Origin of the sequence: Streptomyces sp. PA03-3a, assembly GCF_033792735.1 — a bacterium.
Lineage (GTDB): Bacteria > Actinomycetota > Actinomycetes > Streptomycetales > Streptomycetaceae > Actinacidiphila.
This window is the reverse complement of record NZ_JARAVM010000003.1, coordinates 228,042-282,235: the sequence shown is the minus strand read 5'-3', so window position 1 is coordinate 282,235 and position 54,194 is coordinate 228,042. Positions and strand designations below refer to the sequence as shown.

Below are 54,194 nucleotides of genomic sequence, written 5' to 3'. Positions count from 1 at the left end.
TCCTACGGGGAGTACGACGTCATCACCTGAGCCGCGGCCCCGGCGGGTGACGGTCCGGGCCGGCGGTGATGGGGGACGCCACGGCGTCCCCGCCACCGGCCGGCCCGGCCCCCCGACGGCCGGGTGAGGCCCGTACGGGCTTGCGACGCGGCGGCCACGTGGCCGCCGCGTCGCTCTCGTTCCGCCGGACCGTCAGGCGGGGACCACCCGCTCCCGGGCGGTCACGAAGCCCACGACCGCCTCCGCGAAGCGCCCGGGCTCCTCGAGGTGGCCGAAGTGCCCGCTGTTCTCCAGGACCACCAGTTCCGATTGGGGGATCAGCTCGTGCAGTTCACCGGCCCACCGCATCCCGCAGATCACGTCGTACCGGCCGGCAACGACCAGCGCCGGCACGGTGAGAGCCCCCAGCTGGCCCCGGTCGTCGATGGTATCCGGGACGAGGTGCTCGTCCAGTCCCGAGATGTGCGTACCCGCCACCGCGGCGCGCAGCGGCGCGAACTCCTCCTCCCGGCCCCAGTAGTCGGCGAAGTACGCGGGCAGCAGCCCCTTGAGGGCGGCCGTCATCTCCACGTCGTCGGAGATCGCGGACACCCCCTGGAGGGCCCCCAGGACCTCCGGCAGACCGGGGTGGCCCGCGTGCCGGGCGGCGAACTCCTGGACCATGCGCATCGCCTCGGCGCCGTGCTCGGGGCCGGTGACCGGCGCGCTGTCGTACAGGACGACCCCGGCGACGCGCGCGGGCCGGCGCAGCGCGTGGTACTGGACGACGAACCCGCCGTGCGAGTGCCCGAGCAGGTGCACGCGCGGGACGCCCAGGTGGTCGACGAGCGCGTCCAGGAAGCGGCTGTAGAGCTCACGGGTGTACCCGTGCGGGTGCGAGGGGAGACGGCCCGAGCCGCCGGTGCCGACGGGCTCCGGGTAGACGACCGTGAGGTGCCGTTCGACCTCGGGCATGCGCAGGTACTCCCAGAACACGCCCGGCCCGCCCGAGTGCGCGATGCACACCGGGCCGGTGCCGTGGACGTGGTAGCGCTGGACGACCCCGTCCACCTCGAAGGTGTGGGTGCCGGGGGACAGGGGGCCGGTCTGGGGGGCGGGCATCGGTACTCCGTATCCGGAAGGTGTCCAGGACGGTCCAGGACACCGACAGGACGCGGGGCGGCACGTGAAGTTCGATCGCCGGCGGGTGACGGTCGTCACATCCTGCGCGGCGGCGCCGGGCGCGCCCGGCGCGTACGCACGGATGGGCCGGTCGGCCCCCTCCTGTGGCGGAAATGATCCGTGCGGCCCCTGCTGCGGGAGCGCCGGCGCGTGCGACGGTCGTCGGACAGGGAAGGGAGCACGGCCATGGGCGGCAGGGCGGTGTTCTGGCAATGGCGCCGCAATCCGCTGCGGCGCCGGTGCGATGTCGTGGAGGCCTGCACGGGCGTGGCGGCCGCGCTGCTGATCGCCGCAGGGGCCCCGGCGGCCGGTGCGGCCACGGCGGCCGCGGTGGAGGACTCCGAGCTCCGGCGCAGCCAGGGCACCCACCTGGCGACGGCCTTCCTGACCGAGGACGCCGCGCGGGCCGTGGAGAACCCGTACACCGGCTCCATCGGCAAGGTCCTCACCCCCGTCCGGTGGACCGCGCCCGACGGCTCCATCCGGACCGGTCAGGCCCGTGTCGAACCGGGCAGCCCCGCGGGATCCCCCGCCACCGTCTGGCTGGACGCCGGCGGCCGGCTGCAGCAGAACCGGCTCACCCCCGCGCAGGCCGAGGCCCAAGGCGTGGTCTTCGGCACGGTCGCCGCGGCGGGCGCCTGCGCGCTGGTCCTCGCCGGACGCTGGGTCGTCCGCCTGCAGATCGACCGCCACCGCGCGGCGGCGTGGGCCCGCGAGTGGGAGGAGACCGGCCCCTCGTGGGGCCACCGCAGGGCCTGAGCCCGGGGAGGCCAGAGGCGGACGGGCGGCAGTGCGGCGGAGGAGGCGCGGTGAGCGGTCTGGTGGGGTCGCGGGAGCGGACGGCTCGGCCTCGAGTCTCGCCGCGGTCGTCCGCCCACCGTGATGAGCGGGCCGTCTTGTCGGGGCCGGTGTGCCGACGTGCTCTGGATCGCCGTTGCGCGAAGGCCGGACGTCGCCGCCTTCGCGCGCACGACTGACATCCCTCCCCGGCTCACCCATGCCGAGGGCGTGCGTGAACACGCGGCCGGCGCTCCGGTCGAAGCGCGGCGGTCGCGTACTCGTGAACGGGGCTCACGCCCACTGGGGGCGGTCCACGTGCGAGACGATCTCCTGCCCCGGGGCCTCGTCCGTCTCCTCGACGGTCGGCCCCGATCCCCGGGTCCCGGAGGCCGGAGTGCCGGCGCCTTATGTCCCCGGTCGCTGCCGCGTCACCCCCTGCTGCCGCGCCCGGTTCCGCCCCCGTACGCTTGATCGCAGCGGTGACCTGCCCCCAACTGTCCCGGACGGCGCGTGCCGCCGCCCATGGGCCGTTCGGTCCCCGACCGGGCCCGGCGGCCCCTGCCCGGGGTCCGCGGCCGGCGGGAAGCTGGGGCGAACAGCCCATGTCCTTCGTCCCGTTCGCCAGGAGGCACCTCATGTCCCGTACGGTCACCGCCGGTCTCGACGGATCGCCCGAGAGCCGTGCCGCGGCGGACTGGGCCGCCCGCGAGGCGCTGCGCCGCGGGCTGGCGCTGCGGCTCGTGCACGTCCACGAGTGGCAGCCGTACAGCTCCGTCTACGCCCCGCTGGCCGGTGCGGTCGCCGCGGTGGACCCCGACACCCAGCGGCAGTGGGCCGAGTCCGTGCCCCGCGACGCCGCCGCCGAACTGGGCGGGCGCCATCCGGACCTCGAGATCACCGCCGATCTCGTGAGCGGGCAGCCGGCGGCGGCCCTCGCGGCGGCGGCCGAGGAATCGGAACTGCTGGTCCTCGGCTCCCGCGGCCTCGGCGCGCTCGCCGGGTTCCTCGTCGGCTCCGTGGCCTCCGCGACCGTCGCCCAGGCCGTCCGGCCCGTCGTCCTGGTACGGGCCGGCGAGAAGGGCGAGGACGAGCACCGCCCGGACCTCGACGGGCTGGTCTCGCAGTACACGCCCTTCCGCGACGTGGTGCTCGGCATCGACCTGGCCCGGCCCCACGACGATCTGCTGGCCTTCGCCTTCGAGGCCGCCATGCTGCGCGGGACGGGCCTGCGCGTCGTCCACGGCTGGAACCTGCCGGCCTCCTACGGCTACAACCCCGCGGCCGTCGCCCTGGACCTGGAGCACGAGCTGACCGGCGCCCAGGCGAAGGCGCTGACGCAGGTGCTGGCGCCGTGGCGGGCCAAGTACCCCGCCGTCGAGGTCGTCGAGCACTCCCTCGCCGGCGGGGCGGCGCACCATCTGATCGAGGCGGCGGCCGACGCCTCGCTGGTCGTGGTCGGCCGCCGCGTCCGGCACGCGGCCGCCGGGCTGCACGTCGGCCCGGTGACGCACGGGGTGCTGCACCACGCCAAGGCGCCCGTGGCGGTCGTCCCGCACGACTGACCCCGGGCACCCCGGCGCGGCCCGGGTCAGCGCGCGGGGCGGCCGGCCGCGTCGATGAGCGCCGTCTCCTCGTCCGTCAGCCGCAGTGCGCCCGCCGCCAGGTTGTCGACCAGGTGCTCCGGATCGCCCGTCCCCGGGATGGCGAGTACGTGGTCGCCCTGGGCGAGCGTCCACGCGAGCCGCACCTGCGCGGGCGAGACGCCGTGGGCGGCCGCGACGGCGAGCACGGCGTCGCTCTCGGCACCGGCGGCGTCCGGTCCGCGGTCGCGGCCCCCGCCGGCGATGGAGTAGAAGGGCACGAAGGCGATGCCCTGGGCACCGCACTCCCGCAGCAGGCCGTCGCTGTCGCGGGCGTCGACGCCGTAGGGGTTCTGGACGCACACCACGGGGGCGATGGCCCGCGCCTCGGCCAGGTGCTCGGGACGGACGTTGGAGAGCCCGAGGTGGCGGACGAGCCCGGCGTCGCGCAGCTCGGCGAGGGCGCCGAAGTGCTCGGCGACGGAAGTCCTCGCCATGAAGCGGAGGTTGACCAGGTCGAGGTGGTCGCGGCCGAGCTGCCGCAGGTTCTCCTCGACCTGGCCGCGCAGCTGGTCGGGGCGGGCGGCCGTGACCCACTCCCCGGAGGCGTCCCGCGCGGGCCCCACCTTGGTGGCGATGACCAGGTCCTCGGGGTACGGCGCCAGGGCCGAGTTGATGAGCTCGTTGGCCGAACGCAGCCGTGAGAAGTAGAAGGCGGCGGTGTCGATGTGGTCGACGCCGAGTTCGACGGCGCGGCGCAGCACGCCGATCGCGCGGTCGCGGTCGCTGGGCGTACCGAGGTGGAAGGCGGCGCTGCCGGTCAGCCGCATCGCGCCGAAGCCGATCCGGTTGACCTTCATGTCGCCGAGGAGCCAGGTGCCGGCCGCGGCGGCTGCGGCCGCGGGGGCGGCCGCGGAGATCCTGTCAGTGGTCATGGGTGACTGCTTCCTTTCGCCGTCCCGGAGTATCCCCCGGCGTCCCCCGCCGCCGGAAAGCGGCGGTGCGCCCACTGCCGTGCCCACGGCAGCCCGTGAACCCGCGATGCGGGACGGTGACCGCGCTTGCTGCCCCCTTTCGGACCCGGCACCAAGCCGAGGTGCACGTTCCGGTGACGAGCGGTCACGTCGCCGCGCCCAAGGGGCCCGCCTCGTCCGCTCCGCCGGCGGGGAGAGGGTCTACGAGGTGGGCCCGGGCGACCGGGCGCTCCCCTCGTACTACCGTGCAGGCGCCCGGCCCGGCCGGGGCAGCAGCGACGCCGGGAGCAGGCCGAGGGCGGCGACCGCGGCGAGGAGGAGCAGGGTGGTACCCATCGCGGCGTCCGGCACCCCCGCCGCTCCCGTCGTCCCGGCCGCGACCGCGATGCCCAGGGTCGGCCCGACGTTCATCGCCGTCTGCTTCAGGCCCCCGACGACCCCGGCGTACCCGGGCGGGGCGTCGCCCACGACGGAGGCGGTGGCCGTCACCATGACGGTCGCGAAGCCCGCGCCGAGCACCGCGAAGGCGGCGGCCATCGGGGCCCACGCACCGCCCGGGCCGGACCGCGCCAGCAGCGCGATGCCGAGGACGACCAGGAGCGTGCCGCAGACCGCGGTACGGCGCGGCCCGTACCGGCGCAGCGCGGCGCCGGCGACGGGTGCGCCGAGCACCATGAGCGCCGTCAGCGGGAGCACCCTCAGTCCCGTGTCCAGCGGATCGAGACGCAGCGCGTCCTGCAGGTGGAACGTGGCCCGGAACAGCGTGCCGAAGAGCCCCGCGGTCGTCACCAGCAGGATGGCGACGGACGCCGTCACGGGCACCGAACGGGCCACCGCGCGGGGCACGTTGGGGTGCTCCGCGCGCCGCTCGTACGCGACGAGCAGCGCGAGGGCCCCGGCCGCGGCGAGGAGTCCGAGCAGTGTCCCGGTGCCCGTCCACCCGCGCTCCGGGATGCCCGCCAGCGCGTGGACGAGGGCCGCGAGCGCCGTCGCGAGCAGGGCCGCGCCGGCCAGGCCGACCCGCCCTCCGCCGTCCGCCGGCCGTTCCGGCGACGGCACCCGGACGGCGAGCGTGAGCAGGGCGATCGCGAGCGCGACGGGGACGTTGATCCAGAACACGGCGCGCCACCCCAGGTGCGCCACGACGAGCCCGCCGAGGACCGGGCCGGCCCCCGCGGCCACCGCGAGCACGCTCGTGCGGACGGCGATCGGCCTTCCCAGCCGGTCCTCGGGGTACGCCAGCCGCAGCAGCGCGAGCGTCGCGGGCTGCAGGAGCGCCCCGAACACGCCCTGGGCCACGCGCAGCGCGATCACCCACCCGACGCTGCCCGCGACGGCGATCCCGGCCGACGCCGCCCCGAAACCCAGCACCCCCGCGCAGAGCAGGCGCCGGTGACCGAAGCGGTCCCCGAGCCGCCCCGCGAGCACGAGCAGGGCCGCCACCGCCACCAGGTAACCGGTGCTGGTCCACTGGACCTCGGTCACGCTCGCGTCCAGGTCGCGCTGGAGGCTGGGCTGCGCCACCAGCAGGACTCCGCCGTCCAGGGCGACGATCGCGGCGCCCGCGGCGCTGGCCGCGAGCGCGATCCGCCGCCGCGCGGGGGAGATCACGCGGGCACCGGCCCGAGATGGGCGTCGATGACCGCCGTCACCAGCGGCTCGTAGCCCGGCGACTCCGCGCCGGGGCCGTCGGCGCCCAGGACGACCTGGAGACTGCCCCAGGTCCACAGCTGGACGAGACCGTGCAGATTCGACCAGAGGGCCGCCGCCGTCACCGCGGCGGGCGGCGCGGCGGCGGCCGTTGCGGCGTCCTGCTCCGCCCGGCACCGGACGACGAGGTCGACGATGGCCCGGAACAGGGGCAGCGACGTCTCCCGCAGCCGCGGGCCGCCGTCCGCCTGCGGCGCGCCGTCCAGGAGGTCGTGGCGGAACATCAGCTCGAACATGCCGCGGTGGTCCAGTGCGTACCCGACGTACGCCCGGGCGGCGGCCGCCAGTTGGGCGCGCGGCCCGGTCGCGTCCGCGGTCGCGGTCGCGAACCGCGCGTGCAGGTCCTCGAAGCCGCGCCGGGCGATCGCCGACAGCAGGGAATCGTGCGTGGGGAAGTGGCGCCGCGGCGCGCCGTGGGACACCCCCGCCCGCCGGGCGATCTCACGCAGCCCCACCGACGCGGTGCCCCCGGCCAGCACGAGGTCCACGCCGGCATCGACAAGTCGCTCCCGCAGGGAGCCGCCGTCCGTCATGGGGGAGTGTCTACCAGCTCACCGTAGACACTGTCTACGGGCGGGTCGATGTCCGCGGCCCGCGCCGACGCCCCGGCCCGTTCCGCGGCCTTGTCGGTGGCGGCGGGCAGACTGTGCCGCATGACCTCGGCGACCGCAGATGACTACGCCTGGATACCTTCCTCTCCGTTGTTCGGCTACGCGCTGGAGTGCGGGTACACCCTGACCCTGGCGCGGGGTGTCACCCCGGGGGAGGTGCTGCGCGTGATGGAGGCGGAGCCCCAGGGCGCGTGCACGGGAGCCGACGCGCTGATCGAGCGGCAGGACGAGCTGCGCGACCCGGGGGACTACTGGGACGACTCCTTCGTCGCCGGCGCGTTCACCGTCCCGGGTGAAGGCGGTGACTGGACGCTCGTCCTGCACGTCGGAGAGGGGGGCACGGGGATGCGGCAGCGCTTCCTGGAGACCCTGTCGGCGGGCGGGCGCGCCGTGGTGCACTCCAGCAACGGAGGCAAGCCCATGCACTTCTTCCACTGGTACGAGGACGGGGAACTGCGCACCACGTTCGAGTGGCCCACTCGCAGGGAAGGCAGCACCCCCGATGCCCTCAACTCGATGATCCGCGGGGTCGGTTGGCCACTGTCGGGCGACGAGGAAGAGGCAGCAGAGCTCGTCGACACCAAGGCGGCGGCCTTCGCCCTCGCCGAGCGGCTGACCGGGGTCCGGGTGACGGAGGAACTGCTCCGTGGCGCCGAATACCAGCTCGGCCATGTACCCGAGGAGCCCGCCGAGGAGTGGACCGGCATCAGCATCGACATCACCGACGCCCAGGGCGAACGCTTCACCAGGGAAGTCACCCGTGACCAGGTCGAGGGCGCCATGGCGCGCGCCCGCGCCGAAGCCGCGGAACCGACGGTCGTCCGCGGGCCCTCGTCACCCGCTCCCTGCCCGCAGAGCGCAGTGCCTGGGCCGGCGGACCTCACTGGATGACGAGCCGTCGCTCCGACGGGACTGCCGCGTGGCCGCTCACGGGCCGCCCCCCGTCCCTTCCGGCGGGGCGGAGAACTCGGCGCGCACCGCGTCCGTGTGCTCGCCCAGCGCCGGCACCGCCCCCATCAACGCCTCGCGCCCGCGTACCGTCACCGGCGGCAGCAGCCCGCGCAGCGGGCCGGACGGCGTGCCGAACTCCCGCCAGCGGTCGCGGGCTTCCAGCTGCGGATGGGCCGCGAACTCCGCGACCGACCGCAGCCTGGCAGTGGCGATCCCGGCGCCGTCGAGGCGCTCCAGGGCCTCGTCCGCCGCGAGGGCGGCGAAGTGCTCCTCGATGATCGCGGTGAGCTCGTCGTCATGGGCGTGGCGCAGCGGATTGTCCGCGAACCTCGGGTCGCGGACCAGTTCGGGCCGCTCCAGCACCTTCTCGCACAGGGCGACCCAGTCCCGGTCGCTCTGCACGCTGATGAAGACCTCGCCGCCGTCGCCCGCCCGGTAGTGGCCGTACGGCGAGATCGACGGGTGCCGGGCGCCGCTGCGGGTCAGCGGCGCGTTCCCGTACAGGCCGTGGAAGAGCGGCTGCCCCAGCCACTCGCCGAGCGCGTCGAGCATCGCCACGTCGAAGGCGCTGCCCTCACCCGTGCGCTCACGCTCGTACAGAGCGGTGAGGACGCCGGTGTACGCGTACATCCCGGCCGCGATGTCGGCGATGGAGATCCCGGCCCGCGCGGGGCTCTCCGGCGTGCCCGTGAGCGACACCAGCCCCGACTCGCACTGCACCAGCAGGTCGAACGCCTTCTTCGCCGCGTAGGGCCCGTCGTCGCCGTAACCCGACACACCGCACCAGATCAGCCGCGGATGCCGCGCGCGCAGCGCCCGCGCCCCCAGGCCCAGCCGCTCGGCGGCACCAGGGGCGAGGTTCTGCACGAAGACGTCGGCCCCGGCCAGGATCCGGTCGAGCAGGGCCCGGTCGGCCTCCTGCTTGAGGTCCAGGACCACGCTCTCCTTGCCGCGGTTGCACCAGACGAAGTACGCGGACTCACCCTTGGCGGCCCTGTCGTACTCCCGCGCGAAGTCGCCGCCCGGCCGCTCGACCTTGATGACGCGGGCCCCGAGGTCCGCGAGCTGGCGGGTCGCGAACGGCGCGGCGACGGCCTGCTCCACCGAGACGACGGTGACGCCCTCCAGCGGCTGCCGTTCTGCCGGCCCCTCCGACTGCCGCTGTGACTGCTGCTGTGATGGCTGCAAGGTCGTGCTCCTGGTCTGCGTGCGGACGGGAACGTTCACCTGATTTCTCCCAGGATGCCGCGGCCTTGAGGCCGGGAAGGAATGGGTCCTCGAGCGGAGCCTCGAAGCGGCGGAGCTCTGTGTATCCGTTCCTACCGGCACTGCTTCCTTCATTGTCGGTGGGGGCTGTTAGCTTCCGGGGCGTGACGTCGACAGTGACGGCCGGGGAGGGTTCTGTGCATGCCCGGTTCATCTATCGGCTGCGGGTGTCGTCGTCGGCGGGTGCCGGTTTGGAGGCGGAGTGGGCGCGGTGCCGGTGGGTGTGGAACGAGTGTGTGGCGGTGCCCCGCAGGGTCCATGGCTTGAACAGGATCGGCGGGCAGAAGATCACGTGTGGCCCTGCGCAGTTGCACAGGATGCTGACTGAGGCGCGGCGGTCGATGGCGTGGCTGCGGCAGGGCAGTTCGGTGCCGCAGCAGCAGGTCATCCGGGACTTCGCGAAATCCCGGACCAAGGGGACAAGAACTCCGCCCGTGTGATGCTGGTCCGGGCTGGTCTCAACCCGGCTGGTGCCGATCGTGTAAGCGCTGGTGGACCGCTGGTCCCCAGCCCACGTGAGCCAGGAATCCCCGTCCTTTAGGACGGGGAGGACGTCAAAGGTCCACGGTCGTGCCCAGTCCCTCCGCGCGGGCCACGGCGTGGACGACGTGGGCGGCGGCCACGTCCAGCGCCGCGTGCCCCGTGGACTTGAAGAGGGTCAGCCCGTCACCCCCGCCGCGGCCGGGGTGGTCGCCCGCGAGCACCGAGCCGAGCAGGACGACCTCGCGGCCGGCGGAGAGGCCCTGCAGTTCATGGGCGCCGGCCGGGGGAGGGGAGCCGGCGGCGCCGGGCCACTCGGCGAACAGGACGGCGTCCCTGACGGTGTCCCCGTCGATCTCGGGCCCGTGGGAACCGCCGACCGAGCTGACGTGCGTGCCCGGCGCGAGCCATGAGCGGTGTACGACCGGACTCGTCGCCCCGGTGCAGCAGAAGACGACGTCGGCCCCGCGCACCGCCTCCTCGAGGTCCGCCGCCACCCGCGCCCCGGGGTGGCGTGCCGCGGCCTCGCGGGCGCCCCCGGGATCCCGGCCGGCGACCACGACCTCCGCGCCCGGATGGAGTTCCGCCAGCAGGCCGATCTGGGCGCGAGCCTGGGCCCCGGTGCCGACCACCGTGTGGCGCAGCGCCCCCGGACGGGCCAGCACCCGCGCCCCGAGCGTGGCCGCGGCGGCGGTGCGCACCGCCGTCAGCGACTCGGCGTCCATCAGGGCCAGCGGGCGTCCGTCGTGCTCGTCGAACAACGCGACCACGCCCCGGTGCGCACCGCGCCCGGGGCGTGCCGGATCGCCGAACACCGACACCAGCTTCGCCGCCAGGCCCAGCCCCGGCACATGGCCCGGCATCGCGCCCAGCAGCCCGGAAGGGGTGCGGGCCGCGATCCGCGGCGGCGCCGACACCTTGCCGCGGCTGAGGGCGACGAGGGCCGTGGCCACGGCGTCCACGACGCGGCGCGTGTCGAGCGCGGCCCGGGTCTGCGCCCGGTCCAGGACGAGGACACCGTTCATGCCGTACCTCTCTGAGGATCGGTCAGGATGCGCCGGAGCTCCTCGCCGGCGTCGCGCAGCGCCTGCTCCAGGGCGGGCAGCCGGGCCTCGTCGAACTCCGCGTCCGGCCCGACGACGGTCAGCGCGCAGACGGGCGCGCCCGGGCCCGGTGTCACGGCGCAGCTGATCGAGGCGACCAGCTTCTCGTTGCGTCCGCGCTCCACGGCGATGCCCGTCCGCTCGGTGCGCGCGATGTCCGCCAGCAGCCCTCCGTCCCCGTCGAGCGGGTACCCGTCGTCCTCCGCGGGACGCAGGTACGGGGCGCGGGCCGCCGGGTCGAGCGCCGCGACCAGTGCCAGCGGCCCCGCGAAACGGTGCACCGGCAGCGCCTCGCCCAGCAAGTGGCTGATCATGGCGAGCCGTTCCGGCCGGACGACGTCGACCACCCGCGCACGGTCGGTCTCCGGCACCTGGAGGTTGACCATCATCCCCGTACGGCCGGACAGGTCCCGCAGCACCGGGCGGGCCAGGGCGGTCAGCGAGTTCCCCGCGGCGGCCGCCGACATGCGCAGCACGGCGGTGCCGGGCAGGTAGCGGTCCCCGGCCCGCAGCACCCAGCCCCTGCGCACCAGGTCCAGCAGGATCCGGTAAGCCGTCGCCCGGTGCAGGCCGACCTCGCCGGCCAGGTCCGTCAGCCGGACGGGACGCGGCGCGCGGGTCACGGCCTCGACCAGGTCGAGCGCCTTGTCCACCGCGGTACGCGGGGCCTCGGGCATCGCGGCCACTCCTTCTCGTTCCGCGGCGGCTGCAGTACAGTACCGAGCGTTTCGTTCAACGATACAGATGTTACATACTGTGCAACAACCGAGGTGAGCATGGCCGACCGGTCCCAGGGCGCCCCCACCCCCTATGCGGCGCCCGCCGCGGGCACGACCGCGGTCTACCGCGGCGCGACCCTCTTCGCCGGCACCGGCCGCCCGCCCCGGTCCTCGACCACGATCGTCACCGACGGACAGACGATCACGGCGGTCGCGCCCGACGCCGACCTCGCCCCCCGGCTCCCCGCCGACGCCGAGGTGTTCGACCTCGACGGACGCTTCGTCATCCCCGGGCTGATCGACACCCACCAGCACCTCGCCACCCCGCCCGACCGCCCCGCGGCCGAGGCGGCACTGCGCCGCCACGTCTACGGCGGCGTCACCGCCGTCCGGGACATGGCCGACGACCTGCGGCAGATCGGCGACCTCGCCCGCGCCACCCTCGTCGGCGAGATCCCCGGCCCCGACATCCGCTACGCCGCGCTGATGGCCGGCCCCGGCTTCTTCGACGACCCCCGCACCCACCAGGTCTCGCAGGGCGCCGTGCCCGGCGAAGTGCCCTGGATGCAGGCCGTCACCACCGCCACCGACCTGCCGTTGGCCGTCGCCATGGCCCGCGGTACCCACGCCGCGGCCATCAAGGTCTACGCCGACCTCGACGCGGACCTGGTCGCCGCCGTCACCGCCGAGGCCCACCGCCAGGGCATCCCCGTCTGGGCCCACGCCACCGTCTTCCCCGCGACACCCGGCCAGGTCGTCGCCGCGGGCGTCGACACCGTCTCCCACGTCACCCTGCTCGCCTTCGAGGGCACACCCGACGGGCTCACCAGCTACAAGACCAAGCCCACCGTCGACCACGCCCGGTTCGCCGCCGGGGACGACCCGCACCTGGACCGCCTCTTCGCCGCCATGCGCGCGCGGGGCACCGTCCTGGACGCCACCGCCGCCATGTGGGAGAGCGACGAACTGGCGGGCGAGGGCCCCGAGGACGCCGCCCGGGCCCGCGCCAACACCGAACTCGCCGCCGCCGTCACCGCCCAGGCCCACCGGGCGGGCGTCGCCCTGTCCACCGGCACCGACCACGAGACCGCCCCCGGGGCGCCCTTCCCCGCCCTCCACGACGAACTGGCCTTCCTCGTCGGACGCTGCGGCATCCCCGCCGTGGACGTCCTGCGCTCCGCCACGCTCATCGGCGCCCGCGCCGCCGGAACCGAGGCCACCATGGGCAGCGTCGAGTCGGGCAAGCTGGCCAACTTCGCCGTCCTGGACGAGGATCCGCTGCGCGACATCGCCAACCTGCGCAGCATCACGCTGACCGTCAAGCGCGGACACCGCTTCGACCGCGCCGAGTTCGAGGAGCGCCGGTGAACCCCTTGCCCGTGATCGTCAACGCGCTGGGTCAGCTGGGAAACCCCGTCGTCGACCTGCGCGGCGTCGACCAGTTCCGGGAACTCCTCCGCCTGCTGGAACGCCGCGGCTGCCGCACCGAGCGCATCGAGAAGATCCTCGGCGGCGACTTCCCGGCCTAGGCCTCCCGCGTCTGGGCGTAGCCTCCTCCGGGAGCGGTGCCGGAGCGGGCGCCCCGGCACGCCCACCTCATCCCCGGGAGAGCGCACGATGACCTCACAGCAGCCCCTCGCCTACGAGGCCTTCGTCGAGACCGCCGCGGCCGATCCCGCCGTCGTCGGCCTCGTCCTCAAGGGTTCGCGAGCCCACGAGGGCATGACCACCGACCATTCCGACCACGACCTGTACGTCGTGGTCGCGGACGGGGCGACGACGGATCTCACACGCTTCGCCGGGCACCGCACCGCCGAACTCGACCTGGTCATCGTCTCCCTGGAGGAGTTCCGCGCCGCCGGGATGCCGGGGTTCGAGCGTTACGCCCTCGCCCGCGCCCGGGTCGTGCTGGACCGGCTCGGGGGAGGGATCGCCCGGTTCCTGGCGGCCAAGGCACGCCTCGACGCCGATGAGGCGTCCCGGGACGCCGGTCTGTGGCTCGACGCCTACGCCAACTCCCTCTACCGCTCGGTCAAGAACGACCGCGACGGACACGCGCTCGCGGCACGGCTCGACGCCGCCGACAGTGTCGGGTTCCTGTTGGAACTGCTCTTCGCCCTCGACCGGCGCCCCCGCCCGTACAACAAGTACCTGGAGTGGGAACTCGCCCGGTACCCGCTGCCGGGCTGGGACACCCGCACGCTGCTCGACGCCGCGGACGCCGTCTCGGCGACGGGGGAGGTGTCCGTGCAGCGGGAGCTCTTCGCCCGCGTCGAGGCGGCGGCCCGCCGCGCCGGGCACGGCGCCGTGCTGGACGCGTGGGGCGAGGACCTGGCACTGATGCGTCCGCCGCCGGCGTGACGGCGCACTCGCCCATGGCCGGGTGGGGTGGCCCGGCCGGGCGTGACCGGACCGGGTTGACATTCGCGTCGGGGCGCGGCTGACCGGAGCGCCCGGACGGCCGCCGTGCGTCAACCGCCGCACGTGGCGGCACGGGGCTCGCGCACCATGAACAGGTCGACCGAATCCTCGGTGTCGACGGTGAACCCGTGCCGCTCGTACAGCCGCCGGGCCGCACTGCCGCGCAGCACGTTGAGCCTGACCGGGACGCCGTCCCGGTCGGACCGCTCCAGCAGCTCCCGCAGTACGGCCGTTCCGATGCCGCCGCCCTGCAGACGCGGGTCCAGGTAGAAGTGCTCCAGCCAGCGGGCGTCCACGGCGGGCCGCAGAGCGACACAGCCGGCGAAGGCGCCGTCCACGTCGACGACCCAGGTGTGCTCCGGCGCGAAGGCGTCCCGCAGTCGCTGCCGTACGCGGTGCGGGTCGTACCGCCCGAGCCGTTCCAGGTCGGCCCGCAGCACGACGGCCCGCAACTCCGCCACCGCCTCGACGTCCGTGGCCGCAGCCGGCCGCAGGTCCCAGTCCGTCATGATCGCAAGGCTACTGCGCCGTGCGGAGCGCTCCACCGCCGCGTAGCCGCCGGGACGGGACCCGTGCGGCGCCGGTTCGGGTGCCCTTCGCCGTCCGCGACGAGGCGCCGGGGCGCCCGGGACGGGCGGTGCCGCCGTGCCGCTGACGTCCCCTCAGGGGACGATCGCGTCCACGCAGCCGCCGTCGACGCGCAGGGCGCCGCCCGTGGTGGCCGAGGCGAGGTCGGAGCTGAGGTACACCACCATGTTGGCGATCTCCGCCGGCTCGATGAGGCGTTGCAGCAGGGACTGCGGGCGGTGCTCGCGCATGAAGACACGCTGCGCCTCGTCCCAGGGCAGCTCGCTGCCGACCAGCCCCCGGACGAACTCCTCCACCCCCGCGGTGCGGGTCGGGCCCGCCAGGACCGAGTTCACCGTGACGCCCGATCCCGCGGCCTTCTTGGCGAAGCCGCGGCCGAGGGCGAGCATGGCCGTCTTGGTCATGCCGTACTGGATCATCTCGACGGGGATCGCCACGCCGGACTCGCTGGAGATGTACTGGATGCGGCCCCAGTGCTGCTCCAGCATGCGCGGCATGTACATCCGCGTGAGGCGCACCGCGGACAGGACGTTGACCTCGAAGTACCGGCGCCATTCGGCGTCGTCGATGTCGAGTGCGTCCTTGGCGCCGAAGACGCCGAGGTTGTTGACGAGGATGTCGACGTCCGGCACCGTCTCGCGGGCCCGTTCGGCGCCCTCGTCGGTGGCCACGTCGGCTCCGACGGCGACGAACTCGCCGTCCGGCAGCTCGTCCCGCAGCTCCTTCAGGGCCTGGTCCACCCGCTCCGGGTCGCGGCCGTTCACGCCCACGCGCGCTCCCGCACGCGCGAGCCCGGCCGCGACGGCCGCTCCGATGCCCTGCGTCGATGCCGTCACCAAGGCGGTCCGTCCGGTGAGGTCGATGCGCATGTCCGCTCCCTGGGGCGAGCCGGTCGGCGATCACGGCGGCACGAGTGTGCTCCTCCCAGTCTCCGCCCGGCCGCATCCCGCCGCGCGGCGAGCGACCGCAGTTGGTCACCGGGCCCTGACGGCACGCATCCGGCACCGTCAACGCGGCCAGGGGGCCCGTCGGTCCGGCGCGCCGGACGGCGGGCCCCGCCATCCCGGCAGCGGTCCGAGGAACACCGCGAACGCCGCCCGGGTGAGGGGGCCCGCGCCGGCGTCCACCAGGGTGGTCCGGCGGGCGCGCCCGAGCGCCGTGTCCGGGGACGACAGCGCGTCGGCGAGCGAGGTGAACACCCCGCAGACGGCTCCCATGTCCGGCCCCCCATGATCTTCATGCCGGGAGGGCGGCGAACTCGCGGTCCGTGTACCGCCGTTCGGTGGTCACCGTCCCGGGGATCAGCCGTCCGCGGCCTTCCGCAGGCTCGCGAGGACGGCACGGGCCCCGGTGCCGTCCGGCTGCTGCCAGGGGGCTTCGACGTGGCCCAGCACATCGCCCGCCCCGTCGTCGGCCGCACCGGGCCGCAGGGCGCGCGTCACGCGGAGGACCAGGCGGCCGGCCGGTCCGGCGTCGACGGTGACGTCGGTCGTGGCCTGCGGGCCGTCGGTGACGGATCCGGCGCCGGACACGGCGCCCGCCGGCCCGGCGTAGTGGCGGGCGACGGTCGGGTCGGGCGTGTCGCTGACGCTCTGGGCCTGCGCCTCGGCCTCACCGCGCACCAGGGCGATCAACTGGGCCACCACGACCGGGTCGTGGGCGCCGTCGTAGATCCAGCGCCTGCCGAGCACCCCGTGCTCCGTGGTGCCGATGAGGGCGGCCTCGGCGCCGGCCCGCGGCGCGCCGCGGTAGGCCATCGGCACATGGTAGGCGGCGCCGTCCTGGTCGGTGACGACCATGAACTCCACCCCGACCTCGCCCAGGGGGTCGTCCAGGCGGAAGCCGCCGGCCTTGGCGAGCTCCGGCCGCCGCCCCGAGCCGGCGTACCAGGGCTGCCGGGGGAGCCAGTCGGTGAGCAGTTCCAGCTTGGTCGGTGTCAGTGTCGTGCGGTGGATGAGCGACATACCGGTGGAGCCTCCCCTGAGTCCGTGCGTGCGGGGGACATCGTCCCATCCTTCTCCGACACGACGCGGTCGCCCGGCCGGGTGACGATCGGCGCCTGTTCGGCCATACACCGGTAAGGTGACGGTATGGCGAAACAGAAGGTCACCATCACGCTCGACGAGGACACGGTCGCCGCCGTCGACAAGCTGGCCGGCGGCCCCGGCGGCAACCGGTCCGCGTTCATCGAGGCGGCCGTCACCGAACGGCTCCAGCGCACCGAACGCGCCCTGCGCGCCGTCGACTGGCTCGCCGCCCGGGCCCGCCAGGACCACCCCGGCGAGTGGGAGGCCGCCCTCGAGGCCGTCGCCTCCGCCGACGCCAGGCGCGGCTTCGAGACCGCTCCTTCCGCCGACCCGGGTCAGGCGGCGTGAGCGGCGGGTACATCCTCGACCACACCGCCGTCCGCGCCCTGGCTCTGGGGCGGCCCTACATGGTCGCCCGGGTCATCCGCTCGGCGCAGACGGCGGTCCCGCTGTACGTCCCGGCGGTCCCCTTCGCGCAGGGACTGGCCGAGTCGGTCCTCGGCGAGGTGTACGAACGCCTCCAGGACGCCCTGGCGGCGCCGTGCTTCGTCTTCCGGGCGCTCGGCGAGGCCACCTGCTGGTCCGTCGCGCAGATCGCCCACGAGCGGGCGACGGACATCGCCACCGCCCACGCCGCCCACCTGGCGCTCTCCACCGGCCTGCCGGTCCTCACCCAGCAACCCGACGCGTACAAGCGAGTGGACGCCCGGATCGACACCGAGCAGATCGACTGATCCCCGCGGCGGGCCTGCGGAGCGCCCTGCCCGTGAGCCGGGCGTTGCGTCCGCAGCTTCCGCGGAACCGGGGCGGAAGGCCTGAACGGCGGGGGAAGGCCCGTCGGACGGGCTTTCGGCCTTCCCGCGGGAATCTCCACGTCTCGGCCGCCGCCACGTGGGTAAGTGTGGGGGTGAAAGGTCCGAAATGAGTGGGGATGGTTTAGATGGCCTCTACGCGACCGAGTATCGAGCAGCACCCCGACCTGCTGGCGCTGCGCGCGGAGTACGAACGGACGACCGCCACCAACCGGGGTCAGGCGATCGAGGCGATGGGCCTGGTGACAGGCACCTACCTGGCGGCGTCCCCCTGGATCGTGGGCTTCAACGGCCTGTCGACGATAGCCGTCGGCAACCTGATCGCCGGCATCGCGTACGCCATGCTCATGGGCGGCGTGGGCAGGGCTTTCGAGCGCACCCACTCCATGGCGTGGGCCGCGGCCGTCATCGGGCTGTGGACGATCATCTCGCCCTGGTGCATCGCGGGGGACGTCAGCACGACGCGCACGATCGTCAACAACGTGGTCGTCGGCGTCATCGCGCTGCTGCTCGCGCTGGCGGCGGCCTCGATGCGGCCGGGCACCGGCCGGGGGAAGTCCTCGGACATGAGGGGCCCCACGGGAGGCTCACGCATCTGACCGGCTCCCGCCGGAATCCGCTCCGCCGGGCGAGCCCCTCGCGTGCTCGCCCGGCGGTCCGCGTGTGCGGGTGCCCCGGCCACCCGGCGCCCCGTTCTATCCCTGTGCGGAACCGAAGGTGACGGGCAGCCGCGAGGGGCCGCGCAGCACGCGCGGCCGCCAGCGCAGCTCCTCCTGCGGCACGGCGAGCGCGAGGCCGGGCAGGCGGCGCAGGGCGGTGCCGATCGCGATCCTGCCCTCCAGCCGGGCGAGCGGCGCGCCCAGGCAGTAGTGGATGCCGTGGCCGAAGGCGAGGTGGGCGTTGTCCGCCCGTGTGACGTCGAGGCGGTCCGGGTCGGCGAACCGCGCCGGGTCGCGGTCGGCGATGGCGGAGGCGACCAGCACGGTCGCGCCGCGCGGGATCGCCACCCCGGCGATGGTCAGGTCCTCGCGGGCAAAGCGTGCGATGCCCGGGTTGACCGGTCCGTCGTAGCGCAGGAACTCCTCGATCGCGCCGGGCAGCAGCTCCGGGTCCTCGCGCAGCATGCGCAGCTGCTCGGGGTGGGTGAGCAGCGCGGCGATGCCGTTCCCGATGAGGTTGACGGTGGTGATGTACCCCGCGACCAAGAGCAGGAAGGCCATCGAGATCAGTTCGTGCCGGTCCAGCCGCTGCTCGTCGTCGTGGGTGGCGATCAGGGCGCTGAGCAGGTCGTCCCCGGGGTGCGCCCGCTTGGCGTCCAGCAGCGCGGTGAGGTAGCCGTGCATCTGCTGCCAGGCCGCCTCGATCTTGGCGGGGTCCGGCGGCTGGGGCCCCTGGAGGACCATGTCGTCGGTCCACCGCTGGAAGTCGAAGCGGTCGGAGACGGGCACGCCGAGCAGTTCGCTGATGACCGTGACGGGCAGCGGCACCGCGAAGTCCTCGACGAGGTCGGCGCGCCCGGCCGGGACGATCGCGTCGAGGAGTTCGTCCGCGATGGCCTGGACGCGGGGCTCCAGTTCGGCCACGCGCCGGGCGGTGAACGCCTTGGAGACCAGCCGGCGCAGCCGGGTGTGGTCGGGCGGGTCGGCGCGCAGCATCGTGCGGATCATCGACTCGCGCTCGGTGGTCGGCAGCCGCTCCATGAGCCGCGGGTCCGCGGCATCGCGGACGTCGCTGCTCAGCCGCGGGTCGGTGAGGGCCGCCAGGCCGTCCTCGTACCGGGTGACCAGCCAGGCCTCGAGTTCGCCCTGGACGACCGCGCGGCGGACCGGGCCCTCCTGGCGTAGCTCCCGGTAGAGGGGGAAGGGATCGGCGACGAACGCCGGATCGGTGAAGGGCAGGGTGACCGGCTGCTGGCTCATCAGGCCTCCGGGAGTGCGTGGCACTTCATGACGGCATCAATGTGCACCGTTCAAGGGTAATATGTCCGGTTATGTCGAGTCGGGGACGGCGGTGGACGGCGGGGTGACGGAGCGGACGACGTGCTGTGTGGTGGGCGGTGGCCCGGCGGGCATGGTGCTCGCCCTGCTGCTGGCCAGGGCAGGCGTGGAGGTCACCGTCCTGGAGAGGCACGGCGACTTCCTGCGCGACTTCCGCGGCGACACCGTGCACCCCTCGACCCTCGCCCTGCTGGACGAGCTGGGCCTGGCCGAGCGCTTCGCCGCGCTGCCGCAACGCCGCCTCACCACGGTCCAGTTGCCGATCGGCCCCGGGCGGTCCCTGGTCACCGTCTCGGACGTCGGCACGCTGAGCGGCCCGTACAACTACGTGGCGATGGTGCCGCAGTGGGACCTGCTCGACCTCCTGGCGGAGGAGGCGGGACGCGAGCCGGCGTTCACGCTGCGCATGGACACCGAGGCGACCTCCTTCATCGAGGAGCGCGGCCGGATCACGGGTGTGCGCTACCGCACCGCGGACGGCCGCGACGGCGAACTGCGGGCCACCCTGACCGTGGCCTGCGACGGCCGGGGCTCACTGGCGCGCTCGCGGCCGGAACTGGGCCTGCGGGAGTTCGGCTGCCCGATGGACGCGTGGTGGTTTCGGGTGCCGCGGCACCCGGGCGACCCGCAGGGGCTGGTGGCCGGGGTGGGCGACCGCTTCCTCACCGCGATGATCGACCGCGGGGAGTACTGGCAGTGCGCCGCGCTGATCCCCAAGGGCAGCGACCCCGACCGCCGGGCCGCGGGCCTCGAGCGCTTCCTCGCCGCGTTCTCGGCCGCCGTGCCCTGGCTGGGCGACCGCGTGCGCGCGGTGCGCTCCTGGGACGAGGTCAAGCTCCTCGACGTACGCTGCGACCGGCTGGAGCGCTGGCACCGTCCGGGTCTGCTGTGCATCGGCGACGCCGCCCACGCGATGTCGCCCGTGTTCGGGATCGGCATCAACCTCGCGGTCGAGGACGCCGTCGCGACCGCCCGCCTTCTCGTGGAGCCGCTGCGCCGCGGCAGCGTCGGGCTGCGGGACGTGCGCGCCGTGCAGCTCCGCCGGTGGCCGACCGCGGCCGCCACCCAGGCACTGCAGCGCCTGGCCCACCGCCGCTTCATCGCCCCTGTGCTGGCCGGAACCTCCCCCCTCGGCGACGCCGACCGCGCCCGGCGGCTCGCCGGCCTGCTCAACTCCACGCCCTGGCTGAAGCGCCTGCCCGCGTACTTCATCGCCTACGGCGCCCTGCGCGAGCGCCCGCCCGCGGCGTCCGTGCGGTAGGACCCGGCCCCTTCCCGCGGGAGGGGCCGGGTTCGGCGAGGGCGTCCGGGCTCAGATGCCCCTGGCCGCGTTGCGGGCGATCGCGTCCACGACCGCCGGCCACACCTGCTCCGGCAGGTCGTGGCCCATGCCTGGGATCAGCAGCAGCTCGCTGCCGGGGACCGCGGCCGCCGTGGCCCGGCCGCCGCTGTGGTCGACCAGGGGGTCCTCCTCGCCGTGCACGACCACCGTCGGCACCGTCACCGAGCGCAGGCCCGGCGTGCGGTCGGGGGAGGCCAGGATCGCGGCGTACTGGCGCACGTAGCCCTCCGGCCGGTACGCGCGGTCGTAGGCCGCGGTCACGCGCTCGCGCAGCTCCTCGGGAGCCGGGGGGTAGGCGGGGGAGCCGATCACCGCGGCCCGGCGCACCGCCTCGTCGATGACGGCCTCGCGTGTCAGGGGGACGCCGTTCGAGCCGGGCATCGCCGCGATGGCCGCCGCCGAGGCGCGGCCGACCGACCGGTCGCCGGTGGTGGACATGACCGAGCACAGGGACAGCACGCGGTCGGGGTGGTCGATCACCAGCTGCTGGGCGATCATGCCGCCCATCGAGGCGCCGACGACGTGCGCGGCGCGGATGTCCAGCGCGTCCAGCAGCCCGACGGCGTCGTCGGCCATGTCGGCCAGCAGGTACGGGACGCCGGAGCGGTCGCCGGACAGGACGGCGCCGATGTCCGGGACGGGGTGCTCGTCGAGACCGGTCGACAGCCCAGCGTCGCGGTTGTCGTAGCGCACGACGAAGAAGCCGCGGTCCGCGAGCGCGGCGCAGAACTCCGGCCGCCACAGGGTCATCTGCGCACCGAGGCCCATGACGAGCAGCAGCGCCGGATCGCCGGGGCTGCCGAAGGTGTCGTACTCGAGCTCGATTCCGTTGGATTTCGCGCGCGGCATGCGGGGCTCCTTGGGGCTCGCGGGGGATCGGCTCATACCGTCCAGTCGGTACGATAGCCGCGCCCTCCCCGCTCGGCACCCTCCGGCGCTGACATGCCTCCCGCGGGACCGTTACATTACGCTTATGTAATGTAACGGCCGTCAAGGGAGGACGCGGATGAGCGGCGAGGACCGCGCCGGGATCGCCGGGGACGGCAAGGAGACCGGCCGTGGCGCCGGCTCGCGGGCCGGGGGCCGGCCGCGGGACCCGGCCATCGAGGAGGCCATCATCCGGGCGACCCGCAAGCGCCTGGTAGCCGACGGCTACTCGCAGATGACCATCGGGGACATCGTCGCCGACGCCGGGGTCACCCGCCCCACGCTGTACCGGCGGTGGGCCAACAAGTACGACCTGGTCGTCGACGCCCTCGCGTACGGCTTCCGTGCCCAGCGCGAGGCGTACCCGGACGTCGACATGGACACGCTGCCCGCGGTCGAGGCGTTCCGGGAGGCGGTGCGCCGCCTCGACCCGCGCTACCACAACAGGGGCGCGATGGCCCTGCACGGCAACTTCATGGCGGAGGTCGAACGCGCCCCCGGCCTGCTGGAGCAACTGCGCGAGCACGGCGTGCGCCCCCGGTGCGGAGAGTTGACGCAGATCCTGCTGCGGCTCCGCGACCGGGGCGAGATCCGGGAGGACGTCGACGTCGACACCGTCGTGACGCTCTGCTTCGGCAGCTACTTCGCCGACTACCTGCGCACCGGCGGTTCCGGTGCGGACGTGGCGGACCGCGTCGTCGGCACCCTCTGGCCCGCCATCGCCGCGCATCCGGGGGACGCCGGCTGACGGGGCCGCGGGGCGTGGGTGGGCCACAGTGGTTCGTGTTACGTTCAGTATTTGTAACGTAACTGTCGCCCACGCTCCAGGAGCCGACCGGTGGACGTTCACGAGGCCCTCTACACGACCCGCATCATGCGCCGCATGAAGCCGGACCCCATCCGTTGGAGAGCCAGTACCGAATCCTGGACGCCGCGATTCGCGCGCCCAACGGCGGCAACGCCCAGCGCTGGCACTTCCTCGCCGTCGACGACCCCGGGCTCAAGGCGCGGCTCGCCGTGCTCTACGAGTCCTGCCGGCAGCAGGAGTACGCCGACATCGCGGCGGGCCGGCTCGGCGCGGCACCGCACGAGGACGCCGCGCAGCGGGCGGAGTCCCTGGCGCGCATCAAGAGGTCCGGGGACCACTTCACCGAGCACTTCACCGAGATCCCCCTGCTGGTCTTCGTGTTCGCGGTCGACGACCACGGCGGCGCGAACATCTACCCGGCCATCTGGAGCTCACTGCCGGCCGCGCGCGCCGAGGGCGTCGGGGGCGTGCTGACCACGGTGCTCCGCTACGAAGCGGGCGCCGTCTGCGACCTGCTGGGTGTGCCCACCGCGGACGGCTGGCGGCAGATCGCGATGTTCGCCTTCGGGTACCCGCTGGGCCGCTGGGGGGTCGCGGCGAACCGGCGTCCGGTCCACGAGGTCTCGTCGCGCAACCGATGGGGCGCGTCGTTCGGCGCCCGTGTGCCCGAGCCCTTGTGGCCGCCGGGCACGGAGGGCGCCCGCATCGAATTCGATCCCCCTGCGTCCTGAGCGACGTCGCCGTCGCCGTGTGTCAGACGGCGGGCGGGCACTGCACGGCCACCAGCGCCACGTCGTCGTTGAGCCGTCCCTCCGTGTGGCGCAGCAGGTCCGCCAGGACCTCCTCGAGCAGCGAATCCGGGTCGCACGCGGACGCGTCCCGGGGGATCGCGCGGTCGGCCACCGAATAGAAGGCGCCCGAGCGGTCCCGGGCCTCGGCGAGTCCGTCGGTGTAGAGCAGCAGCAGGTCGTTCGGGGCGAGCGCGAAGCTGTCCTCCTGGAAGTCGGCCGGGTCGAGACCGGCCAGTCCGAGGGGCGGCGCCGGCGCCGGGCAGGTGAGCGAGGTGATGCGGCCGTCCCGCAGCAGCAGCGGCAAGGGGTGCCCGCAGCTGACCGTCCGCACCAGCCCCCCGCAGTGCGGGAACTCCACCAGGAGCGCGGTGACGAACCGCTCCGCTGCGTGGGCGTCGGTCGCGGACGCCTCGGCCACATGCCGGCGCACGCTGCCCTCGAGCGCCGCGGCCAGGCCGGGCAGGGTGCGGTGCTGGTGCGCCGCCTCGCGGAAGGCGCCGAGCAGCGCCGCCGTGTCGTCCAGGGCCTGCAGGCCCTTGCCCTTGACGTCGCCGATGAGCAGCCGGGCGCCGTACGGCGTCCGCGCCGCGGCGTACAGGTCGCCGCCGACCTCGGCCATTCTTTCCGCCGCCCGGTACGCCGAGGCGACCCTCAGGTCCTCGATCCGGCGGGGGAGGGGTCGCAGGACGACCTGCTGTGCCGCCTCGGAGACCGCCCGCAACTGGCTCGCCTCCCGGCGGTTGCGGTCGCGGGTGCTGCAGAAGGCGACGAGGAAGGCGGAGACCACCATCAGGGCGGCGATGTGCGTCGGGAGGACGGGGGAGCGGAGCAGGCCGTCGTGGACGTCGCAGGTCACCGCGGCCGCCACCGACAGTGCGGCCACCGCGCAGGTGGCGCGCGCCGTCGAGATCGCCGCCATCAGGGCGGGCGCGGCGATGAGCAGGGATGCCAGGTGGACGTCGGAGGGCGCGACGAAACCGATCGCCGTGATGATGAGCACGAGCATGGCGGGGGCGCCCGTCTCGGACCGCCGCAACGCCCGCCAGTACCCGGCCCGCTGCCGGCTGCGGGGCGCCGGGCGGCCCCTGGCGGGGTGGCCCTGAGGTGTTCCCGCGCCGATCGGGACGGGTGCGGGCCGTTCCGCACGCCGTGTGGACCTGTGCACCGGGCTGACCTCCTGCCTGGCCCTCCACCCGCGCCTGACGGGGGTGTGAAGGTGAACATTTCATTACATCTAGGGACTGTAACGGAAATCGCAACGTAGGGGTTCCCTGTGGTCGAATGGATTGCATTACATGTGTTGACTGTAATGAAACTCGCTGCCACGCTGGCTCCGACGGGGTGCGACCGCCATCCCGGGCAGGAGGACGGACGATGGATCACGAGCGAGAGCTCATGGAGCGCAGCATCCCGTTCCTGGACGCGGTCAGGAACCGGACCCCGGGCAAGGAGCTGGAGGACTGGCTGAACGCCACCCACGGCCCGCACGGCGAGCTGTACGGGCACCTCTCGCGCCTGATCAAGCGCGGCGTCGAGGAGGGCTGGGCCGCGAACATCGAGGTCGACGGCCCGAACTACCGGCGCAGCCTCATCGCACCGCCGTCGGCGGAGACGCGGTACTTCAGCATCACCGCCGTGTACATGAACAGCCAGGCCCGCTTCCGGGGCCAGTACCACGCCCACCCCTACGGCGAGATCAACCTCGTGGCCCCCGTCGACCCGGACGCGCAGCTGGCCGGCCCCAGCGGCTGGCAGGGCCCGGGCTGGACCGCCCCCGCCCCCGGCAGCCACCACTACCCGGAGGTCCGCGGCGGCGCCCTCATCGCGCTGTTCTACCTGCCCGCCGGGCGCATCTCGTACGACGTCACCGCGCCGCCCGTGGACTAGGACGTCACTCACGCCGGCGCCGAGGCGGAGCCCCGGCAGGCCGCGCCCGACGGCCGCCCATCCGCAGCGTTCGCTTCTCGTCCTGGAACCCGAAGGCCGTGCCCGCCGGGAGTGCCGGCACGGCTGCCGGGGCGACGGGACCCGGCTCACCCTGGCCGCCGACGGCACCGCCCTCAACCGCCGGTCCGCGCGCCGTGCGTGACCGGCGGGGCCGCGCGGGCCCCCGGCCGTTCCGGCCTCGGGCGGCCCTACCATGTGCGCCATGCAGACAAGTTGGCGAGCGGTGAGCGCCCGGCCGTACGCACCCCGGCGGTGAACCCATGCAGCGGAACGTCCCCGAACCCCTGGAGACGGCAACGTCGTTCACGGAACTGCTGACCCTGGAGCGGGTGGAGGAGAACCTCTACCGCGGCTTCTGCCACGCCGGGATGCCGCTGCGCGCGTTCGGCGGCCAGGTCGCGGCGCAGTCGCTCATCGCGGCGGGCTCGACACTGCCCGCCGCGGAACCTCCCGCGCCCGAACTGCTCGTCCACTCGCTGCACGGCTACTTCATCCGCCCGGGACGCACCGACCGGCCCATCGTCTACGAGGTCGACCGGACCCGGGACGGACGCTCCTTCGCCACCCGTCGCGTGGTCGCGATCCAGGACGGCGAGGCCGTCTTCAGCCTCTCCGCGTCCTTCCACCGTCCGGAGGACGGGGAGGAGCACCAGGCGGACGCGCCCGAGGCGCCCGGACCCGAGGGGCTGCCCGAACTGTGGGAGGCCGGACGTCCGGGCCGGGGCGTGTCCGTCTTCGAGGCCGTCCTGGAGTCCCGCTGCGTGGGCGATCCCGTCAAAGGGCTGCCCAGCATCGGACAGGGGCCGCGCCAGCAACTGTGGGTCCGCACCCGCGACCCCCTGCCCGGGGGGCCGTTGCTGCACGCCTGCGCACTGACGTACATCTCCGACATCCGGCTGCTCGCGACGGCCGGTCTGCCCTACGCCGACCACCCGGGGCAGCGGCAGGCCGCCTCGCTGGACCACGCCGTCTGGTTCCACCGGCCGTTCCGAGCGGACGAGTGGCTGCTGTTCGCGATGGAGAGCCCGACGTACGCGTCGTCCCGCGGTCTGGCCCGGGGCCAGTTCTTCACCCGGGACGGCCGCCTGGTCGCCTCCGTCGTTCAGGAGGGGCTGTACCGGCGGCGGCCGGCGCGCTGAACATCCCTGCCCCGAGCGAGGTATGACGTGCTGTCACATTCGGCCGACGGTCCGACCGCCGACGCCTGGAGCGCCCTCGGCGGTGCCCCGGAGCGGGTGGAGAACGTGACGTACCGGGAGGTGGCCGGGGTGCTGCCGGCACGGCTGCCGGTACGCCGGATGGCCAGGGCCGCGGTCGGGGTCTGCTCGCTGGCCGCCGCCGAGCTGCTCGCGCTGCGCTCCGGGGGGCCGCCGCCCCCGGTGCTGGTGGACGAGGGCGCCGTGGCCACCGCGTTCACCAGCGAGCGGCGCCTGCGGATCGACGGCCGGGCCGGCAGCTCCTTCGCGCCCCTGTCCGGCTTCTGGCGCACCGCCGACGGGTGGGTGCGCACCCACGCCAACTACCCGCACCACCATGCCCGGTTGACGGCCGCCCTCGGCATTCCCGGCGGCGGGGATGCCGGCGCCACCGGTGACGCGGACGCCCTCTCCCGGCGGTTGGCGCGCGAACTGGCCGGGCGCACGGCCGCGGAGGCCGAGGAGACCGTCTACGCGGCGGGCGGACTGGCCGTCGCCGTACGGGACTCCGGCCCGGGCGCGCAGCCCCTCGTGGAGACCGAGCGGACGGACGACACCCCGGTGCGCCCCCTGCTGCCGGCGGAGCTGCCCGCGGAGGGCGTGCGTGTGCTCGACCTGACGCGGGTGATCGCGGGACCGGTCGCCACGCGCACGCTGGCCCTGCTCGGCGCCGACGTACTGCGGGTGGACAGCCCCCGTCTGCCGGAGGACGCGTGGGCCCACGCCGACACCGGATTCGGCAAACGGTCGGCGCGGCTCGACCTGTCCGGGCCCGACCGTACGGTTCTCGAGGAACTCCTCGCCTCCGCCGACGTGGTCGTGACCGGCTACCGTCCCGGCGCTCTGGACCGCTTCGGCCTGGCGCCGGAGGCCCTGTGCGAGCGCCGACCGGGACTGGTCGTCGCCCAGCTCCGCGCCTGGGAGCGGTCGGGACCCTGGGCGGGGAGGCGCGGATTCGACAGCCTGGTCCAGGCGCGCTGCGGCATCGCCTCGATCGAGGCCGGAGCGGACGGCCGTCCGGGCGTCCTGCCCGCCCAGGCCCTCGACCACGGCACCGGCTACCTGCTGGCCGCGGCGGTCCTGCGCGCCCTGACCGACGCCCGCCGCCACGGGGGCGGCCGGCTGCTGCGGCTGTCGCTGGCGGGCACGGCGTCCTGGCTGATCCACGGCGTCGGCCCGGGCGACGCGGGCACCGGAACCGGCTCCGGGGAGGAGTACGACCCCGCGCGCCGGCTCGCCGTCGCCGACTCCGCGTACGGACGCCTCGTCCACGCCCGGCCGCCACTGGGCTACCGCGGCGCCCCGCAGGACTGGAGCCGCCCTCCGGGGCGCTGGGGCACGGACCCCGCGGTGTGGTGCGGGCCGGTCCGGGACCGCCGTTAGGATGCCCCGGCCGAGGACGATCAAGGGGAGGGGCGGCATGGAGACCGGCGGAGGAAGACCGTGCCCGCAGTGCGGGCAGCGGCTGACGGACGACGACCGGTTCGTGGTCTGGTGCACGTCGTGCGACTGGAACGTCCGGGGCGGCATCGAGGACGACGAGGAGCACGACGGCCCCGTCGACGCGTTCCGCCGACGCCTGTCGCGGGCGTACGGCGAGGAGCTGTTCGCCAGGATGACCTCGGAACGGCCACCGCGCCCCGGCCGGGGCGCCGCGTATGTCGGCGCCTACACGATCGCCGGGTTCGTGCACCTGCTGACGCTGGCCGTCGCCGGCGCCGGCGTGTGGCTCCTGGTGACGGGCTGGCGGGCGGTGATCCCCGCCGTGCTGGGAACCCTGTTGCTGGGTCTGGCGTGGCTGATGCGGCCCCGCTTGGGGCGGTTGCGGCGGCACGGCGTCCGGCTGGAGCGGGCGGACGCGCCCGCGCTCTACGCGCTGCTGGACGAGGTGGCCGACACCCTGGGGGCGCCGCGGGCGGACATGGTCGTGGTGGACGCCGACGTCAACGCCTCTGTCTCCGTCTTCGGCATGCGCCGTCGCAGGATGCTGGTGCTCGGACTCGGACTGTGGGAGGCGCTGACCCCGCAGCAGCGGGTGGGCCTGCTCGGCCACGAGTTCGGGCACTTGGTGAACGGTGACACGAGCGAGATGCTCGTCATCGGCTCCGCGCACCGCACGCTGATCGAGTGGTACGTGCTGCTGCGTCCGCAGTCCGGCACCAGCGGCCTGGGCCTGGTCGAGACCGCCGCACGGCTGCTCATGTTCGTTCCCGCCTCCGCCGTACTCCTGCTCCTGCACGCCCTGGCGCAACTGACTCTGCGCGCCCGTCAGCAGGCCGAGTACCTCGCGGACGACCTCGAGACGCGCATCGGTTCGACGGAGGCGGCCATCGGTGGAATGGACGTACTGCTGCTCGCCGACGCCATCGCGTTCTGGCTCGACCAGCAGTACGTCACCGCCGGCACCGTGCACCGCGCCACACGCGGCGCCGGCCGGGAACCCGACGAGGCGGTCTGGGAACGCCTCAAGGAGTACGTGGCGTCGATCCCGGAGCACGAACTCGAGCGGCGGCGCCGGGTGTCCGTCCTCACCGCCCACGCCGAGGACCAGACCCACCCGCCGACCCACCTGCGCCGCGCCGCGGTGGAGCGCCGGGAGCACCATGCCGCCGCCATCGTGCTGGACGTCGCGCGGAACAAGGAGGTCGACGCCGAACTCGACCCGGCCCGCCGATCGCTGGGCCGCGAGGTCCTGCGGGGCTGAGCGACCGGCGTCAGACCTGCCCGCCCCGCTCCAGGGGGATCCTCTCGCCCGCCTCGACGGCGAACGGCAGCCGGTTGCCGTCGGGCGGGAGGGGGCAGGTGGCGAGGTCGGTGTACGCGCAGGGCAGGTTGCCCGCGCGGTTGAAGTCCAGGCGCACCCCGCCCCCGGCGTCCGGCGGGTCGATCTGCAGGGAGCGGTTCGCCGCGTAGGTGGTCACCCCGGACGTCGCGTCCGTGAACAGTGCCATCAGGGCGCCAGGCCGTGAGCCGTTGAAGACCGTGAGCCGGTACGTCGCGCCGTCCATGTCGAACTCCACCTGCCCGGGGGAGTCGTAGACGTGCTCCAGGCCCTCGACCGCCGCGCCCACGGTCACCGGACGCGGGGCGTCGTAGGGCACGAACCGGCCCTCGCGGACCCAGCGGGGATCGGGGGCGTAGGCGGGCGTCCCGGTGAAGCCGGTGCGCAGCGGATTGTCCGGGTGGCGCGGCCGCAGGATGTCGTGGCCGCCGCGCTTGGCGACCTCGACGACGGCGGCGCCGAAGCCGGCGTACACACTGTCGCGCTCGCCGACGACGCCGAAGTCGTACCAGCCGCGCACCGCCGTCCCGCCGACGGTCAACTCCTCGCCGTCCTCCAGCTCGACCACCACGTGGCCGTCGACGGCCGACCAGGCGCCGGGCGCGTCGTCGTAGCGTTCCGGGCGCGGGCCCGGCCGGCGCAGACTGGTGATCGCCAGGAAGCCGTGCGGACCGGCGAGCACCTCCTCCTTGGCGCGGTGCCAGCGCTCCCACTGCTCGGTGAAACCGCCGCGGTCGACGTCCTGCTCGGTCATGTCCGCTGCTCCCTCGCGTGACGGTGTACTGCTCCCCTGCGTACAACCGCCGAGGCCCACGAGGTCATCCCGCCGCCCACGGATGTGGCGGCCCGCCCGGTCGGCGTGCGAGGGCGGCCGGGCGGGCTCCGCCTCCCAGGCTGCCCCGGGGGTGATCGCCGCGCAGGCCGGAGGGCGTGGCGATTGCTCCGGACGGGGTGGCGCCGCGGCCTTCGTTCGCGCCCGTGGTGTCGGGCCGACGACCGAGGGGAGGTCAGCGGCCCTGCCCCGTACGACGGCCGGCGCTCAGCGGAGGGGGCCGCCCACCGCGATCAGGGGGGTGGCGAGCTGCCGGACCGACTCCACGACGACCCGCCTGCGCTCCGATGCGGGGACCAGGGAGCGGACGTCCTCCCCCTGGCGCTGCCACATGGTGGCGATCACCAGGACGAGGGCGAGCAGCTCTCCCGCGCCCATGCGGTCGGCGACGGTCCCGCGCCGCTGGGCGTCCTGGACCGCGGCGACCTTGTCGGCCACGGACGCGGCCACGAGGGGCCTGACCTCGCGGCCGTCGCCGCGTTCGAGGAAGTACCAGGTCACGAAGCGCGTCACCTGGGGGTGGTCGAGTCCGGCGTCGTGGAGGCGGCCGGCTGCCGCGTGGCCCTCGCTGTACGCCGCGACCAGCCCGGACGTCCGCAGCGGGCGGTTCCGCGGGCCCGCCGGACGCGACCAGAGCGCCGCTACCCCCGTCCGGGTTCCGCTGCCTCGCGGCGCGGACGACACGGCCGAGGGCGAGTGGCTGTGGGCGGCGAGCGAGCGGCTGACGGGCGTACGGTCCCCGTGTGAGCGCGGGTACCCCGCTCGACCTCCGTGAACGGTCGAGGGCACCGACGACCGGCTCGCGGAGCGCGCGGTGAGGTCAGAGCGACAACGCACGCTCCAGTGCCGCCCGGTCGGCCGGTGCGCCGTGGGCGGGGAGCACGATCTCGACGGGGAGGGCGAGCAGCGGCCGCAGGCGCTGGACGACCTGCTCGCGCGTGATGCCGCCCCGCAGCCGGTCGTTGATCCGCAGGCCCCGGCCGAAGTCGACCAGGGTGTCGCCCGGGATCACGGCCCGCACCCGGCCGTCCCAGAGCACCAGGTCGTTGTGCTCCCGCCCGGAGAACGCCTCGATCCCCGCCGGGAGCCGGTCGCCCGCCGCGTACAGCCGGCCCGCGCCGCCGGCGCCGGTGCGCAGCCACGTGAGGTCGAGGCTGCCGGCGCCCGCCTGTTCGCGGGTGACGCCGAACTTCCGCACGAGGTCGTCGGCGGTGTCCGGCGGGGGCGTGAACACCGGCGCGCCGAGGCGCTCGACCAGACTCCGCGTGTCCCGCTCGTGCCAGGGCGCGGTGAGCACCACCACCGGCTGCCGGTCCGCGGCGAGCGCGAGGAGTCCGGGCGGCACGGACAGCGGGTCGAAGAGGAGCAGCCGGGTGCCGTCGTCGACCGCGGACGACGACACCTCCCGCGGCCACCGGTCGTCGGGCGACCAGTCCGGGTGCGGCGCCTGCCAGTGCCAGACGCCGGTGGCGAGTTCGCGCATGCCGGGACCCTACCGGCGTGTCCCCCGGCGCCCCCGGTCCGGCGCCGCGGTTCAGCCAACCGCGACCGGGCCCAGGTTCCGGGTGAAGAAGCCGGCGAGCTTCCCGACGGCGGGGTCGACGTACCGCTCCTGGTCGTAGAGGTCGACGTGACCGGCGCCCTCGATCCAGTGCAACTCCTTGGGGCCGGTGGCGCGCTGGAAGGCGTCGACGCTCATCCAGGCGGTGACCGCGCGGGAGCCTACGACCATCAGCAGCGGACGCGGGCCGATCAACGGGACGGCTGTGAAGGCGTCGAAGGCCGCAATCCTGTCGACGCTGGACCAGGTGAAGAAGTCGGCCGCCCGGGGGTGCCGGGCCCGCGGGGTGCGGTAGTAGTCAAAGCCGTCGACGCCGTGTTCACCGCCCAGCGCCCGGGCCTGGTCCGCGGTGTCGGGGAACAGGGTCAGGACGGGCGGCGTCTCGCCGCGGGCCTCGGCGGTGCGGGCGGCGGCAGCGGCCTCCAGCATGCCCTGGAACACGGCGGCGTCCTGCGTCCCGTCCGCCCCCAGGCGGAACTGGCGGGAGACGTCGACCGCGCTGACGGTGCCGACGGCCTTGATCCGCCGGTCGCCGGCCGCGGCGGGAAGGACGTAGCCGCCGGAGGCGCAGATGCCCAGGGCGCCGATGCGCTCGGGGTCCACGTCGCCGCGGGTGGTCAGGTAGGAGACGGCCGCCTTGAGGTCCTCGACGCGCTGCGCCGGGTCCTCCAGGCCGCGCGGCTCGCCGCCGCTCTCGCCCTGGTGAGCCGCGTCGAAGGCGAGCGTGACGAAGCCCCGCTCCGCCAGGCGCCGCGCGTAGTGACCCGCGGTCTGCTCCTTCACGCCGGTGCCGGGGTGGCCGACGACGATCGCGGGCAGCGGGCCCGGTACGCCGGCGGTGTCGGGGACGTAGAGGTGTCCGGCGAGCGGGATGCCGGCGCTGTCGAACGTGACGGTCGTCTTGGCCACAGGATGCTCCGTGTTCGTTGTTCGGCGTGCGTTGTCCGTCGGGCCGCGCCCGTTCGGCGGGCCCGCTGCCGCCCGGATCCGTGCCGGGCACTTCCCGACCATCCGCCCTGGTCGGAGCGGGCGGAAGAGGCGGGTTCCTGCCCGGGAAGAAACCTGCCCCCTCACAACCGGGAGCGCTCGCGGGAGAATGGGGCACATGACTGCGGCATCCGGCCCTCGCGAACTCGGAGCCTTCCTGAAGGCCCGCCGGGCACAGCTCGCACCGCACGAATGCGGTCTGCCGCCGACCGGTTCCGCGCGCAGGGTCGCCGGCCTGCGCCGGGAGGAGGTCGCCCAGCTCGCCGCGATCAGCGTCGACTACTACACGCGGCTGGAGCAGGGCCGCGTCCGGGCGTCGGCATCGGTCCTCGCCCCGCTGGCCCGTGCGCTGCGCCTCGACGACGACGAGCAGCGGTACCTGTACGAGCTGGCCGGCAAGGCCGACGCGCATCCGCGGCGACGCCCTCCTCCGCAGCGCGTACGTCCGGCGATGCGGCGCCTGCTGGACCAGCTCACGGCGACGCCCGCCCTCGTCCTCGGCCGGCGGATGGACGTCCTGGCCTGGAACGCCGCCGCCGCGGCGCTCTACACGGACTTCTCCGCGATCCCGCCGGAGGGCCGCAACTACGTGCATCTGCTCTTCACGGACCCGGCCGTCCGCGGCTTGCACCGGCAGTGGGAGCACGACGCCCGCGACGCCGTCGCCGCGCTGCGCATGCAGGCCGCCGTGGAATCCGGCGATCCAGAACTCTCCCGTCTCGTGGACGAGTTGTCGGGCCAGGACGCCGACTTCCGTACGTGGTGGGCGGAGCACCGTGTCATCGCCACCGCGTACGGCACCAAGCACTACCGGCACCCGGTGGTCGGCGACCTCACGCTCGACTGCGACACATGGAGCAGCCCCGACGACTCGGGGCAGCGCCTCATGGTGCTGACCGCGGAGCCCGGTACCCCTTCCTACGACGCCCTGCGCATCCTGGCCTCGTGGACGGCCGGACGCCCGGACGCGATCGAAGCCCGCGCCCGGGCACCCCGAGGCGGCGGGAGGGCGTCGGAGCCCGGCTCCTGACCCCCCGACGGCGGCGGACCCGAACCGCCGCCGCGGGGCCGCAAGGAGGCGTCACGGGCGGGGCGGATCCGCGGGCGACGCACGGCACGGTCGCGGCGATGCGTCCTCCCGCGTGAGGTGCCTGGTCCCCGCGCCCCCAGGAGCAGCGGGGCACTCCCATCCGCGCCCGGCGCCGCGCACAGTGGAGGTCGACGGGAGCCGACCGGTTCGTCACCACCTCACACCACTGCCGCCCGGTTGGGCGCCTCGCCACAGCAGGTCGCCCTCGCACGGCTGCTCCGGCGGTCGCCGACGAGCGTCCTCATCCCCGGTACGTCCTCCGTCGCGCACCTGCGCGAGAACGTCGCCGCGGCCGCCCTGGAGCTGCCCGCCGACGCCCTCGCGGAACGCGACGGCATCGCCGCCTGACCGGCCGCACACCCCCGGACACACACCCGGGACACACCACCGAACCCGTCCGCGCGCGGTCACCCGCGCGTCGGACCCCCAGCAGAGAGCACAAGGGAGCACGTCATGACCATCACGCTCGTCACCGGCGGCAACAAGGGCCTCGGCCGCGAGACCGCCCGCCGTCTGATCAAGCTCGGCCACACCGTCTACATCGGTGCCCGGGACGCCGCCCGTGGACGGGAGGCCGCCGAGGAGCTCGGCGCGGAGCTGCTCATGCTCGACGTCACCGACGACGCCTCCGTCGCCGAGGCGGCGGAGGAACTGCGGCGCCGCGAGGGCCGGCTCGACGTGCTGGTGAACAACGCGGGCGTATACGAGGGCATGATCGGCCCCGAGGAGGCCTCAGGCGCCCACATGAGCGCCGTCCTCGGCGTCAACGTCGTGGGCCTGGTGCGTGTGACGCACGCCTTCCTCCCCCTCCTGGGCGAGTCCGCCGCGCCGGTCATCGTCAACGTCAGCAGCGGGCTCGGCTCCTTCGGCACGGTCCTCGACCCCGGGAAGAACGAGTCCCGGTACGTCACGCCCGTGTACTCCGCTTCGAAGGCGGCGGTGAACATGCTCACGGTGCAGTACGCCAAGGGCCTGCCCCACATCCGGGTCAACTCCGTCGAGCCGGGGTTCAGCGCCACCGACCTGCACGGCCTGAGCGGCCAGGGCATCCAGACACCCGAGGAGGGCGCCGAGGCGATCGTGCGCTACGCCACGGTCGGCCAGGACGGCCCGACCGGCACCTTCGGCGACCGGAGCGCGCCGCTTCCGTGGTGAACGCCGCGCCGGCCGGCCCGGCCGGCCCGGCCGGCGCGGAACGCGGAACCCCCGGGCGGTGGGGGCCGCCCGGGGGCACCCGCCCCGGCGCCGGTGAGCCCGGGCCTCCCGAGCCGTCCGCGGTCGTCCGGCCCTCGGACGGATACGAGGTCCGCGCGCCGCGCGCAGTAGCATGCGAAGGACGGCCCCGCCGCACGCACAGACCACCGATCCGGAGATACCGACGCGCACATGGTGACCATCGCCTACCAGGGAGAGCCCGGATCGAACTCGGCCGCCGCCGCCCGCAGGCTGTACCCCGACAGCCGTGAGCTGCCCTGCACGACCTTCGAGCAGGCGCTGGAGGCGGTGACGCTGAAGACCGCGGACCTGGCCGTGATCCCCGTGGACAACTCCGCCGCCGGCCGCGTCGCGGACGTCCACCACCTGCTGCCGGAGTCGGACCTCGCGATCATCGCGGAGTACTTCCTCCCGATCCGCTTCGACCTGATGGCCGTGCCCGGCGCCACGCTGGAGGACGTCGCCTTCGTCCGCAGCCATGTGCACGCCCTGGGGCAGTGTCGGAAGATCATCCGCGAGGGCGGCTGGCAGACGCTGGTCAGCGACGACACCGCCGGCGCCGCCCGCGAGATCGCCGAGCTCGGCGACCCGCGGCACGCGGCCCTCGCCCCGCCCGGTGCCGCGGAGCTGTACGGGCTAGAGGTGCTGCGCGGCGGCGTCGAGGACACCTCGGACAACACCACCCGCTTCGTCGTCCTCGCCCGCGACGCCGAGTTCCCGCCGGTCTCGGACACGCCGATGATGACCAGCCTGTTCTTCTCCGTGCGCAACATCCCGAGCGCGCTCTACAAGGCGCTCGGCGGCTTCTCCAGCAACGCGGTGAACCTCACCAAGATCGAGAGCTACCAGGTGGGCGCGGGGCTGAAGGCCAGCCGCTTCTACATCGAGATCGAGGGCCACCCGCAGGAGAGCAGCGTGGCGCTGGCCCTGGAGGAGCTGCGCTTCTTCTCCTCCGAGGTGCGGATCATGGGCGTCTACGCGGCGCATCCGCACCGCTCCCTGGACCACGGCTGACGCCGGTTCCGGCGCCCCGACGAGGCCCCTGCCGGTCGCACTGACCCGGGCGGGGCGCCCCGCGTCATGGTCCCGCGGGCACGTCGCCGCACGCACTGGATGCGCTTGCGGGCAGTGGGCGGGGCCCTTGCGCCCGCCCGGTCCTGCGCGAGCGCACCGCTCCGGCGCGGCCGCCGGTCTGCCGGAGCGGACCCGTATCCCTGACGCATCCCGCGCGGCCGCAGAGGGCGCGCCGCAGCCGTCACACCACCGCGTGGCGGGTTTCACCCCGACGGCCCACGCGTGTGACCCGGTCGGCACACGTGGCCGCGCCTGTCGCCGGGGAGCCGTGAACACTCAGGTGCCGTAGGGCCTCCGCCCAGAGCACCGAGGAAAGTGAGATACGGCATGGCGGCAACACTGGTTTCCCGCTCCCGGCGTCGCATACGTCGCGCCCACGTCGCTGCGGCCGGCTGCGCCCTCGCCCTGTGCGCGTCCGCCGCGGTCCCCGCCGCGGCCGACGGGGACACGACCGGGACGAAGCCGACGGTGGTCCTGATCCACGGGGCGTTCGCGGACGCCTCCAGCTGGAACGGGGTGATCGAGCGGCTCGAGGCCCACGGTTACCCCGTCATCGCCCCCGCCAACCCGCTGCGCGGGCTGTACAGCGACTCCGAGTACATCGCCTCTGTGCTGAAGAGCGTCAAGGGACCCATCGTCCTGGCCGGACACTCCTACGGCGGTGCGGTGATCAGTACGGCCGCGGCCGGGAACCCCCACGTGAAGTCGCTGGTCTACGTCTCGGCGCTGATGCCCGACGTCGGTGAGAGCGGGATGTCGCTGGGCGAGCGGTTCCCGAGTGCCCTCGGCACCGCCACCAGGTCCGTGCCGTACCGGGCGGGCGGCGGCGTGAGCGGTACTGACCTCTACCTCAAGCGCGACAAGGTGCACCCGGTGTTCGCCGCCTGCCTGCCGGCGAGCCAGGCGAACCTGCTGGGCGTCACCCAGCGGCCCGCGGCCACCACCGCGTTCTCGGAGAAGGCCAAGGTCGCGGCCTGGAAGACCATTCCGTCCTGGGCCCTCGTCGGCCGCCAGGACATGACCATCAACCCCGACCAGGAACGCTTCCAGGCGAAGCGCGCCCACTCCCACACCGTGGAGCTCGACACCTGCCACGTGTCACTGATCGCGCGGCCGGACGCCGTCGCCGACCTGATCCTCCAGGCCGCCACGGCCGCCGGGTCGTCCCCGGCGCTGGCGGACACCGGCTCCGGCGGGCGCGGGTCCGACGCCGGCGCTCTGGCCGGCCTGGCCGCGGGCGGGCTGATCGCCGGCGCGGGAGCCGTTCTCGGCGCCCGCCGGCTGCGGCGCCGCTTGGCCTGAGGGGCCTGCCCGCGGACCGCTCCGGCCGTCAGTGGCCGTGCCCTCCGGTACCGCCGCCGTCCGCGTCGGCATGTCCGTCGTCCGGACCGGCCGTGACCGTGAAGGCGGCGGTGCGGACCGTCCCCTTGTGCCTGAAGTCGAAGTAGAGCCGGTAGGTGCCCGCGCTCGGGGCCGTGGCGTCGAAGGAGACGTCCGGCCCGGGCGCGGTGGCGCCGTCGCCCGGGGCGCCGCCCGGGTGCACGTGCAGATACGCCAGGTCGCCGGCGCGCAGCGCGACCAGGTGGCCGTACGCGCCGAGGTACGGCTGCAGATCGGTGACCTCCCGGCCGTCCTTGGCCACCGTCAGCCGGAGCTCCCGCTCGGCGCCGGGCCGCAGGGACCCGCCGAGGGTGACGGTGTAGCCGTCCACGGTCGCCGTCCGGGCGGCCGGCGCGGGGGTGGCGGGCCGGTAGTCACCGGCCACGGAGAGGTCCGTGCCGAGCGTGAGGTTCCGGCCGCCCTCCACGGCGGGGGTGAAGTCGGCGAAGACCCGGTAGTCGCCGGCCCGGGGGAGGCTGACCGCGGTGCTCCACGTGCCGTCGGCGGCGCGGACGGGATGCAGATGGCGGTAGCCGGTCAGGTCGCGTGAGGCGAGGATCAGGTGCAGCTCCTTCTCATGGGCGCGCCGGTACGAGGTGAGCGGCCGGCCGTCGGTGTCGCGTATCAGGAAGCGCAGTTCGGCCGGGCGATCGGACGCGATGCGCGGCGTGAGCAGTTCGAGGGTGTAGCCCGCCTCGCTGACCGCCAGGCCGCCCGCGGGAGGCGCGGCCGATGCCTCGCCGGCGGTGTCGTCGTGCGCGTGCGCCGCCGCCGGCGCGTTCGCGCCGGCCGCCGGGGTGCGGACCGGGTCGAGGGCCGCGCCCACGCCGTAGGCGGTGCCGAAGGAGGCCGCCAGGACGACGGCGAACGTGGTGATCTTCGTTCCGGTGTTCAAGGGTGCTCCGTGGGTGCCGTTGCCGAGGTTCGCGTGCCGGGCGGGCACGGCACCCCAAAATATACCCCCAGGGGGTATATGCCAAGGCGTGCGGACGCCCATAGCGGATACCGGGCGGGGGTATGGCTGTCGGGTGTGCGTCACGCGGGCGTCAGGGCCTGCTCGGTCCAGATCGTCTTGCCGCGCGGATGGTGGCGGGTGCCCCACTGCTGGGCGAGCTGTGCCACCAGGAGCAGACCCCGCCCGCCCTCGTCGTACGTACGGGCACGACGCAGGTGCGGGGTGGTGTTGCTCGTGTCGGTGACCTCGGTGATGAGCGCCGTGGTGTTGTGGATCAGGCGTAGCCGGATGGGCGGCTTGCCGTAGCGGATGGCGTTGGTGACCAGTTCGCTGACGAGGAGTTCGGTGGTGAACGAGGTCTCCTCCAGGCCCCATGCCGTGAGCTGCGTCGTCGCGTGGTGGCGGGCCTGGGCGACGGTGGCGGGGTCGTCGGGCAGCTGCCAGGTGGCGATGTGATCCGGCGGCAGCGTGCGGGTCCGGGCGACCAGCAGGGCGATGTCGTCCGTCGGACGGTGCGTGATGAGGGTGGTCAGGACCCGGTCGCAGATCGCGTCCAGGGACCCCGCCGGGTGCGCGAGGGCGGTGAACATCTTGTCCAGGGACTGGTCGATGTCGTGGTGGTGCGGGTCCAGCAGCCCGTTGGTGTAGAGGGCGAGGACCGTCCCTTCGGGGAGGTTCGTGGTCATCGTCTCGAAGGGCAGCCCGCCCAGGCCCAGCGGGGGACCGGCGGGGACGTCCAGGAAGTGGACGGCGTGGTCGGGGGTCACCACGGCGGGCGGCGGGTGCCCGGCGCGGGCGAGGCTGCACTGGCGGGTCGTCGGGTCGTACACCGCGTACAGGCACGTGGTGCCGATCCCGCCCGCGGTCTCCGCGTCCTGGTCGTCCCCGGCGTCGTCGGAGCAGAGGTGGATCACCAGGTCGTCGAGGTGGGTGAGGAGTTCGTCCGGGGGCAGGTCCACGTCGGCGAGGGTGCGCACTGCGGTGCGCAGCCGGCCCATCGTGGCCGAGGCGCGGATGCCGTGCCCGACGACGTCGCCGACCACGAGCGCGACGCGGGTCCCGGACAGCGGGATCACGTCGAACCAGTCGCCGCCCACTCCGGCATGGGTCGTCGCGGGGAGGTAGCGCGTGGCGACGTCCAGGGCGGCCTGCTCGGGCAGGGTGTGCGGCAGCAGGCTGCGCTGCAGCGTCATCGTCGTCGTGCGCTCGCGGGCGTAGCGGCGGGCGTTGTGGATCGCGGTGGCCGCCCGGTGGGCGAGTCTGCCGGTCAGCGCGAGGTCGTCGGCGTTGAACGGGACGGGATTGCGGTGCCGGCTGAAGACCGCCAGCCCCAGGGTGCTGCCGCCGGCCGTGAGGGGGATCGCGATGACCGAGTGGGTGCCCGCCTCGCGGATCCAGGCGGCCCGCGGGTCCTGGGCGGCCCAGCGGGCGAGGGTGGCCTCGGTGATGTCGTACAGCGCGGCCTTCCCGGTGGCCAGCGTCTGCGCCGGAGGTGAGCCCGGGGGATAGGTCGCGGTGTCGCCGAGGGCGATCAGGGCCTCGGGCGTGCCGGGCAGGATGGACCTCGCGGCGGTGCGGGTCACGGTCACCGGACCGTCGGGGCCGGACGCCCGGGCGCGGGTGGAGGGCTCGATCAGGTCGACTGCGGCGTAGTCGGCGAGTTCTGGCACCACCAGGTCGGTGAGTTCCTGCGCGGTGCGGGTGGTGTCCAGGGTCGTGCCGATGCGGGTGGCCGCGTCGTGCAGGAGATGCGCACGGCGCCGGACCTCGGGGTCCTCGGCGGCCGGGTGGGTGGTGAGCACCACCCCGCGGACCGTCCCCGCCGGATCCGCGAGCGGGGTGAGCGTCGCCCGTAGGGCGTGCCTCGCGTCGGCGCCGTCCATCGCGCCCGTCCCGTCGCGCGCCCCGTCTTCGTCCCCGCGCCGGGTGTCCGGGCTTCCGTTGCGGCCGGCGGCGGTGGAGCCGTCCGCCGCGAAGGGCGCGGGGGCATGCTGAGGACGGCCGGTGGCCAGCACGCTCCGCATGTGCGTCTCCGTCTGCCGGGCGGTGTCACCGGGGGCGAGGTCGGCTGGTCGCAGGCCGCGCATCTCGGCCTCGCGCAGGCCCAGGGTGTCCTCGAAGGCCGCGTTGGCCCACGTCAGACGCAGGCCGGAGTCGAACACTGCCTGGGGGCACGGTGACTGCGCGAACGCCCAGCCGCGGACGGCGTCGTGGACCGGAGGGTCGCCCGAGGAGGCTGGGACCGCCGCGACGACGAGCCAGCCGCCCCCGTCGTGGCCGCCGCCGGCCCGGCCGGCCCCCGTGTCGTCGCCCTCGCCGTCGGTCCCGCGGTGGTGGGCGAGCACTCGCAGACGCAGGGTGTGTCCGTCGCGGTGGCGGAGCGCGAGCGTCCCGGCCCAGCGCGACGTGGAGGGCGGCGGGGCGTGCGGCGGGGGTCCGGCGAGGAGCAGCGTGGCGGGATGGCCGATGATCTCGGCGGGCGTGTGACCGAGCAAATGATGGGCCTGGGCGCTCCAGCCGGTGACGACCCCGTGGTCGTCGAGCGTGGCGGAGGCGGTGTAGGCGCTGCCGCCGTCGGCGCCCCGCGACTGCGGCTGTCCACCGGCGGCGGTGGGAAGTGGCTCCATGGCTGTCATCTCGCCCTCGCTAGGTTCCTTCCCCCGCTGGGGCGGGGGAACCGGGCTCGGCCGGGCCATCCACTGACCAGCATCGTGCCTGCGCAGAGCGAGCACCAACGCAGCGGACCCGCGTACCGGGCGGGCCGCCGGATGGCGCGCCGGGGCGTGAGAGCATCGCGGGCATGTTCCTGGAGACCTCCCGCCTGCGCGTGCGTCGCTTCCGCCCCGGTGACGCGCCCGCCCTGGCCGCGTACCGTTCCGACCCCGCCGTCGCCCGCTACCAGGGCTGGAGCGAACCGGTGTCCCGCGAGGAGGCCGCCGGCCTCGTCGCCGGCTTCGCCGCGGCGGATCCCGGGGAGCCCGGCTGGTTCCAGTACGCGGTGGAGCTCACCGCCACCGGCGAGCTGATCGGCGACATCGGCGTGCGCCTGCACGACAACCGGATGCAGGCCGACCTCGGCTTCACCCTCGCCCGGGCGCACCAGGGCCACGGCTACGCCACCGAGGCCGTCACCGCGCTGCTGGACCGGCTCTTCACCGAGGGCGGTCTGCACCGCGTGTCCGCCGAGTGCGACGCCCGCAACACCGCCTCCGCACGGCTGCTGGAACGCGTCGGGTTCCGGCTGGAGGGCCGCCGCCCGGCCCACTCCTGGATCAAGGGGGAATGGACCGACGACCTGCTGTTCGGTCTGCTCGCGGACGACCGGTAGCGGCGGCACGACCACTGCGGACCGGACGGGGAATGACGGAGTCCGCTTCGCGGTTGCACCAGGCGCGGGAGACCTGCCCCGGGGCTCCACGGGAACCGACGAGCGGTCCGGTCCCCACGGAGACCGCGGAGCAGGAGAACGGCCCCGCTCCGATTCGGCGCCGGCCTGGCCCCCTTCCCGGCCGGCGCCGATGGGGCGCTTGCGTGGCGAGCGGCGAGGGCGCGTCGGGGGCGGTGCCACACGGCGCCGGACGCGTACCGGACGCCCCGTCACACCCCCCGGTGCGACGCCGGGTTGAGCCCGGGTGGGTCAGTACGGGTCGCAGGAACGCCACGGCGGGTGTCTGATGGCATCAGCGGCCCGGGGCCCCGGAGTGGCCCCCGATGAAACGGCCCCGGGCCCGCTTCGTACGTCCCTGACCCACGCTTCCGGCCGACTCCGCTCCTTTGCAACGAATCTGACGGATCGTCATGCGGCGATGGGCTGCCGGGCCTCACTGATCGCCCAGGCGGCCGTGACGAGACCGATGTGGCTGAACGCCTGCGGGAAGTTGCCGAGCAGCTCACCGGTGGCCGGGTCGATCTCCTCCGCCAGGAGGCCCACGTCGTTGACGTACGCCGCCGCCCGGGCGAAGACGTCACTGGCCCGCTCGGCCCGGCCGGCCAGGGCCAGCGCCTGGGCCAGCCAGAAAGTGCACAGCAGGAAGGTGCCCTCCTCCCCGGCGAGGCCGTCCACCCCCTCCTCGGTGCGGTACCGGTAGACCAGACCCGCGTCATCGGTGAGGTCCCGCTCCGTCGCGTCGATGGTGGCGCGGACCCGCGGGTCGTCGGCGGGCAGGAAACCGACGATCGGCATCATCAGGTTCGACGCGTCGAGGGCGGTCGAGCCGAAGTACTGCGTGAAGGCACCCGCCTCCTCGCTCCAGCCCTCGCGCAGCACGGTCCGGTGGATCTCGTCCCGGGTCCTGCGCCAGGCCGCGACCTTCCCGCGGGGCGCGCCCAGAGGCCCGGCGAGTCTGATGGCCCGGTCCAGCGCCGTCCAGCACATGACCTTGGAGTACAGGAAGTGGCGGGGTTCGCCGCGGACCTCCCAGATGCCCTGGTCCTTCTCCGTCCAGCGCTCCGCCGCCGCGTCCGCGCAGGCGACGAGGAAGCGCCGGGTGTCGTCGTCGATGCGGTCCAACTGGTCGGCGAGGCGGTACGCGGCGTCGAGGAGCTCCCCGTAGACGTCGATCTGCTGCTGGCACCACGCCCCGTTGCCCACCCGCACCGGCCGGCTTTCCCGCCATCCCCGCAGGTGGGGCAGGGTGCGCTCGCTCAGATCGTGCTCGCCGCCCACGCCGAACATGATCTGCAGCGTCCGGTCCGCGCCCAGCGACGGCGCGGCGGTCGCCAGGAAGGCGAAGAAGTCGTGCGCCTCGTCGGGGCAGGCCGCCACCCACAAAGCCTCCATCGTCAGGCACGCGTCCCTGACCCAGGTGTAGCGGTAGTCCCAGTTGCGCTCGCCGCCCACGCCCTCCGGCAGCGAGGTGGTCGCCGCCGCGACGATGGCGCCGCTGGGCTGGAACGAGAGCGCCTGCAGCACCCGGCCGCTGTGGTGCACCAGGTCGCGCCAGGGCCCGTCGTACGCCTGGTGCACGTCCGACCACGACTGCCACGCGCCGATCGTGGCGTCCAGGCGGCCGGAGAGGTCCTCCTGCGTCCAGACGTGGGCCGGGGGCTCCTCCAGCGTCGAACGCTGCAGACCGAGGCAGACGGACTGCCCGGCCCGCAGGGTGAAGGCGCCGTGGGCCGTGGAGTCGGCGAAGTCCATGCGGTGCGCGGCGGTGAGCACCAGCCACTCGGCCCCGCCCCGCGACGTGACCCCGCCCTCGGTTTCGGACAGGATCGGCGCCACGAGACCGTACTCCGGGCGCGGACGGTACTCCGTCTCCATCGGCACCTCGCCCTCGGTGCAGGTCAGCCGGCGGGCCAGCAGGCGCGGCGCGCCGGCCCCGAGGCTGTGGGCGTCGCCGTCCGGGCCGGTCAGCAGCGCGTCCGTGAGCGTGACCGTCCCCGATCCGGTGCGGAAGGTCGTCTCCAGCACCATGGACCGGTCCACGTAGTGCCGCGTGGCCTCGTACGGGACCGAGGGCCGGACCGACCAGTGCCCTGCCGCGCCGTCCAGCAGTCGCGCGAAGACCGAGGGGCTGTCGAAACGGGGGAAGCACAACCAGTCGACCGAGCCGTCCCGGCTCACCAGCGCGGCCGAGTGCCGGTCGGAGATCAGTGCGTAGTCTGCGATCGCGGTCGAACTCATGGCTGCTCCCACGGACGGTGCCTTGGCGGACCGGCCGGCCGGCGCCGTACCCGGCGGGCATGTCGCACTCGGCGAAGGCCACACCTGGCGGCCGGAGTTCGGTCGCGACCGGCCCGATGTCCCCGGCCTGTCACGGCAGACCGGTCCCGCAGTCCGCGTCCATGCCTCCAGTGTGCCGCGGGAGGCGACGGCGACGGGTGTGCTGGGGTGTGCGGGGGTCCGCGGTGTTTGATTCGCCGGTCGGGGGGTGTGGGGGGATGCTGGTGTATATGGGTACGCGTGTTCCTGCGGATTCCGTGGTTCGGGCCGATCTGCCTGCGTGGTCGCCGATGCTGGCGGTGGCGGGGCCGTTGCCGGGGGCGGAGGCGGAGGCGGAGTACGGGTTCGAGCCGTTGTTCAACGGGGCGCGGGTGCTGGTGTATCTGCCGGGGGACGGGCGGGTGCGGTTGGTGTCGGGGATCGGGCAGGACGTGACGGCGGGGTATCCGGAGTTGGAGGGGTTGGCGGGGGTGTTGCCGCCGGGTCTGGTGGGGGTGCTGGACGGGGAGGTGGTGGCGTTGGGGAAGCATGGCGGGGTGTCGGTGGAGCGGTTGCAGCGGCGGATGAGTGTGCGGCATCCGGCGGCGGTGGCGGAGGCCGCGGCGGCGATGCCGGTGCAGTTGGTGGTGTACGACATCTTGCATCTGGGGGAGCCGGTGTTGCATTCGCCGTTCACGGCGCGGCGGGCGTTGCTGGATGATCTGGGGGTGTCGGGGCCGCATGTGGTGGTGCCGCCGTACTGGCCGGCGATGGCGAGTGAGGCGTTGCACTACATCCGGCAGGAGGGGTATGACGGGGTGGTGGCCAAGCGGTTGACCAGTACGTATCTGCCCGGTCGCCGCAGCCGTGACTGGATCAAGGTCAAGAACCTCCACGCCGACGGCACCTGACCCCGCCAACCCCTCTTCCGTTCCTGGTGACTCGGCGCGTTCGGCCTCACGCTCGACGCGTCCCTGGTGCCCCTCCGGCGCCGTCGTCGGCTTTCCGTCCGGTCACCGCGCGTGCGCTCGGGCTCGCAGTCCGAGTGCGATGGCGGTGCGCGTGAGTCCGGCGGTGCTGTGGATGCCGAGCTTGGCGCGGATGCGGCGGAGGGTCTCGCGTTCACGGGGGGCGAGTTCGGGGAGCCCGGTGCCGGTGTGGGCGGGGGGCGTGGCGGATGCGGGGCTGATGGGGGTGTCCTTCGGCGGGGCGGCTGTCGTGGCTGCTCGCGCCCGCGGAAGCGGCAGATGGATGTCCGGTCAGGGTGTTTTGCCCTATATCCATGACCTTCGCGCTGCGGCGTCTTCACCCTGTCCGCCGACCGTCACGGACGTGTCACGAGGCCAGGGGCTTGCCGGCCGTCCGGGGGCGAGGTACGCCGTCGACCGTCGTGCAGATGCCGTGGACCCGGCCGTGTCCCGTCCAGCCGTTGACGTGGCCCCGGTTGTTGCTGATCTGCACCCGGTTCCTGGCCGGGTCCACCGCGGACACCAGGTGCAGGTACACGGTGCCCGCGACGCGGGCGAGCACGATGTCGCCGACCTCGACCTTCGACGGGTCGACCGGGACGACGGTCACCTGCTGACGGCTGCGGATCAAGGGGACCATCGAGGATCCGCTGGGCCGGAACCGGACGCTCGCCCCGCCGGCCACCCTGCCCGCCACCGCGTCCAGTGCTCCCATGGGGCGATGGTGACCCGCTCCGCCCGGCAGGCCAACCGATTTTCCGCTCCCTCCCCGGCGGACCGTCCGGGGGCGCGACGGTCAGCGCGGGCTGCCTGCGGTGGGGCGCGGCGGCCCGAACCAGCCGCCCAGGAGCAGCGCTCCTTCCAGGCGGCGACCTGCGCCTCGGAGACCTGGTACTTCGCCGCCACCTCGGAACCGTGGTCGTCGCCGCCTGCCATGAGCACCACGATGCGGGCCTTGCCGGCGACGGAGAGCCGGTCCTCCGGCTTGTCCGGCAGGGCGCCGGAAGCGGCGCAGCCGGGCGCGGCGGCCGCGACGTGCGTGCCGGGCCTGGCCTCCCGTGCCGTGTCGGCGCCCCGATGGACGCCGTCACGTGAACACAGGGCGGGGCGGTCGGTGCCGGGGTGGGTCGGTTGGGCCGCTCCCGCGGTGCCGGCGGCGACCGCCAGGGCGGCCGTCACAGGGGCGACGGGGCGCCGCAGGGTGTGCCTGGGCATGGCAGGTGCTCCGTTCCGGGAGGTGGGGAGGTGGGGCCGGTGCGGAAGAGCGAAATCCGCCGAGCCGGCGGCGGGAGTTCCCCCCTCCCGATCCGGGGAGTCCGGCGATGTCTCCGGTAAGCCGTGCCGCCGCCCGGACGTCATGTCGCTGGATCCCGGGACGTGACAGAAGTGACGCCGATCCGGGCGCCGCCCGTCCGCGGGATCAGCCGGCGCGCCGGTAGTGGGCGGCGACGCCGGGCTGGCCGGTGTAGTTGGGGCCCGCGTCGGGGTCGGCGCCGACGTAGTGCAGGGGGAGCCGGACGGCGCGCGGGCCGGTGAGCGTGAGGCGGTGGTGGCGGGCGCTGTAGGCGAATCCCTCGGCCCGCAGGGCGGCCAGGGCGAACCGCCCGGCGGGAGCGCCGTCCGCCCAGCGGATCGCTGCGGGGTCGAGATGGGCGACGAGCAGGCCGCCGGGCCGGAGCCAGCCGGCGGCGCGGGCCAGCAGCCCGAGCCGGTCGCCGACGTAGTGGAGGCCGTGGACGCACGTGATCAGGTCGTACGGCGCGACCGGCTCCCAGTCCGCGACCGACGCGGTGACCAGGTCCACCGTGGGCGGCGGGGGCGCGACCGCCAGGGGCCTCACCAGGTCGACACCGGTGAGCCGCGCCGTCGCCGGCAGGCGGCCGGCGGCCTCCCGCAGGGCGAGCCCTTCCCCGCTGCACAGGTCGAGCCAGCGCGGTTCGGGGGTGCGGGAGAGCAGGTGGTCGGCCGGGTCGAAGCCGAGTTCGCGGGTGTAGCTGTTGGCGCCGGTCAGGCCCCGCTCGCGGTTCATGGTGCTGTTGGCGACGACGGAGGTGAGCTCGAGCCGGTGGTCGGGCAGCAGATCGGGCGAGGTCATCGGGCCATTCTCGGCTGCGATCCGGCGGATCCCCAAGCCGGTTGGGGGATGTGACGGCCGACTCTAATGCGCATCTGATATGCAAATTAACGCTAGGGTGAAGGCATGGACCTTCACCGCAGCAGACGTCATCCCGTGCGCACCGCCCGGAGCCGCCGCGAGCGGAGGGCCCGGTGAACGCCGGCGCCGTGTTGGCGCAGGTGGCCGCGGTCTTCGTATGGCTGGGGATGGTGCTCGGGATCTCGTTCCTGGAGGCCCCCCTCAAGTTCCGCGCCGAGGGGATCACCGTGCCCCTGGGCCTGGGCATCGGGCGGATCGTCTTCCGCGCGCTGAACCGCGTCGAGGCCGTGCTCGCGGCGATCGCCGCAGTGGCTGCGGCGTGGGAGGCGCCGGGGCCCGTCGCGCTGGGTCTGGGGGCAGGGGCCGTCGCCATGCTCCTCGTGCAACTGCTGGTGGTGCGGCCCTCGTTGAACCGCCGCACGGCCGCCGTCCTCGCGGGGGAGGGCGGACCGCGCAGCCGGGCCCATCTGCGGTACGTCGCGCTCGAGGTGGTCAAGGCGCTGTGCCTGGCCGGATGCGGTGCCGCGCTCGTCCTGGAGCGGCTGTGAGCGCGCCCGGGCCCGTGGCCGCGCAGGGCGGCGCGGGGCGCGACCTCGCGGACCGTACGGACGTCGAACGGCTGGTGACCGCCTTCTACCTCCGGGCCTTCGCCGACCCCCTGATCGGCCCGGTCTTCACCGAGGTGGCCCGGATGGACCTCGACGCGCACATGCCCGTCATGTGCGACTTCTGGGAATCGGTGCTGTTCGCGGCCGGCCGGTACCGGCGCAACGCGCTCGCCCCGCATCTGGCCCTGCACCGCATGGCCCCCCCCGGAGCACTTCGGCCGCTGGCTGGCGCTGTGGTCGCTGACGGTGGACGAACTCTTCCACGGTGAGAAGGCCGAACTCGCCAAGCTGCAGGCCGGGCGCATCGGGGGATCCCTCCAGCGCCGCCTGGCCGGCAGCGACGCCAGTGAGTACGTCACCATCCGCCGCCGTGAGGGCGGGGAGACCGTCTGAGCACGGCCGGATCCCAAGGCCCCGCGCGTCGCCGGGCAGCGGCGAGGACCACCGCGTGCCGTGCATGCCGGGGGCCCGCGCGCCCGTTGGCGGGGAGCCCTCAGCGGGTGACGACGATCTTGCCGATGCTCCGGCCGGACTCCACCATCTCGTGGGCGCGGCGCAGCCCGGCGGCCGAGAAGTCCTCGACGGTGGTGGTGACGGTGCTGCGGATGCGGCCGTCGTCCACCAGGGCCGCGATCTTCTGCAGCAGGTTCTTGTGCTCGATCATGTCGGGGGTCCGGAACATCGGCCGGGTGAACATGAACTCCCAGTGCCACGCGATGCTCTTGGCCTTGAGCGGCAGCAGGTCCAGGCCCTCGGGTTCGTCGATCGCCGTGATGTGCCCGCAGGGGCGCATGATCCGGGCGTAGGTGCCGACGTTGCCGGCGGAGTGCGGGGAGAGCAGGTAGTCGACGCCCTCCGGAGCGGCCGCGGCGGCGGTCGCGGCGAGGTCGTGGTGGTCGACCACGGCGTCGGCCCCGAGCCCGGTGACCCACTGCGCCGTCTCGGGACGGCCGGCCGAGGCCAGCACCCGCAGGCCGGTCAGCTGCTTCGCCAGCTGGATGAGGATCGAGCCCACGCCGCCGGCGCCGCCCAGCGCCAGCAGGGTGCCGGTCGACCTGCCGTCGAGGGCGAACCGGTCGAAGAGGGTCTCCCAGGCCGTGATGCCGGTCAGCGGCAGGGCGGCGGCCTCCGTGAAGCCGAAGGTGCGCGGCTTGCGGGCCACGAGGCGCTCGTCGACGGCCTGGAACTCGGCGTTGCTGCCGGCCCGGTTCAGGTCCCCGGCGTACCAGACCTCGTCCCCGGCCTGAAGGGTCGTCACCTCCTCGCCCGCGGCCTCGACGACGCCCGCGGCGTCGAAGCCGAGGACGCGGGGCTCCTCGGAGGCGGGCAGCCCCGCGCGGACCTTGACGTCCACGGGATTGACCGACACCGCCAGCACCCGCACCAGGACGTCACGGGGCCCGGGATCCGGCAGCGGCAGCTCGACGTCGACGAGGCTCTCGGGGTCCCCGACGGGCAGACCCCGGTAGGAGGCGACGGCCCGCATCGTCCGTTCGGTCATGACCGGAGGCTCCCTCGCTGGGCTGACGGATCCCGGCCAGCCTGGCACGCCCTGCCGCCCCCGGCAGCGGCGGACGGGCCATCCGGGTGCCGCCGCGGGGTCGCCGTCCGGCGGCCGGGATGCGGGGCCGGGCCGGACGGGTCATCCTTGCGGCATGCAGCGTCGCGTCATCGTGATGCCGCCATCGACGAGCGGCGGCCGGCGCGCCCGTGCGGACGGTGAGATGCCGGGGATCGCGTACCACCTCCGCGACTCCCGGGAGTTCCCGCGGGCGCGCCCGCCTCGATCCCGAGGCCGTCGACCGGACGCCCCGGACCTCGTCGAACGGCGCGGGGCCGACCCGGGCGTGGGGACCTGAGGGCCCCGCCACGAGAGCCCCGGCCACCGGCCGGGGCGGTTCCTCGCACCGCACCGGCGCACCAGTCGGCGGGCACCAGCCCGAACTCCTGCAGGAGCGCGGCCAGTCCCGGCACCGCTGCCACCGTCGCCCGTGCTGCCGGGAGCAGTTGGAACAGCCGCCGCGGGTGAGCGCGCCGGTCAGCGGCTGCGCTCGCCAAGGTCTCCCGCAGATGGAGCCCGCCGAACACCCCTACCGCCGAACACCCCTACCGCCGAACCGCCTTCTCCGACCGTCCGCGTGTGCTGCCGGACACGCCCCGTGTGACGGCGGCCAATCGCGTCTGGACCTCAGCGCTGCGGCGCCGCTCCACCGGCTCGGTCTGCCGCCGCGCGTACCAGGGTCACGTCGATCAGGCCGCCCTCAGGCATGGGCGCACGGTCTCGGCCGTCGACGGAACGCGGGCGGCGCTCCGCCCGGCGCCGCCCGGGCACGGCGCGCCCCTTCGGCGGACAGCGCAGGGCGCGCCGGGCCCGGGCCGCCGTCCGGCGGGACGGGATGTGGCACGGTGAGGCGCAGCGCCGAAGATCACCGAGAAGGAGCTCCCCGTGTCCAAGCCCCCGCTTCCCCCCGCCGCGATCGAGATGCTGAAGAAGCCGAACCCGGCCGTCATCACGACACTGCGGTCCGACGGCCAGCCGGTCTCCACGGCCACCTGGTACCTGTGGGACGACGGCCGGGTGCTGGTCAACATGGACGGCAGCCGCAAGCGCCTGGACCACCTGCGCAACGACCCCCGGGTCACCCTCACCGTCCTGGACGAGGGGAACTGGTACACCCACGTCACCCTGATCGGGCGCGTCGCCGAACTGCGCGAGGACACCGGTCTCGCCGACATCGACCGGCTGGCCCAGCAGTACCTCGACCGTGCCTACCCCCAGCGGGACCGCGAGCGCTTCAGCGCCTTCATCGAGGTCGAGCGGTGGCACGGCTGGGGCGCCCTCAAGGACAGCGGCCAGCCGGGCTGACCGGGCGCCGATGCGTCAGCCCTCGTACGGCTCCGCCGGCTCCCGAACCGGCCGGGCGCGGCTCACGTCCAGGAAGGGGACGGGACCGTCGTTGACCGGATCCTTGGCCCGGCGCGGGGTGTAGGTCCCGGTCACCTCCAGCCAGGCGTCCGGCCGCAGGACGGGCGGCACCTGCCCGGTCAGGCCGATCTTGACCGGGCGGGCGTCGGCGGCGCAGCAGTTCAGCACCATCCGGGTCAGGTACGGGGTGCCGTCGCGGCCGATGCTGACGAAACCGGTAAGGGTGAGCTGACGGCCGCTCAGGGAACGCCCGCCGTCGTAGACCGCTCGGCCCGCGTAGTCCCCGGTCTCCATCCGCAGCGGGTCCCCGGCGGGCAGGGCTGGGAATCCGAACGGGCGGGGGACGGACGTGCCGGTCCGGGCGGCGGAGTAGGACCCCAGTGCGGGCGGGGCCACCAGGACGAGCGCGAGCACCGGCAGCACCAGCAGCCAGGCGACCTTCGGCTCGTGGTGCGGGTGCGCGCCCGCCGCCTCGTGCGCGCCGTCGTGTGCGTCCTCGTGCCCGTCGCCCGGCCCCCGCCCGGTGCGGCGGGACCCGCGCAGTTCGTACCAGGCGGTCGCCGCGGCGGCGGCGACCAGTACGGCGCCGGCCGCCAGCAGCAGAACGACGGCCTGCGCCTCCCGGTTCACAACATCACCGCCCCGGTCACGGAGCCCAGGACGACGGCCACGGCGAAGGTGGCGGGCGCGAACCGCACCGCGAAGGCACGTCCGAAGGCGCCCGCCTGAAGGGCGAAGAGCTTCAGGTCGATCATCGGCCCCACGACGAGGAACACCAGCCGGGCGGTGAGGGAGAACTGCGACAGCGAGGCCGCGACGAACGCGTCGGCCTCCGAGCAGATCGACAGCACCACGGCGAGCACCGCCAGCGCCGGCACGGACACCACCGGGTTCCCCGACGCGAGGCGCAGGACGTCCTCGGGCACGAAGGACTTGAGCGTGGCCGCCGCCATCGCCCCGACGACCAGGAACGCGCCGGCGTGCATCACGTCGTGCCGTACCGAACCCCAGAACGCCGCGCCCCTGCCCTGCCCCTCGGCCGACGGGTGCGCGTTCGGGCGCAGCAAATCGGGGCGCCCCAGACGCTGCCACAGCCAGCCCATGGCGCAGGCGACCAGCAGGCCGGCGGCGAACCGGGCGACGACCATGCGCGGCTCGTTCGGGAAGGCCACGGCCGTGGCGGTCAGCACCACCGGGTTGATCGCCGGCGCGGACAGCAGGAACGTCAGCGCCGCCGCCGGAGCCACCCCTTGCCGCACCATCGCCCCCGCGACCGGTACCGACGCGCACTCGCACCCCGGCAGGACCGCACCCGCGACTCCCGCCACCGGCACCGCCACCGCGGGGCGGCGAGGCAGCGCCCGCGCGAAGAACGACGGCGGGACGCAGACCGCGAGCACCGCCGAGAGCAGGACGCCCAGCACCAGGAACGGCAGCGCCTGCACCACGACCGCGACGAACACGGTCATCCAGCTCTGCATCACCGGCGCGGACAACGCCTGCCGAACCGGCCCCTGCAGCGTCAGGGCGAGGAGCAGCAGCAGCGTCAGCACCAGCGGCGAACTGACCCGCCACCCCTGCTCCGGGTCCTGCCGCGTGGTCCCGGCCGGCGCCGGGCCCTCCCTGGTGACGGTCACGGGCGTACTACCTCCGGGCGGGCAGGGGCGTGAAGGACTTCATCCTCCCTACGTGGCCGCCGGGCCCGGTGTCTCACACGCGGACCCGGCCTTTGCGCACCCTTGGTCCAAGCCGGGCCCGGAGATGACCGCGGACGCGACCGGGTCCGCCAGAGTGGGTCCACGCGTGTGGCGGGACGGGGTAGGAGCCGGGGGGCGTCACGAAGGCGAGCTTCATCGTGCACGCGGGCTTGGCGATGCTGCTCAGCCGCGCGTGTCTGGTGACGGCGCTCGTCACGTTCCTGCCCGGCGCCTCGTCGGCCGGCCACGACAGCGTGGTGCTGGGCGTCTGCTTCGCTGTGCTGTTCGCGGTGTTCGCCGGCGCGGTCGTCCGGGGTATCGCCCTGGTCAGCCATGGACTGCGCGTGCAGGGCGATGTCATGTCGCAGTGGTTCGCCCTGCGCTGCCTGCCACCGGCCGTTCAGGCTGCGCCGGCCGGGCTGTTCGTCGTGGGGGTCGTGCTGCTGGCGGGCACCGTCGCCGGCCACGACTCCCGGCGGGCGGGCGAAGCCGAGAACGGCCGCTACTACGCGTCACAGGACGACGGCTCGCCTTCATGGGCCTGGTGGCGGATTTCGCCGCCGTCGGCGTCCTCATCACCGGACAGGTCCACCCCACCACCCGCCCGCAACCGCAGCCGGCGCAAGGAACCGCACCCGCGGCCTGAGTGGGTGGTGCCCGGAACGCCGGCGGACGGCACGGTCAGAGCACGCGCTGCCCCTTGCCCAGCGCGATGATCCCGTTCGCGGAGGCGTGGTAGAGCTCGCGGTCGCGCTCCGGGTTGACGCCGACCGTGGCGCCCGCGGGCACCGCCACGTTCTTGTCGAGGATCGCGCGGCGCACGACCGCGCCCCGCCCGATGCGGACGTTGTCGTGCAGCACCGACCCCTGCACCACCGCGCCCTCCTCGACGACCACACCCGGCGACAGCACGGACTGCGTGACCTGCCCGGAGATGATGCAGCCCGGGCTGACCATCGACTCGCTCGCGATCCCGCCGGCCACGAACTTCGCCGGAGGCAGCCGCAGCGAGTGCGTGTACAGCGGCCACTGGTCGTTGTACAGGTTGAAGACCGGGTGGACGGAGATCAGGTCCTGGTGGGAGTCGTAGTACGCGTCCAGGGTGCCCACGTCCCGCCAGTAGCCGTGGTCGCGGGCGGTCTCGCCGGGCACGTGGTTGTCGTCGAAGTCGTAGACCTGCACCTGCCCCTTGGCGGTCAGCAGCGGGATGATGCTGCCGCCCATGTCGTGCACCGACGCGTCGTCCTCGGCGTCCTGGGCCAGCGCGTCCAGCAGCACCTTCGTGGTGAACACGTAGTTGCCCATCGAGGCGTACACCCGGTCGGGGTCGCCGGGCAGGCCCGGCGGATCGGTGGGCTTCTCCAGGAACCGCTCCACCCGCACCCCGCCGGGTCCCGGGGTGATGATCCCGAACGAGGGCGCCTGGTCGCGCGGGACGCGGATGCCCGCGACCGTGGCTCCCGCGCCGGCCTCGATGTGCTGGCGCAGCATCTGCCGTGGGTCCATGCGGTACACGTGGTCGGCGCCGAACACCACGATGTAGTCGGGCTGTTCATCGTACACCAGGTTCAGCGACTGGTAGATGGCGTCCGCGCTGCCCAGGAACCACCGCGGGCCCAGCCGCTGCTGCGCGGGGACGGGGGTGACGTAGTTGCCCAGCAGGTTCGACATCCGCCAGGTCGTGGTGATGTGCCGGTCCAGGGAGTGCGACTTGTACTGCGTCAGCACGCAGATGCGCATGACGTCGCCGTTGACGAGGTTGGACAGGACGAAGTCCACCAGCCGGTAGGCGCCGCCGAACGGCACCGCCGGTTTGGCGCGGTCGGCGGTCAGCGGCATCAACCGCTTGCCCTCCCCGCCCGCGAGCACGATTCCGAGCACCGAAGGTCCGCCGCGCATCCCTGCCCCCTCTGCCGCTACCGCCCTTGCGAGTTGCAGATCTCCTCGTACACGCCCACGGTGCGGCGGGCCACCGCGTCCCACCCGAACTCCGCCACCGCACGCTCACGTCCCGCGGCCCCCATCCGCGCCGCCGCCGCCCGATCGCCGGTGAGCGCGTCGACCGCCGCGGCCAGACCCGCCTCGAAGGCCTCGGGATCCTTCTCCTCGTACGGCACCAGGAGGCCGGT

57 protein-coding genes and 2 pseudogenes (2 of these 59 cut by a window edge) are annotated in these 54,194 nt (G+C 74.3%); 30 read left to right on the top strand and 29 right to left on the bottom strand.

The genetic code is table 11. From position 1 onward, the window contains the following. Positions 1–30: the final stretch of a type III polyketide synthase gene (locus tag PV342_RS05170; RefSeq protein ID WP_018557823.1), read on the top strand. 1,077 nt of this gene lie to the left of the window's left edge; the window shows 30 of its 1,107 coding nt (coding positions 1,078–1,107); its start codon lies off the left edge, out of view; the stop codon is at positions 28–30. Positions 31–192: 162 nt separating this feature from the next. On the opposite strand, the gene PV342_RS05165 is transcribed toward PV342_RS05170, so the two are convergent. Then, entirely contained in the window at positions 193–1,101 is a 909-nt protein-coding gene (locus tag PV342_RS05165) for an alpha/beta fold hydrolase (protein WP_400801173.1), read from the bottom strand. A gap of 246 nt (positions 1,102–1,347) precedes the next feature. Between PV342_RS05165 and PV342_RS05160 the strand changes: the two genes are divergently transcribed. Beyond that, positions 1,348–1,920: an Rv1733c family protein gene (locus PV342_RS05160; RefSeq protein WP_400801171.1), complete on the top strand. Its 573-nt coding sequence runs from the start codon at positions 1,348–1,350 to the stop codon at positions 1,918–1,920. Positions 1,921–2,576: 656 nt separating this feature from the next. Next, positions 2,577–3,503: a universal stress protein gene (locus tag PV342_RS05155; RefSeq protein WP_400801169.1), complete on the top strand. Its 927-nt coding sequence runs from the start codon at positions 2,577–2,579 to the stop codon at positions 3,501–3,503. 26 nt (positions 3,504–3,529) lie between these two features. On the opposite strand, the gene PV342_RS05150 is transcribed toward PV342_RS05155, so the two are convergent. The 3 genes from PV342_RS05150 to PV342_RS05140 all read right to left on the bottom strand — a co-directional run bounded on the left by PV342_RS05150 (position 3,530) and on the right by PV342_RS05140 (position 6,738). Next, positions 3,530–4,456, bottom strand: a complete 927-nt coding sequence (locus PV342_RS05150; RefSeq protein WP_400801164.1) for an oxidoreductase — start codon at positions 4,454–4,456, stop codon at positions 3,530–3,532. Between the two features lie 279 nt (positions 4,457–4,735). Next, positions 4,736–6,106: an MFS transporter gene (locus PV342_RS05145; protein WP_400801162.1), complete on the bottom strand. Its 1,371-nt coding sequence runs from the start codon at positions 6,104–6,106 to the stop codon at positions 4,736–4,738. Beyond that, a complete protein-coding gene (locus PV342_RS05140) occupies positions 6,103–6,738 on the bottom strand; it encodes a TetR/AcrR family transcriptional regulator (RefSeq protein ID WP_400801160.1) in 636 nt (211 codons plus the stop codon). Before PV342_RS05140 ends, PV342_RS05145 begins: the two co-directional genes overlap by 4 nt. Before the next feature lie 120 nt (positions 6,739–6,858). Here PV342_RS05140 and PV342_RS05135 point away from each other — a divergent pair, with 120 nt between their 5' ends. After that, on the top strand, positions 6,859–7,707 hold the full coding sequence (locus PV342_RS05135; RefSeq protein WP_400801158.1) for a DUF6461 domain-containing protein: 849 nt from the start codon (positions 6,859–6,861) through the stop codon (positions 7,705–7,707). Positions 7,708–7,743: 36 nt separating this feature from the next. Here the strand turns inward: PV342_RS05135 and PV342_RS05130 are convergent, their stop codons facing one another. Further along, complete coding sequence (locus PV342_RS05130; RefSeq protein ID WP_400801392.1) at positions 7,744–8,955, bottom strand: CaiB/BaiF CoA transferase family protein; 1,212 nt, start codon at positions 8,953–8,955, stop codon at positions 7,744–7,746. 182 nt (positions 8,956–9,137) lie between these two features. Here PV342_RS05130 and PV342_RS05125 point away from each other — a divergent pair. After that, positions 9,138–9,458 (top strand): annotated as a pseudogene (locus tag PV342_RS05125) (RNA-guided endonuclease TnpB family protein); the annotation flags it as partial. Positions 9,459–9,587: 129 nt separating this feature from the next. Here PV342_RS05125 and PV342_RS05120 read toward each other — a convergent pair. Together PV342_RS05120 and PV342_RS05115 are read right to left on the bottom strand one after the other, a co-directional pair. After that, entirely contained in the window at positions 9,588–10,538 is a 951-nt protein-coding gene (locus PV342_RS05120) for an ornithine cyclodeaminase family protein (RefSeq protein ID WP_400801156.1), read from the bottom strand. Then, entirely contained in the window at positions 10,535–11,293 is a 759-nt protein-coding gene (locus PV342_RS05115) for an IclR family transcriptional regulator (RefSeq protein ID WP_400801152.1), read from the bottom strand. Before PV342_RS05115 ends, PV342_RS05120 begins: the two co-directional genes overlap by 4 nt. A gap of 99 nt (positions 11,294–11,392) precedes the next feature. Between PV342_RS05115 and PV342_RS05110 the strand changes: the two genes are divergently transcribed. The 3 genes from PV342_RS05110 (at position 11,393) to PV342_RS05100 (ending at position 13,696) form a co-directional block, all read left to right on the top strand. Beyond that, the gene (locus PV342_RS05110; RefSeq protein ID WP_400801149.1) at positions 11,393–12,703 is read left to right on the top strand and encodes an amidohydrolase family protein; all 1,311 of its coding nucleotides are present in this window, start codon (positions 11,393–11,395) and stop codon (positions 12,701–12,703) included. Next, positions 12,700–12,864 (top strand): hypothetical protein, encoded by a 165-nt coding sequence (locus PV342_RS05105; RefSeq protein WP_400801147.1) that lies wholly within the window; start codon positions 12,700–12,702, stop codon positions 12,862–12,864. The genes PV342_RS05110 and PV342_RS05105 overlap by 4 nt, the downstream gene beginning before the upstream one ends. Positions 12,865–12,952: 88 nt before the next feature. Then, a complete protein-coding gene (locus PV342_RS05100) occupies positions 12,953–13,696 on the top strand; it encodes a hypothetical protein (RefSeq protein ID WP_400801145.1) in 744 nt (247 codons plus the stop codon). A gap of 110 nt (positions 13,697–13,806) precedes the next feature. Here the strand turns inward: PV342_RS05100 and PV342_RS05095 are convergent, their stop codons facing one another. From PV342_RS05095 to PV342_RS05080, 4 genes are all read right to left on the bottom strand, one after another. Continuing rightward, a complete protein-coding gene (locus tag PV342_RS05095) occupies positions 13,807–14,265 on the bottom strand; it encodes a GNAT family N-acetyltransferase (RefSeq protein WP_400801143.1) in 459 nt (152 codons plus the stop codon). Between the two features lie 153 nt (positions 14,266–14,418). Beyond that, positions 14,419–15,213 (bottom strand): SDR family NAD(P)-dependent oxidoreductase, encoded by a 795-nt coding sequence (locus PV342_RS05090; RefSeq protein WP_400801141.1) that lies wholly within the window; start codon positions 15,211–15,213, stop codon positions 14,419–14,421. Between the two features lie 138 nt (positions 15,214–15,351). Next, on the bottom strand, positions 15,352–15,561 hold the full coding sequence (locus PV342_RS05085; RefSeq protein WP_400801139.1) for a hypothetical protein: 210 nt from the start codon (positions 15,559–15,561) through the stop codon (positions 15,352–15,354). 84 nt (positions 15,562–15,645) lie between these two features. Beyond that, positions 15,646–16,308, bottom strand: coding sequence for a maltokinase N-terminal cap-like domain-containing protein (locus tag PV342_RS05080; protein WP_400801137.1), 663 nt, complete (start codon positions 16,306–16,308; stop codon positions 15,646–15,648). Between the two features lie 126 nt (positions 16,309–16,434). Here PV342_RS05080 and PV342_RS05075 point away from each other — a divergent pair, with 126 nt between their 5' ends. The 3 genes from PV342_RS05075 (at position 16,435) to PV342_RS05065 (ending at position 17,782) form a co-directional block, all read left to right on the top strand. Next, positions 16,435–16,719: a ribbon-helix-helix domain-containing protein gene (locus PV342_RS05075; protein WP_089225586.1), complete on the top strand. Its 285-nt coding sequence runs from the start codon at positions 16,435–16,437 to the stop codon at positions 16,717–16,719. Continuing rightward, positions 16,716–17,105, top strand: coding sequence for a hypothetical protein (locus PV342_RS05070; RefSeq protein ID WP_400801135.1), 390 nt, complete (start codon positions 16,716–16,718; stop codon positions 17,103–17,105). Before PV342_RS05075 ends, PV342_RS05070 begins: the two co-directional genes overlap by 4 nt. A 206-nt stretch (positions 17,106–17,311) precedes the next feature. Then, complete coding sequence (locus tag PV342_RS05065; protein WP_400801133.1) at positions 17,312–17,782, top strand: SPW repeat protein; 471 nt, start codon at positions 17,312–17,314, stop codon at positions 17,780–17,782. 96 nt (positions 17,783–17,878) lie between these two features. Here the strand turns inward: PV342_RS05065 and PV342_RS05060 are convergent, their stop codons facing one another. After that, entirely contained in the window at positions 17,879–19,102 is a 1,224-nt protein-coding gene (locus tag PV342_RS05060; RefSeq protein ID WP_386995005.1) for a cytochrome P450 family protein, read from the bottom strand. Positions 19,103–19,163: 61 nt separating this feature from the next. Here PV342_RS05060 and PV342_RS05055 point away from each other — a divergent pair, with 61 nt between their 5' ends. Continuing rightward, positions 19,164–20,441, top strand: a complete 1,278-nt coding sequence (locus PV342_RS05055; protein ID WP_400801130.1) for an FAD-dependent oxidoreductase — start codon at positions 19,164–19,166, stop codon at positions 20,439–20,441. A 51-nt stretch (positions 20,442–20,492) separates the two neighbouring features. Here the strand turns inward: PV342_RS05055 and PV342_RS05050 are convergent, their stop codons facing one another. Continuing rightward, positions 20,493–21,371 carry an alpha/beta fold hydrolase gene (locus PV342_RS05050; protein WP_386995009.1) on the bottom strand — a complete coding sequence of 293 codons (879 nt, stop codon included), beginning with the start codon at positions 21,369–21,371 and terminating at the stop codon, positions 20,493–20,495. 157 nt (positions 21,372–21,528) lie between these two features. On the opposite strand from PV342_RS05050, the gene PV342_RS05045 reads away from it, so the two are divergent. Together PV342_RS05045 and PV342_RS05040 are read left to right on the top strand one after the other, a co-directional pair. Then, positions 21,529–22,197, top strand: a complete 669-nt coding sequence (locus PV342_RS05045) for a TetR/AcrR family transcriptional regulator (RefSeq protein ID WP_361008464.1) — start codon at positions 21,529–21,531, stop codon at positions 22,195–22,197. Between the two features lie 155 nt (positions 22,198–22,352). After that, positions 22,353–22,988, top strand: coding sequence for a nitroreductase family protein (locus PV342_RS05040; protein ID WP_500315917.1), 636 nt, complete (start codon positions 22,353–22,355; stop codon positions 22,986–22,988). A gap of 22 nt (positions 22,989–23,010) precedes the next feature. Here the strand turns inward: PV342_RS05040 and PV342_RS05035 are convergent, their stop codons facing one another. Beyond that, positions 23,011–24,054 carry a PP2C family protein-serine/threonine phosphatase gene (locus PV342_RS05035; RefSeq protein WP_500315915.1) on the bottom strand — a complete coding sequence of 348 codons (1,044 nt, stop codon included), beginning with the start codon at positions 24,052–24,054 and terminating at the stop codon, positions 23,011–23,013. 368 nt (positions 24,055–24,422) lie between these two features. Between PV342_RS05035 and PV342_RS05030 the strand changes: the two genes are divergently transcribed. The 4 genes from PV342_RS05030 (at position 24,423) to PV342_RS05015 (ending at position 28,895) form a co-directional block, all read left to right on the top strand. Further along, positions 24,423–24,935 (top strand): 4-hydroxylaminobenzoate lyase, encoded by a 513-nt coding sequence (locus PV342_RS05030; RefSeq protein ID WP_500315913.1) that lies wholly within the window; start codon positions 24,423–24,425, stop codon positions 24,933–24,935. 320 nt (positions 24,936–25,255) lie between these two features. After that, positions 25,256–26,134, top strand: coding sequence for an acyl-CoA thioesterase (locus PV342_RS05025; protein WP_500315911.1), 879 nt, complete (start codon positions 25,256–25,258; stop codon positions 26,132–26,134). 27 nt (positions 26,135–26,161) lie between these two features. Beyond that, positions 26,162–27,574: a CoA transferase gene (locus PV342_RS05020; RefSeq protein ID WP_500315910.1), complete on the top strand. Its 1,413-nt coding sequence runs from the start codon at positions 26,162–26,164 to the stop codon at positions 27,572–27,574. A gap of 37 nt (positions 27,575–27,611) precedes the next feature. Beyond that, positions 27,612–28,895: a M48 family metallopeptidase gene (locus PV342_RS05015; RefSeq protein ID WP_500315908.1), complete on the top strand. Its 1,284-nt coding sequence runs from the start codon at positions 27,612–27,614 to the stop codon at positions 28,893–28,895. Between the two features lie 10 nt (positions 28,896–28,905). On the opposite strand, the gene PV342_RS05010 is transcribed toward PV342_RS05015, so the two are convergent. The 4 genes from PV342_RS05010 to PV342_RS04995 form a co-directional block, all read right to left on the bottom strand. Beyond that, entirely contained in the window at positions 28,906–29,727 is an 822-nt protein-coding gene (locus PV342_RS05010) for a DUF1684 domain-containing protein (protein ID WP_500315906.1), read from the bottom strand. A gap of 285 nt (positions 29,728–30,012) precedes the next feature. Beyond that, positions 30,013–30,489, bottom strand: coding sequence for a hypothetical protein (locus PV342_RS05005; protein WP_500315904.1), 477 nt, complete (start codon positions 30,487–30,489; stop codon positions 30,013–30,015). Between the two features lie 136 nt (positions 30,490–30,625). Continuing rightward, positions 30,626–31,288: an MBL fold metallo-hydrolase gene (locus tag PV342_RS05000; protein ID WP_400801111.1), complete on the bottom strand. Its 663-nt coding sequence runs from the start codon at positions 31,286–31,288 to the stop codon at positions 30,626–30,628. Positions 31,289–31,339: 51 nt separating this feature from the next. After that, positions 31,340–32,377, bottom strand: a complete 1,038-nt coding sequence (locus PV342_RS04995) for an alpha/beta hydrolase (RefSeq protein WP_472975006.1) — start codon at positions 32,375–32,377, stop codon at positions 31,340–31,342. A gap of 94 nt (positions 32,378–32,471) precedes the next feature. On the opposite strand from PV342_RS04995, the gene PV342_RS04990 reads away from it, so the two are divergent. From PV342_RS04990 to PV342_RS04970, 5 genes and pseudogenes are all read left to right on the top strand, one after another. Beyond that, a complete protein-coding gene (locus PV342_RS04990; protein ID WP_500315902.1) occupies positions 32,472–33,383 on the top strand; it encodes a helix-turn-helix domain-containing protein in 912 nt (303 codons plus the stop codon). A 225-nt stretch (positions 33,384–33,608) separates the two neighbouring features. Further along, a pseudogene (locus tag PV342_RS04985) lies at positions 33,609–33,791 on the top strand (aldo/keto reductase); the annotation flags it as partial. A 105-nt stretch (positions 33,792–33,896) separates the two neighbouring features. Next, positions 33,897–34,598 (top strand): SDR family NAD(P)-dependent oxidoreductase, encoded by a 702-nt coding sequence (locus PV342_RS04980; RefSeq protein ID WP_386995026.1) that lies wholly within the window; start codon positions 33,897–33,899, stop codon positions 34,596–34,598. Between the two features lie 231 nt (positions 34,599–34,829). Continuing rightward, positions 34,830–35,672: a prephenate dehydratase gene (locus tag PV342_RS04975; protein WP_361008442.1), complete on the top strand. Its 843-nt coding sequence runs from the start codon at positions 34,830–34,832 to the stop codon at positions 35,670–35,672. Between the two features lie 387 nt (positions 35,673–36,059). Beyond that, a complete protein-coding gene (locus PV342_RS04970; protein WP_400801100.1) occupies positions 36,060–37,034 on the top strand; it encodes an alpha/beta fold hydrolase in 975 nt (324 codons plus the stop codon). Between the two features lie 28 nt (positions 37,035–37,062). Here the strand turns inward: PV342_RS04970 and PV342_RS04965 are convergent, their stop codons facing one another. Further along, positions 37,063–38,007 carry a DUF8832 domain-containing protein gene (locus tag PV342_RS04965; RefSeq protein WP_500315899.1) on the bottom strand — a complete coding sequence of 315 codons (945 nt, stop codon included), beginning with the start codon at positions 38,005–38,007 and terminating at the stop codon, positions 37,063–37,065. Positions 38,008–38,147: 140 nt separating this feature from the next. After that, positions 38,148–40,694 carry a SpoIIE family protein phosphatase gene (locus tag PV342_RS04960; RefSeq protein WP_400801096.1) on the bottom strand — a complete coding sequence of 849 codons (2,547 nt, stop codon included), beginning with the start codon at positions 40,692–40,694 and terminating at the stop codon, positions 38,148–38,150. A 173-nt stretch (positions 40,695–40,867) separates the two neighbouring features. Between PV342_RS04960 and PV342_RS04955 the strand changes: the two genes are divergently transcribed. Next, positions 40,868–41,395 (top strand): GNAT family N-acetyltransferase, encoded by a 528-nt coding sequence (locus tag PV342_RS04955; protein ID WP_386995030.1) that lies wholly within the window; start codon positions 40,868–40,870, stop codon positions 41,393–41,395. A 468-nt stretch (positions 41,396–41,863) separates the two neighbouring features. Here PV342_RS04955 and PV342_RS04950 read toward each other — a convergent pair whose 3' ends face one another. After that, on the bottom strand, positions 41,864–43,693 hold the full coding sequence (locus PV342_RS04950; RefSeq protein ID WP_449706602.1) for a glycoside hydrolase family 15 protein: 1,830 nt from the start codon (positions 43,691–43,693) through the stop codon (positions 41,864–41,866). 257 nt (positions 43,694–43,950) lie between these two features. Between PV342_RS04950 and PV342_RS04945 the strand changes: the two genes are divergently transcribed. Beyond that, the gene (locus tag PV342_RS04945) at positions 43,951–44,622 is read left to right on the top strand and encodes an ATP-dependent DNA ligase (protein WP_400796942.1); all 672 of its coding nucleotides are present in this window, start codon (positions 43,951–43,953) and stop codon (positions 44,620–44,622) included. A 424-nt stretch (positions 44,623–45,046) separates the two neighbouring features. Here PV342_RS04945 and PV342_RS04940 read toward each other — a convergent pair whose 3' ends face one another. The 3 genes from PV342_RS04940 to PV342_RS04930 form a co-directional block, all read right to left on the bottom strand. Further along, a complete protein-coding gene (locus PV342_RS04940) occupies positions 45,047–45,319 on the bottom strand; it encodes a S26 family signal peptidase (protein WP_500315897.1) in 273 nt (90 codons plus the stop codon). Continuing rightward, entirely contained in the window at positions 45,307–45,894 is a 588-nt protein-coding gene (locus PV342_RS04935) for a hypothetical protein (RefSeq protein WP_500315896.1), read from the bottom strand. The genes PV342_RS04940 and PV342_RS04935 overlap by 13 nt, the downstream gene beginning before the upstream one ends. Before the next feature lie 205 nt (positions 45,895–46,099). Then, positions 46,100–46,774 carry a class I SAM-dependent methyltransferase gene (locus PV342_RS04930; protein WP_500315894.1) on the bottom strand — a complete coding sequence of 225 codons (675 nt, stop codon included), beginning with the start codon at positions 46,772–46,774 and terminating at the stop codon, positions 46,100–46,102. A gap of 173 nt (positions 46,775–46,947) precedes the next feature. Between PV342_RS04930 and PV342_RS04925 the strand changes: the two genes are divergently transcribed. Genes PV342_RS04925 through PV342_RS04915 form a run of 3 tightly spaced genes read left to right on the top strand, consistent with a single transcriptional unit; the run spans position 46,948 to position 47,835 of the window. After that, positions 46,948–47,382: a hypothetical protein gene (locus PV342_RS04925; protein ID WP_400801083.1), complete on the top strand. Its 435-nt coding sequence runs from the start codon at positions 46,948–46,950 to the stop codon at positions 47,380–47,382. Next, positions 47,379–47,711, top strand: coding sequence for a group III truncated hemoglobin (locus PV342_RS04920; protein ID WP_500315892.1), 333 nt, complete (start codon positions 47,379–47,381; stop codon positions 47,709–47,711). The genes PV342_RS04925 and PV342_RS04920 overlap by 4 nt, the downstream gene beginning before the upstream one ends. After that, positions 47,689–47,835, top strand: a complete 147-nt coding sequence (locus PV342_RS04915) for a hypothetical protein (protein WP_500315891.1) — start codon at positions 47,689–47,691, stop codon at positions 47,833–47,835. Before PV342_RS04920 ends, PV342_RS04915 begins: the two co-directional genes overlap by 23 nt. A 100-nt stretch (positions 47,836–47,935) precedes the next feature. On the opposite strand, the gene PV342_RS04910 is transcribed toward PV342_RS04915, so the two are convergent. Next, a complete protein-coding gene (locus tag PV342_RS04910) occupies positions 47,936–48,943 on the bottom strand; it encodes a zinc-binding alcohol dehydrogenase family protein (protein WP_500315889.1) in 1,008 nt (335 codons plus the stop codon). 945 nt (positions 48,944–49,888) lie between these two features. On the opposite strand from PV342_RS04910, the gene PV342_RS04905 reads away from it, so the two are divergent. After that, the gene (locus tag PV342_RS04905; RefSeq protein WP_018557779.1) at positions 49,889–50,308 is read left to right on the top strand and encodes a PPOX class F420-dependent oxidoreductase; all 420 of its coding nucleotides are present in this window, start codon (positions 49,889–49,891) and stop codon (positions 50,306–50,308) included. Between the two features lie 15 nt (positions 50,309–50,323). On the opposite strand, the gene PV342_RS04900 is transcribed toward PV342_RS04905, so the two are convergent. Continuing rightward, on the bottom strand, positions 50,324–50,998 hold the full coding sequence (locus PV342_RS04900) for a TIGR03943 family putative permease subunit (protein ID WP_500315888.1): 675 nt from the start codon (positions 50,996–50,998) through the stop codon (positions 50,324–50,326). After that, complete coding sequence (locus PV342_RS04895) at positions 50,995–52,005, bottom strand: permease (protein WP_400801076.1); 1,011 nt, start codon at positions 52,003–52,005, stop codon at positions 50,995–50,997. Before PV342_RS04895 ends, PV342_RS04900 begins: the two co-directional genes overlap by 4 nt. A 230-nt stretch (positions 52,006–52,235) precedes the next feature. On the opposite strand from PV342_RS04895, the gene PV342_RS04890 reads away from it, so the two are divergent. Further along, the gene (locus tag PV342_RS04890; protein WP_500315886.1) at positions 52,236–52,781 is read left to right on the top strand and encodes a hypothetical protein; all 546 of its coding nucleotides are present in this window, start codon (positions 52,236–52,238) and stop codon (positions 52,779–52,781) included. Here the strand turns inward: PV342_RS04890 and glgC are convergent. After that, positions 52,747–53,964, bottom strand: a complete 1,218-nt coding sequence (gene glgC, locus PV342_RS04885) for a glucose-1-phosphate adenylyltransferase (RefSeq protein ID WP_037731253.1) — start codon at positions 53,962–53,964, stop codon at positions 52,747–52,749. The genes PV342_RS04890 and glgC overlap by 35 nt on opposite strands. A 17-nt stretch (positions 53,965–53,981) precedes the next feature. Continuing rightward, positions 53,982–54,194: the final stretch of a glycogen synthase gene (glgA, locus tag PV342_RS04880; protein WP_500315884.1), read on the bottom strand. 969 nt of this gene lie beyond the right edge of the window; only the last 213 of its 1,182 coding nucleotides appear in the window; its start codon lies off the right edge, out of view; its stop codon occupies positions 53,982–53,984.

Excerpts from the sequence above, each read along its gene's own strand:
- PV342_RS05140 (WP_400801160.1), bottom strand. The coding sequence starts at position 6,738 with ATGACGGACGGCGGCTCCCTGCGGGAGCGACTTGTCGATGCCGGCGTG.
- PV342_RS04990 (WP_500315902.1), top strand. The coding sequence starts at position 32,472 with ATGACTGCGGCATCCGGCCCTCGCGAACTCGGAGCCTTCCTGAAGGCC.
- PV342_RS04940 (WP_500315897.1), bottom strand. The coding sequence starts at position 45,319 with ATGGTCCCCTTGATCCGCAGCCGTCAGCAGGTGACCGTCGTCCCGGTC.
- PV342_RS05165 (WP_400801173.1), bottom strand. The coding sequence starts at position 1,101 with ATGCCCGCCCCCCAGACCGGCCCCCTGTCCCCCGGCACCCACACCTTC.
- PV342_RS05100 (WP_400801145.1), top strand. The coding sequence starts at position 12,953 with ATGACCTCACAGCAGCCCCTCGCCTACGAGGCCTTCGTCGAGACCGCC.
- PV342_RS05155 (WP_400801169.1), top strand. The coding sequence starts at position 2,577 with ATGTCCCGTACGGTCACCGCCGGTCTCGACGGATCGCCCGAGAGCCGT.
- PV342_RS05050 (WP_386995009.1), bottom strand. The coding sequence starts at position 21,371 with ATGCCGCGCGCGAAATCCAACGGAATCGAGCTCGAGTACGACACCTTC.
- glgC (WP_037731253.1), bottom strand. The coding sequence starts at position 53,964 with ATGCGCGGCGGACCTTCGGTGCTCGGAATCGTGCTCGCGGGCGGGGAG.
- PV342_RS05085 (WP_400801139.1), bottom strand. The coding sequence starts at position 15,561 with ATGGGAGCCGTCTGCGGGGTGTTCACCTCGCTCGCCGACGCGCTGTCG.
- PV342_RS05025 (WP_500315911.1), top strand. The coding sequence starts at position 25,256 with ATGCAGCGGAACGTCCCCGAACCCCTGGAGACGGCAACGTCGTTCACG.
- PV342_RS04935 (WP_500315896.1), bottom strand. The coding sequence starts at position 45,894 with ATGCCCAGGCACACCCTGCGGCGCCCCGTCGCCCCTGTGACGGCCGCC.
- PV342_RS05090 (WP_400801141.1), bottom strand. The coding sequence starts at position 15,213 with ATGCGCATCGACCTCACCGGACGGACCGCCTTGGTGACGGCATCGACG.
- PV342_RS05120 (WP_400801156.1), bottom strand. The coding sequence starts at position 10,538 with ATGAACGGTGTCCTCGTCCTGGACCGGGCGCAGACCCGGGCCGCGCTC.
- PV342_RS04930 (WP_500315894.1), bottom strand. The coding sequence starts at position 46,774 with ATGACCTCGCCCGATCTGCTGCCCGACCACCGGCTCGAGCTCACCTCC.
- PV342_RS05000 (WP_400801111.1), bottom strand. The coding sequence starts at position 31,288 with ATGCGCGAACTCGCCACCGGCGTCTGGCACTGGCAGGCGCCGCACCCG.
- PV342_RS05035 (WP_500315915.1), bottom strand. The coding sequence starts at position 24,054 with ATGCTCGTGCTCATCATCACGGCGATCGGTTTCGTCGCGCCCTCCGAC.
- PV342_RS05150 (WP_400801164.1), bottom strand. The coding sequence starts at position 4,456 with ATGACCACTGACAGGATCTCCGCGGCCGCCCCCGCGGCCGCAGCCGCC.
- PV342_RS04960 (WP_400801096.1), bottom strand. The coding sequence starts at position 40,694 with ATGGAGCCACTTCCCACCGCCGCCGGTGGACAGCCGCAGTCGCGGGGC.
- PV342_RS05160 (WP_400801171.1), top strand. The coding sequence starts at position 1,348 with ATGGGCGGCAGGGCGGTGTTCTGGCAATGGCGCCGCAATCCGCTGCGG.
- PV342_RS05015 (WP_500315908.1), top strand. The coding sequence starts at position 27,612 with ATGGAGACCGGCGGAGGAAGACCGTGCCCGCAGTGCGGGCAGCGGCTG.
- PV342_RS04980 (WP_386995026.1), top strand. The coding sequence starts at position 33,897 with ATGACCATCACGCTCGTCACCGGCGGCAACAAGGGCCTCGGCCGCGAG.
- PV342_RS04910 (WP_500315889.1), bottom strand. The coding sequence starts at position 48,943 with ATGACCGAACGGACGATGCGGGCCGTCGCCTCCTACCGGGGTCTGCCC.
- PV342_RS04995 (WP_472975006.1), bottom strand. The coding sequence starts at position 32,377 with ATGGTCGGGAAGTGCCCGGCACGGATCCGGGCGGCAGCGGGCCCGCCG.
- PV342_RS04955 (WP_386995030.1), top strand. The coding sequence starts at position 40,868 with ATGTTCCTGGAGACCTCCCGCCTGCGCGTGCGTCGCTTCCGCCCCGGT.
- PV342_RS05135 (WP_400801158.1), top strand. The coding sequence starts at position 6,859 with ATGACCTCGGCGACCGCAGATGACTACGCCTGGATACCTTCCTCTCCG.
- PV342_RS04975 (WP_361008442.1), top strand. The coding sequence starts at position 34,830 with ATGGTGACCATCGCCTACCAGGGAGAGCCCGGATCGAACTCGGCCGCC.
- PV342_RS05095 (WP_400801143.1), bottom strand. The coding sequence starts at position 14,265 with ATGACGGACTGGGACCTGCGGCCGGCTGCGGCCACGGACGTCGAGGCG.
- PV342_RS05055 (WP_400801130.1), top strand. The coding sequence starts at position 19,164 with ATGTCCGGTTATGTCGAGTCGGGGACGGCGGTGGACGGCGGGGTGACG.
- PV342_RS05030 (WP_500315913.1), top strand. The coding sequence starts at position 24,423 with ATGGATCACGAGCGAGAGCTCATGGAGCGCAGCATCCCGTTCCTGGAC.
- PV342_RS05045 (WP_361008464.1), top strand. The coding sequence starts at position 21,529 with ATGAGCGGCGAGGACCGCGCCGGGATCGCCGGGGACGGCAAGGAGACC.
- PV342_RS04950 (WP_449706602.1), bottom strand. The coding sequence starts at position 43,693 with ATGAGTTCGACCGCGATCGCAGACTACGCACTGATCTCCGACCGGCAC.
- PV342_RS05075 (WP_089225586.1), top strand. The coding sequence starts at position 16,435 with ATGGCGAAACAGAAGGTCACCATCACGCTCGACGAGGACACGGTCGCC.
- PV342_RS05110 (WP_400801149.1), top strand. The coding sequence starts at position 11,393 with ATGGCCGACCGGTCCCAGGGCGCCCCCACCCCCTATGCGGCGCCCGCC.
- PV342_RS04970 (WP_400801100.1), top strand. The coding sequence starts at position 36,060 with ATGGCGGCAACACTGGTTTCCCGCTCCCGGCGTCGCATACGTCGCGCC.
- PV342_RS05060 (WP_386995005.1), bottom strand. The coding sequence starts at position 19,102 with ATGAGCCAGCAGCCGGTCACCCTGCCCTTCACCGATCCGGCGTTCGTC.
- PV342_RS05065 (WP_400801133.1), top strand. The coding sequence starts at position 17,312 with ATGGCCTCTACGCGACCGAGTATCGAGCAGCACCCCGACCTGCTGGCG.
- PV342_RS04945 (WP_400796942.1), top strand. The coding sequence starts at position 43,951 with ATGCTGGTGTATATGGGTACGCGTGTTCCTGCGGATTCCGTGGTTCGG.
- PV342_RS05080 (WP_400801137.1), bottom strand. The coding sequence starts at position 16,308 with ATGTCGCTCATCCACCGCACGACACTGACACCGACCAAGCTGGAACTG.
- PV342_RS05115 (WP_400801152.1), bottom strand. The coding sequence starts at position 11,293 with ATGCCCGAGGCCCCGCGTACCGCGGTGGACAAGGCGCTCGACCTGGTC.
- PV342_RS05010 (WP_500315906.1), bottom strand. The coding sequence starts at position 29,727 with ATGACCGAGCAGGACGTCGACCGCGGCGGTTTCACCGAGCAGTGGGAG.